This window comes from Alicyclobacillus suci (genome assembly GCF_017329615.1).
GTDB lineage: Bacteria > Bacillota > Bacilli > Alicyclobacillales > Alicyclobacillaceae > Alicyclobacillus > Alicyclobacillus suci.
Genome location: NZ_JAFMTW010000006.1, coordinates 1 through 57671 on the forward strand (window position 1 = coordinate 1; position 57671 = coordinate 57671).

51 protein-coding genes and 1 pseudogene (1 of these 52 running past the window's edge) are annotated in these 57671 nt (G+C 50.7%); 41 read left to right on the top strand and 11 right to left on the bottom strand.

Translation table 11 applies throughout. The annotated features are described in order from the left end of the window. Positions 1-40: 40 nt before the first annotated feature. The 3 genes from tnpB to J3482_RS04645 all read right to left on the bottom strand — a co-directional run bounded on the left by tnpB (position 41) and on the right by J3482_RS04645 (position 2882). Positions 41-184: an IS66 family insertion sequence element accessory protein TnpB gene (gene tnpB / locus J3482_RS21765; protein WP_206922115.1), complete on the bottom strand. Its 144-nt coding sequence runs from the start codon at positions 182-184 to the stop codon at positions 41-43. 168 nt (positions 185-352) lie between these two features. Next, positions 353-1093, bottom strand: a complete 741-nt coding sequence (locus J3482_RS04640; protein WP_146822184.1) for a hypothetical protein — start codon at positions 1091-1093, stop codon at positions 353-355. Positions 1094-2120: 1027 nt separating this feature from the next. Then, positions 2121-2882, bottom strand: coding sequence for an exodeoxyribonuclease III (locus J3482_RS04645; RefSeq protein WP_206922116.1), 762 nt, complete (start codon positions 2880-2882; stop codon positions 2121-2123). A 170-nt stretch (positions 2883-3052) separates the two neighbouring features. Between J3482_RS04645 and J3482_RS04650 the strand changes: the two genes are divergently transcribed. From J3482_RS04650 to J3482_RS04680, 7 genes are all read left to right on the top strand, one after another. Next, positions 3053-4456, top strand: a complete 1404-nt coding sequence (locus J3482_RS04650; RefSeq protein ID WP_206922117.1) for a serine hydrolase domain-containing protein — start codon at positions 3053-3055, stop codon at positions 4454-4456. A 175-nt stretch (positions 4457-4631) separates the two neighbouring features. Further along, positions 4632-5306, top strand: coding sequence for a response regulator transcription factor (locus tag J3482_RS04655; protein ID WP_206916751.1), 675 nt, complete (start codon positions 4632-4634; stop codon positions 5304-5306). Beyond that, complete coding sequence (locus tag J3482_RS04660) at positions 5307-6461, top strand: sensor histidine kinase (protein WP_206916714.1); 1155 nt, start codon at positions 5307-5309, stop codon at positions 6459-6461. Positions 6462-6538: 77 nt separating this feature from the next. Then, entirely contained in the window at positions 6539-7561 is a 1023-nt protein-coding gene (locus J3482_RS04665) for an ATP-binding cassette domain-containing protein (RefSeq protein ID WP_206922118.1), read from the top strand. Further along, positions 7558-8370, top strand: coding sequence for an ABC transporter permease (locus J3482_RS04670; RefSeq protein ID WP_206922119.1), 813 nt, complete (start codon positions 7558-7560; stop codon positions 8368-8370). Before J3482_RS04665 ends, J3482_RS04670 begins: the two co-directional genes overlap by 4 nt. A 370-nt stretch (positions 8371-8740) precedes the next feature. Next, the gene (locus J3482_RS04675) at positions 8741-8881 is read left to right on the top strand and encodes a hypothetical protein (RefSeq protein WP_188332169.1); all 141 of its coding nucleotides are present in this window, start codon (positions 8741-8743) and stop codon (positions 8879-8881) included. A 213-nt stretch (positions 8882-9094) separates the two neighbouring features. Then, on the top strand, positions 9095-10537 hold the full coding sequence (locus J3482_RS04680) for a Ppx/GppA phosphatase family protein (protein ID WP_146822177.1): 1443 nt from the start codon (positions 9095-9097) through the stop codon (positions 10535-10537). 46 nt (positions 10538-10583) lie between these two features. Here J3482_RS04680 and J3482_RS04685 read toward each other — a convergent pair whose 3' ends face one another. Continuing rightward, positions 10584-12710: an RNA degradosome polyphosphate kinase gene (locus J3482_RS04685; RefSeq protein ID WP_146822176.1), complete on the bottom strand. Its 2127-nt coding sequence runs from the start codon at positions 12708-12710 to the stop codon at positions 10584-10586. Positions 12711-13058: 348 nt separating this feature from the next. Here J3482_RS04685 and J3482_RS04690 point away from each other — a divergent pair, with 348 nt between their 5' ends. From J3482_RS04690 to J3482_RS04705, 4 genes are all read left to right on the top strand, one after another. Next, on the top strand, positions 13059-14021 hold the full coding sequence (locus tag J3482_RS04690) for a DODA-type extradiol aromatic ring-opening family dioxygenase (RefSeq protein ID WP_206922120.1): 963 nt from the start codon (positions 13059-13061) through the stop codon (positions 14019-14021). Positions 14022-14051: 30 nt separating this feature from the next. Then, positions 14052-14876: an alpha/beta fold hydrolase gene (locus J3482_RS04695; RefSeq protein ID WP_206922121.1), complete on the top strand. Its 825-nt coding sequence runs from the start codon at positions 14052-14054 to the stop codon at positions 14874-14876. A gap of 62 nt (positions 14877-14938) precedes the next feature. Beyond that, the gene (locus J3482_RS04700) at positions 14939-15658 is read left to right on the top strand and encodes a PIG-L deacetylase family protein (protein ID WP_146822173.1); all 720 of its coding nucleotides are present in this window, start codon (positions 14939-14941) and stop codon (positions 15656-15658) included. Then, a complete protein-coding gene (locus J3482_RS04705) occupies positions 15655-16335 on the top strand; it encodes a 4-carboxy-4-hydroxy-2-oxoadipate aldolase/oxaloacetate decarboxylase (RefSeq protein ID WP_146822172.1) in 681 nt (226 codons plus the stop codon). Before J3482_RS04700 ends, J3482_RS04705 begins: the two co-directional genes overlap by 4 nt. Before the next feature lie 416 nt (positions 16336-16751). On the opposite strand, the gene J3482_RS04710 is transcribed toward J3482_RS04705, so the two are convergent. After that, positions 16752-17387, bottom strand: coding sequence for a GntR family transcriptional regulator (locus J3482_RS04710; RefSeq protein ID WP_146822171.1), 636 nt, complete (start codon positions 17385-17387; stop codon positions 16752-16754). Positions 17388-17792: 405 nt separating this feature from the next. Between J3482_RS04710 and J3482_RS04715 the strand changes: the two genes are divergently transcribed. The 19 genes from J3482_RS04715 to J3482_RS04805 all read left to right on the top strand — a co-directional run bounded on the left by J3482_RS04715 (position 17793) and on the right by J3482_RS04805 (position 33555). After that, positions 17793-18593 (top strand): ABC transporter ATP-binding protein, encoded by an 801-nt coding sequence (locus J3482_RS04715; protein WP_328702656.1) that lies wholly within the window; start codon positions 17793-17795, stop codon positions 18591-18593. A 2-nt stretch (positions 18594-18595) separates the two neighbouring features. Then, complete coding sequence (locus tag J3482_RS04720) at positions 18596-19645, top strand: aliphatic sulfonate ABC transporter substrate-binding protein (protein ID WP_236017896.1); 1050 nt, start codon at positions 18596-18598, stop codon at positions 19643-19645. Positions 19646-19730: 85 nt separating this feature from the next. Further along, positions 19731-20510 carry an ABC transporter permease gene (locus tag J3482_RS04725; RefSeq protein ID WP_206922156.1) on the top strand — a complete coding sequence of 260 codons (780 nt, stop codon included), beginning with the start codon at positions 19731-19733 and terminating at the stop codon, positions 20508-20510. Positions 20511-20519: 9 nt separating this feature from the next. Continuing rightward, entirely contained in the window at positions 20520-21830 is a 1311-nt protein-coding gene (locus J3482_RS04730; RefSeq protein WP_438938572.1) for an LLM class flavin-dependent oxidoreductase, read from the top strand. A gap of 245 nt (positions 21831-22075) precedes the next feature. After that, positions 22076-22819: a GntR family transcriptional regulator gene (locus tag J3482_RS04735; RefSeq protein WP_206916707.1), complete on the top strand. Its 744-nt coding sequence runs from the start codon at positions 22076-22078 to the stop codon at positions 22817-22819. A 197-nt stretch (positions 22820-23016) separates the two neighbouring features. After that, positions 23017-24078 carry a sulfate ABC transporter substrate-binding protein gene (locus tag J3482_RS04740; protein WP_206916705.1) on the top strand — a complete coding sequence of 354 codons (1062 nt, stop codon included), beginning with the start codon at positions 23017-23019 and terminating at the stop codon, positions 24076-24078. Further along, positions 24075-24920: a sulfate ABC transporter permease subunit CysT gene (cysT, locus tag J3482_RS04745; protein WP_206916704.1), complete on the top strand. Its 846-nt coding sequence runs from the start codon at positions 24075-24077 to the stop codon at positions 24918-24920. The genes J3482_RS04740 and cysT overlap by 4 nt, the downstream gene beginning before the upstream one ends. Positions 24921-24924: 4 nt before the next feature. Further along, on the top strand, positions 24925-25722 hold the full coding sequence (locus J3482_RS04750; RefSeq protein ID WP_206916702.1) for a sulfate ABC transporter permease: 798 nt from the start codon (positions 24925-24927) through the stop codon (positions 25720-25722). Next, a complete protein-coding gene (locus tag J3482_RS04755) occupies positions 25719-26807 on the top strand; it encodes an ABC transporter ATP-binding protein (protein ID WP_206922122.1) in 1089 nt (362 codons plus the stop codon). Before J3482_RS04750 ends, J3482_RS04755 begins: the two co-directional genes overlap by 4 nt. Before the next feature lie 76 nt (positions 26808-26883). Next, entirely contained in the window at positions 26884-27075 is a 192-nt protein-coding gene (locus J3482_RS04760) for a YezD family protein (protein ID WP_021296687.1), read from the top strand. A gap of 89 nt (positions 27076-27164) precedes the next feature. Next, positions 27165-27737 carry an NADPH-dependent FMN reductase gene (gene ssuE, locus J3482_RS04765; protein ID WP_206916697.1) on the top strand — a complete coding sequence of 191 codons (573 nt, stop codon included), beginning with the start codon at positions 27165-27167 and terminating at the stop codon, positions 27735-27737. Beyond that, positions 27734-28741 carry a sulfonate ABC transporter substrate-binding protein gene (locus J3482_RS04770; RefSeq protein ID WP_206916695.1) on the top strand — a complete coding sequence of 336 codons (1008 nt, stop codon included), beginning with the start codon at positions 27734-27736 and terminating at the stop codon, positions 28739-28741. The genes ssuE and J3482_RS04770 overlap by 4 nt, the downstream gene beginning before the upstream one ends. Before the next feature lies 1 nt (position 28742). Continuing rightward, positions 28743-29891 (top strand): FMNH2-dependent alkanesulfonate monooxygenase, encoded by a 1149-nt coding sequence (gene ssuD / locus J3482_RS04775; protein WP_206922123.1) that lies wholly within the window; start codon positions 28743-28745, stop codon positions 29889-29891. Between the two features lie 36 nt (positions 29892-29927). Then, positions 29928-30677, top strand: coding sequence for an ABC transporter permease subunit (locus J3482_RS04780; RefSeq protein WP_438938607.1), 750 nt, complete (start codon positions 29928-29930; stop codon positions 30675-30677). Between the two features lie 18 nt (positions 30678-30695). Then, positions 30696-31475 (top strand): ATP-binding cassette domain-containing protein, encoded by a 780-nt coding sequence (locus tag J3482_RS04785; protein ID WP_206916691.1) that lies wholly within the window; start codon positions 30696-30698, stop codon positions 31473-31475. A gap of 115 nt (positions 31476-31590) precedes the next feature. Beyond that, positions 31591-32031: a MarR family winged helix-turn-helix transcriptional regulator gene (locus J3482_RS04790; RefSeq protein WP_206916688.1), complete on the top strand. Its 441-nt coding sequence runs from the start codon at positions 31591-31593 to the stop codon at positions 32029-32031. A 116-nt stretch (positions 32032-32147) separates the two neighbouring features. Further along, positions 32148-32417, top strand: coding sequence for a hypothetical protein (locus J3482_RS04795; RefSeq protein WP_206922125.1), 270 nt, complete (start codon positions 32148-32150; stop codon positions 32415-32417). Positions 32418-32438: 21 nt separating this feature from the next. Next, on the top strand, positions 32439-32882 hold the full coding sequence (locus J3482_RS04800; protein WP_206916686.1) for a MarR family winged helix-turn-helix transcriptional regulator: 444 nt from the start codon (positions 32439-32441) through the stop codon (positions 32880-32882). Positions 32883-33057: 175 nt separating this feature from the next. After that, positions 33058-33555, top strand: coding sequence for a 2,4'-dihydroxyacetophenone dioxygenase family protein (locus J3482_RS04805; RefSeq protein WP_206916685.1), 498 nt, complete (start codon positions 33058-33060; stop codon positions 33553-33555). Between the two features lie 75 nt (positions 33556-33630). On the opposite strand, the gene J3482_RS04810 is transcribed toward J3482_RS04805, so the two are convergent. The 3 genes from J3482_RS04810 to J3482_RS21510 form a co-directional block, all read right to left on the bottom strand. Further along, complete coding sequence (locus J3482_RS04810; RefSeq protein ID WP_206922126.1) at positions 33631-35562, bottom strand: XylR N-terminal domain-containing protein; 1932 nt, start codon at positions 35560-35562, stop codon at positions 33631-33633. Positions 35563-35791: 229 nt separating this feature from the next. Next, entirely contained in the window at positions 35792-37372 is a 1581-nt protein-coding gene (gene scpC / locus J3482_RS04815; RefSeq protein WP_206916680.1) for a succinyl-CoA:acetate CoA-transferase ScpC, read from the bottom strand. A gap of 178 nt (positions 37373-37550) precedes the next feature. Next, positions 37551-38213, bottom strand: coding sequence for a LytR/AlgR family response regulator transcription factor (locus J3482_RS21510; protein ID WP_206916674.1), 663 nt, complete (start codon positions 38211-38213; stop codon positions 37551-37553). A gap of 500 nt (positions 38214-38713) precedes the next feature. On the opposite strand from J3482_RS21510, the gene J3482_RS04825 reads away from it, so the two are divergent. Next, on the top strand, positions 38714-40003 hold the full coding sequence (locus J3482_RS04825; protein ID WP_206916672.1) for an exonuclease SbcCD subunit D: 1290 nt from the start codon (positions 38714-38716) through the stop codon (positions 40001-40003). Next, positions 40000-43695 (top strand): AAA family ATPase, encoded by a 3696-nt coding sequence (locus J3482_RS04830; protein ID WP_206922127.1) that lies wholly within the window; start codon positions 40000-40002, stop codon positions 43693-43695. The genes J3482_RS04825 and J3482_RS04830 overlap by 4 nt, the downstream gene beginning before the upstream one ends. A 12-nt stretch (positions 43696-43707) precedes the next feature. On the opposite strand, the gene J3482_RS04835 is transcribed toward J3482_RS04830, so the two are convergent. Together J3482_RS04835 and J3482_RS04840 are read right to left on the bottom strand one after the other, a co-directional pair. Further along, positions 43708-44898: an acyltransferase gene (locus J3482_RS04835; RefSeq protein WP_206922128.1), complete on the bottom strand. Its 1191-nt coding sequence runs from the start codon at positions 44896-44898 to the stop codon at positions 43708-43710. A 159-nt stretch (positions 44899-45057) separates the two neighbouring features. Then, a complete protein-coding gene (locus J3482_RS04840) occupies positions 45058-46332 on the bottom strand; it encodes an APC family permease (RefSeq protein ID WP_206922129.1) in 1275 nt (424 codons plus the stop codon). Positions 46333-46614: 282 nt separating this feature from the next. Between J3482_RS04840 and rpoN the strand changes: the two genes are divergently transcribed. Beyond that, a complete protein-coding gene (gene rpoN / locus J3482_RS04845; RefSeq protein ID WP_206922130.1) occupies positions 46615-47958 on the top strand; it encodes an RNA polymerase factor sigma-54 in 1344 nt (447 codons plus the stop codon). 100 nt (positions 47959-48058) lie between these two features. Here the strand turns inward: rpoN and J3482_RS04850 are convergent, their stop codons facing one another. After that, positions 48059-48964: an acetamidase/formamidase family protein gene (locus J3482_RS04850; RefSeq protein ID WP_236017897.1), complete on the bottom strand. Its 906-nt coding sequence runs from the start codon at positions 48962-48964 to the stop codon at positions 48059-48061. A gap of 459 nt (positions 48965-49423) precedes the next feature. Between J3482_RS04850 and J3482_RS04855 the strand changes: the two genes are divergently transcribed. The 8 genes and pseudogenes from J3482_RS04855 to ureC all read left to right on the top strand — a co-directional run. Then, positions 49424-49660 carry a type II toxin-antitoxin system HicB family antitoxin gene (locus tag J3482_RS04855; protein ID WP_021294883.1) on the top strand — a complete coding sequence of 79 codons (237 nt, stop codon included), beginning with the start codon at positions 49424-49426 and terminating at the stop codon, positions 49658-49660. A gap of 46 nt (positions 49661-49706) precedes the next feature. Next, positions 49707-51113 carry an MFS transporter gene (locus J3482_RS04860; RefSeq protein WP_206922131.1) on the top strand — a complete coding sequence of 469 codons (1407 nt, stop codon included), beginning with the start codon at positions 49707-49709 and terminating at the stop codon, positions 51111-51113. Positions 51114-51148: 35 nt separating this feature from the next. Next, a complete protein-coding gene (locus J3482_RS04865) occupies positions 51149-52483 on the top strand; it encodes a Rieske 2Fe-2S domain-containing protein (RefSeq protein ID WP_206922132.1) in 1335 nt (444 codons plus the stop codon). A 217-nt stretch (positions 52484-52700) separates the two neighbouring features. Continuing rightward, complete coding sequence (locus J3482_RS04870; protein ID WP_206916648.1) at positions 52701-53735, top strand: phosphodiester glycosidase family protein; 1035 nt, start codon at positions 52701-52703, stop codon at positions 53733-53735. Positions 53736-53737: 2 nt separating this feature from the next. Beyond that, entirely contained in the window at positions 53738-54736 is a 999-nt protein-coding gene (locus J3482_RS04875) for a hypothetical protein (RefSeq protein ID WP_328702657.1), read from the top strand. A 101-nt stretch (positions 54737-54837) separates the two neighbouring features. Then, entirely contained in the window at positions 54838-55362 is a 525-nt protein-coding gene (tpx, locus tag J3482_RS04880; protein WP_206916743.1) for a thiol peroxidase, read from the top strand. Positions 55363-55586: 224 nt separating this feature from the next. Further along, the gene (locus J3482_RS04885; RefSeq protein ID WP_206922133.1) at positions 55587-55961 is read left to right on the top strand and encodes a hypothetical protein; all 375 of its coding nucleotides are present in this window, start codon (positions 55587-55589) and stop codon (positions 55959-55961) included. Positions 55962-56059: 98 nt separating this feature from the next. Continuing rightward, positions 56060-57671 (top strand): annotated as a pseudogene (gene ureC, locus J3482_RS04890) (urease subunit alpha); it runs 534 nt beyond the window's last position.

Below are 57671 nucleotides of genomic sequence, written 5' to 3' on the forward strand. Positions count from 1 at the left end.
ACGTCTGTCTTTGACAGGCTTATATAGATGCGCCTAAAAATCACTTCCCTTCATGGTTCTTAGAACTCGAAAGAGTGCTTGACATTAGATAGCTGGTCTTTACAAGGACTGCGAGTCCGTCAATGGATTTCCGCATGTCCGTTACGCCACTGGCCAGGTAGATATCTCGCACCACTCGCGCCATTACGAGGTGTTTTCTATTTGACGCTCACCCCTGAACAGTTCGTAAGTAGTATTTTCCGTTCGCAGTCCCACCCCCCGAGGGCGCTTACGGAGGAAATGTGCTTATAATGTGCTGTACTTTAGTCGGGCCTATTTGTCTAAGAGTGAGCGTCAAACTCTGTGATTAAAATCATGATTCATAAAAATCTAATCCCTTCGTATTAACCAACTTTAATAAAGCTGAGTCAGAGATATTGCCACCGATCCAAATTAATTTGTTTCCTTCTGGGTAAAACAGTTCTGACGCATGCCCAAAGGTACTTAAGGTAGCTGTATTCCCAGAGTGTAAAATCACTCTTTTCCCTGCTGGCAAGATTCCGCTTTTAGATAATTTAATATTACCCATAGTTAAAAATATATTCTTATCATAAAATGAATACATGGTTCCGATACCGTTTATGACCAATTTCGATCCGATTAATTGGGTATACGGATCCGGTAATCCACTAGAACCTTTCGGTTTAAATACAGGCGCTGCTACTACACCAGAAATTGACCAAACTCCATTGATGCTATGAATGTAACACAGATAATAGTAGCAACTTGTGACATCAGGGACCTGTATAGCAATTACACCATTATCTCCAATGATGAGCTCATACGGAATACGAGCATTTCGTGCATAAACCGTTTGGCCATTCGATAACTTCCACGACAGAGCATGGCGCACTAAGTTCTCCGCTGTACGAGATTGCTTAGAGTCGACTTGATTATTGGTTGCGGATACAACAGTCACGCTCTTTTGCTGCGTACTAGTGGTGGTCGAGGCTCCAGCGTGATTCCCTACAACGTTACCATCCGAACATCCGCTCAAAACAGCCATAGAAAGGATGAGGGAGGCAAATATCGATCTAGTAGCAGTTGATGTCATTATATTGACCTCCCAGCATCTTGGATTATAAAGTGATAATTACCCTTTTATTAAGGAGTGGAAGGAGCGCTCGCTGCGGTATGACTTTGATATTCTTGTGACCTCGGGCTGTAAACTGTAATCCAGTCATCACTTGTAATTTCTCCATACTGATTTTGGTATGCGTAATCACCATACCATTCATCTCTATAATATCCATAATCAAACCATCCATAGTGCTTCGCAGGTACATTAACTGTTACCTGATATTGCCATGATTCCGAAAGGGATGTATCCGCATTAAATCCTACTGCCCCATTAATAGGACCCCATCCTGCACTTAATGAACCAGATGCGGATGCGCTGACGCTAAATGTTGAGGTCTCGGTAAAGTTATAGGGGGGAGGTAGATGATGAACCATTGTAGTACACTGGACTGTGAGCTTGTTCGACAAATTTGTTGTTTTCCTCAGTTGTAACGTCTTGGAATACATAACCGGCTTGTCCAATTATGACGTTCGGTGATTCAGATGTGGGGGAGTTGGAGGTTGTTTCTGCAAATACTGTTCCCGTTAAGCCGGATAGTGTTGTCAGAAATGCTGATCCCGCAACTGCTGTTGATAGAAAGGTTTTCTTTCCTAATATTATCACTACTTTCTTTTTTTGATTTTCCGTACAGAGATATATATACCATATAATTATATATATTACCATAGAAAGGGGGATAGGAAAAAGCACACATTGGTGGCTTGGATTTGCATTATTTCTATGGTATTGGAGGACAATCGGTTATATCATCGAGATATCTTGATGGGCTAAGGGTGGCATGAAAGCGTAATCAACACCAGAGTTCCCGGCCTTTGCTCTCTGGACTCCCCCATTGTCATTCCGTTTATCGGATTTACGATTGGTTCTGGCTTCACGGCCATATTTGTCCCATTTATCACAGCTTTTGTCGCCCGCAAATTTGGAAGTGGGCGAAATGATGGGGAGCATTTGCCCACGGTTGCGGAAGACGCAGAAGTCTCAAGATAGCTCGACAAGATAGTTACGCAAGATCTGCCAGTTCCAATACGACAGGGCAGTGATCGCTACCGAAAATATGAGCATCGATTCGCGCGTCGACGATGAAGGGGCGCAATCTTGACGACACGAGAAAATAGTCGATTCTCCATCCCACATTTCGCCCTCTCACCCTTGGCATGTTCGACCACCAGGAGTAAGCATCCGTTTTGTCTGGATATAGATATCGAAAGGAGTCTGTAAAGCCGGCGTCCAGGAGGATGGTCATTTTCTCCCGCTCCTCTTCTGTGAAACCGGAGTTACCGCGATTTGCCTTGGCGTTTTTTAGGTCAATCTCCTGGTGGGCGACGTTTAAATCTCCACAAATGACGACAGGTTTGTGTGCATCCAATTGCAACAGGTAGTTCCGGAATCGATCTTCCCATTCCAAGCGATATTCGAGTCTTGATAAGTCCCGTTTGGCATTGGGGGTGTATACCGTTACGAGGTAGAAGGCAGCGAACTCCAGTGTAATGATGCGCCCTTCTGGCTCTGAGTCTTCTTCTAGCCCATAGCGCACCGAAAGTGGTTCTGTCCTCGTGAATACGGCTGTTCCGGAATACCCCTTCTTGAGCGCGTAGTTCCAATACTGGTGATATTCTTCTCCGAGGTCCAGCTGAATTTGCCCTTCCTGCAATTTTGTTTCCTGAACGCAAAAGATATCTGCTTTTGTCTCGTTAAAGTACGCATAAAATCCCTTATTGACACAGGATCGTAACCCGTTGACATTCCATGATACGAATTTCACGATACGAACTCCTTACCCTTGACGAGATGTATAGACCCACTTTAGCACAAATCGGTTGACTTGATGGGGGATGGCCGCGTCCTTCCATATTTCCAATTGTGTTAATGTAGAAATATTATCGATTCGGGTTGTCGAGATTTCGGTATCCGCCCGTTTGAGGAGGTTCATCTATGAATCGAGACGCGCTTGACCACGCGATTCGCTATATCAAATTGTGGCTTGCTGAACGTTATGAGGAAGAAGACGTGCCTGGTTTTGTTGCTGCTGTGTCGTACAAAGGTGAAATGTTGATCAATGAGGCGTATGGATATGCGGATGTGGAGCGAGGGATTCCGATGAGACCGGACCATGTATTTCGCATCGCCTCTCACTCTAAAACGTTTACGGCGACTGCCATCATGCAGTTGGCTGAAGCGGGGTGCCTTCGCATTGATGACCGCGTGGTGGAGTATATCCCATGGTTGCGAGATCATGAGGATAGCCGCTGGGACAATGTGACGCTACGGCAGCTTTTGTCCCACGGAGCCGGGGTGATTCGCGATGGCCTGGATAGTGAGTATTGGAACATTGAACGCCCATTTCCGGACACCGACCAGTTCATCCGCGAGTTGACAGAGACTGGACTCATTTATGACAACAACACACAATTAAAATACACGAACTATGGTTATACCCTTTTGGGACTGGTGATTGAAGCAGTATCAGGGCAGCCGTACAACGAGTTTGTTCTTGAACGCATCGTTCGTCCATTAGGTCGTGAGCACACATTTCCCGAATATCGTCCCGAGTTGAATCAACCTAGGCCTGCGGAGTTGGTGACGGGGTATACGCGACGGGAACCCAAGAAGCGTCTGCCTATCGCGCAGGTCAGTACGAGGGCGATGTCGCCCGCCACTGGATTTTGTTCTACTGCAGAGGATTTGTGTACATATTTCACTGCTCAGATGGTGGGCTCTGGGAAGCTGTTGAGCGATGAATCGAAAAAGGAGATGCAGCGGCCGGCGTGGCCCATGCTGATGCCGGGCGGGCCACGTGACACGGAATACGGCTTGGGGTTTGTTTTACACCGGTATGGGGAGCGGCAGACCTTTGGTCACAGTGGCGGTTTTCCTGGATGCATTACGGACACGATGGTAGATCCGAAGGCGGGTTTGGTTGTGACCGCACTGACCAATGCCATTGATGGACCTGCTGGGTGGATTTTGGCGGGTATCTATCGCATCATCAGCTTCTTTGAGGAGCATGATGAAACCGCACCGGCGCAGACTTGGTCTATGTTCGAAGGGTCATATGCCAATCTCTGGGGGCGCATCAAGATTGTTGCCACGGGCGATGGGTTGATGACGGTTCATGGATACGGGTGGGATCCGTTGTTGATGGTGGAAAAGCTCGCCTTTGTGGAAGACGAGATGTTCAGGATTGCTGAGACCAGTAGCGGTGCACCGGGTGGAGAATTGGTACATTTTCATACGGAGCAAGGGCGCGTTCAATCGATTCGGTACGGTGGGGCGATTTATTGGCCCAGGGCAGTTTGGCACGAGAAAATGGCGGAGCAGACACGGGTGAGCTTTTAGCGTTTGAACTCGAGAAACCCGTGTGCGCATCCCATCTTCGGATATCGTGTCACCGGCTACGCAGTTAGGTCTCCTTCATATTTTGTTCACACAATGTCGATATAATCTGGCTTGGTCGAGCGATATCGATTGCTCGGTGTTCCGTCAACGCGAAGGAAGGGGACTCAAGCGTAACTTGGCGACAATTTTGGTAGTTGACGACGATGCGCACATTCGGGAATTGGTAGGCCTGCATTTACAACGAGACGGGTTTGACATTGTTGAGGCAACCGATGGTCAACAGGCGCTATCTCTACTGGGGACGATGAAAGTCGATTTGGTGGTCTTGGATATCATGATGCCGAATGTCGATGGTTGGGCGTTGTGTCGGGTGATTCGCGAGGACTCTTCAATCCCCGTTTTAATGCTGACCGCACTGGGTGAAACACAGCAAAAGGTGAAGGGTTTGCAGTTAGGTGCGGATGATTACCTGGTCAAACCGTTTGATCCGGCAGAACTTGTCGCCCGGGTACATGCACTGCTCAGGCGCTACCGGATTAGCACAGAACATGTGGTCGAAGCCGGGGAGTTGCGATTAGATGGTACAACAAGGGATGTTGTATTTCGAGGGCAACACCTCGTGCTGCCCCCGAAGGAATTCGAACTACTGTTTAAATTGGCGAGTTACCCTGGGCGGACACTATCGCGGGATCAACTAATTGAAGACATTTGGGGCTACGATTTTGATGGCGATGAACGAACGGTCGATGTGCACATCAAACGATTGCGTGATAAGTTTCCTGAAGCTGAGTGTTCATTCAGAATCAAAACTGTGCGCGGGCTCGGATACCGTTTTGAGGTTGATGAATAAATGCGAAGACGAGATAATCAACGAACAGACAAGCGACGACGGCAGCGGCTTCGACAGGACGGACAGGCAATAGAAAGGAAAGTTACGAACCAAGCGACGACCCACAGGATTCGCGATACGTGGCGTATTGTGTTTCGTGTCTTTCTGATATGGGTCGTTGTATTTGTCGCTTTTTCGCTCGCCTACTGGATTACTAACTGGTTTTATCATCGGCTAGGGAGAGAACCTGGTCCTTACTGGACGCACATGACAATGGTGGGCGTCGCCATCGCGTTGATCCTTTTGACAGGGTTTATCATGGCGCGTTTTGCGGTCCCTCGACAACAAGCGTTTTGGCAGTCTCTTACAGACGCCATTCGGCAGATGGCGAAAGGGGACTTTAATGTTCGGATTGACGTCGGCCAGATGGGGGGACCAGGGGAGTTTCGCCAACTGGTCAACAGTTTGAACAATATGGCACAGGAACTTGCGCAGGTGGAACAGATGCGCCAGGAGTTCATCTCCAATGTTTCGCATGAAATTCAATCGCCGCTCACGGCGATTTTAGGTTTTGTCGAGGCGCTGAAAAGTGAAGCGGTTACCCCGGAAAATCGGCAACACTACTTGAACGTGATTGAGACAGAGAGCAAACGGATGTCGAGACTTAGTGAAAACCTTCTAAAATTGACCTCGCTCGAATCGGGCGCCCATCCTTTTCATTCAGAGTCTTTTCGTTTGGATAGACAGATTCGCGACGTCGTGTTGACGTTGGAACCATTGTGGTTGAAAAAGGGTATTGAAATTGAACTATCCCTCAAGACGACTAACGTATTCGCGGATAAAGATCTCCTCAATCAGGTTTGGATGAACTTATTGACCAATGCCATCAAGTTCACCGAACGGGGCGGCGCCATCTTCATTTCGCTTGGCCCGGAAGAGGGGTGGACGGCTGTGTACGTGCGAGACACCGGGATGGGGATTCGAGCGGAAGAGCAGCAACGCGTCTTTGAACGCTTTTATAAGGCGGATAAAGCGCGTCAGAGAACGGAATCTGGAAGCGGACTCGGACTCACGATTGTGAAGAAAATCATTGATTTGCACCAGGGAGAGATTCGTGTCGAAAGCCAGTACGGTTCGGGTACGACATTCATTGTCCGCCTGCCACGTCTTAGTTAATGCGCATGCGCCTCATTCATATTTTGTTCATACACGTGCGCTATGCTTTCTCTATTCCATGGTAGGAGGCATGTTACATGGGGCGTGAAAACCCAATTCAGTTAAAGTCTGTCGATGCGCCGTGGGCTGTTGAGGCACGCGGGTTAGTGAAGACATTTGGCGGTTTCCGGGCAGTCGATGGAGTCGATTTAAAGGTGCGTGCGGGCACGATTTACGGTGTGCTTGGACCCAATGGAGCAGGTAAAACCACCACCATCCGCATGTTGGCGACACTGTTGCGACCAGATGCAGGAACGGCCACCATCTTCGGTTACGACGTGGTCAAAGAGCCGCAAATCGTGCGCCAATTGATTGGTGTGACGGGGCAGTATGCGTCAGTCGACGAAACGCTCAGCGCTACGGAGAATCTAATTATCTTCTCCCGGTTGCTCGGGCTCTCTCATACGGAGGCAAGGCGCAAAGCGGCAGAGTTGTTAGAGGAATTCAGTTTGACGGAGGCTGCAAAGCGCCCCTTGAAGAAATTCTCCGGCGGCATGCGGCGCAGGTTGGATTTGGCGGCGAGTTTGATTGCTCAACCTCCGCTCATTTTCTTAGATGAACCGACAACGGGCCTTGATCCGCGGACGCGCGCGCAGATGTGGGAAACGATTCGGAGGTTGGTGAAGACCGGATCGACCGTTGTACTGACCACGCAATACTTAGATGAGGCAGATCAACTGGCGGATCGGATTGCCGTGATTCATCATGGCGGCGTGGTCGCAGAGGGAACGGTGGATGAACTGAAAGCGTCGGTTGGCAGGTCATCCTTGCAACTCCGCGTGGAGGAGCCGCAGACGATAGAGCGCGCCAGGCGTTGTGTTGAACAGGTACTGCGGGTACAGTCCATCGTTTCGCCGGAGGCTGGGAAAATCACTGCGCCGATGGCGGATGCCGACAAGGTAACCGATTTGCTCATTGCACTTCGCGAGGCGGGGATTCGCTTAAGCGAGATGAGCGTGCAAAAACCGACGCTGGACGAGGTGTTCTTGACCCTTACTGGGGATAACGTGACGGAATCGCCGTCCAGCGACGAGATGGATGTGGAGGTGAGCCAGGGATGAATCAACCGATCACACCGGTATCACAACGCCAATTGCGAAATCACACGAGTTTTGGCCAATCCGTGCGCAACTCATTTACGATGGCCTATCGAGGCATCCTGAAAATTCGGCGCACACCTGAGCAATTATTTGATGTGACGTTTCAGCCGATTATCTTTACGCTCATGTTTACTTACATCTTTGGCGGTGCCATCTCTGGAAATGTGCAGAGCTACCTGCCAGTCATCATTCCGGGTATTCTCGTACAGACGGTTATTACGACGTCCGTCGTCACGGGCGTTCAATTGCGGGAGGATATGGATAAGGGTGTGTTTGACCGGTTCAAGTCACTCCCCATTGCCCGCATTGCCCCATTGGCAGGTGCGCTTTTGGCCGATACAGTCCGTTATACCATTGCGACGGTATTGACGTTCACAATGGGGTACATCATGGGTTACCGACCTGGCGGTGGTCTTTCGCACGTCGCGATTGCTGCTGTTCTCGTGATTGTGTGCGCTTGGGCAATCAGTTGGATTTTTGCTTTCTTTGGTGTGATTGCGCGCACCGCTTCCAGCGTGCAAGGCATCTCGATGATTATTCTATTCCCACTGACCTTCCTGTCGAACGCGTTTGTGCCGGTTAAGACGATGCCTCATTGGCTCCAATGGTTCGTGAACATCAATCCGATTTCACACCTTGTCACAGCGGTTCGCAACCTGGCCAACACAGGAACCATCGGCAATGACCTCGCAATTTCTCTGATTGGCGCCGCCGTCGCCGTCGCGATTTTTGCCCCGTTGACGGTCCGCGCCTACATGCGCCGCGCATAGCAGTTGCGCGGTGACGGACGTGCCGCATGGGTGCGATGGCTGGGAACTGTGGTCAGGGGCGGCCGGCTCCAGCAGATGGGCAACTGCAGGGAGTAGGCGCCAAATCTGGCCGATTGGTGCAAATTTTATGCCGGTTCAGTATCTCCATCTGTCCTTGTTTACGGAAACTTATGATGTATGCGCAAAATTCTGATGACATGGAAGCGGCGATGGCCTCGTTATCGAAGCAAGTGTTTTGCTTTAATGGTCACAATCATGTGCAAAGCATCGCCAAGCATCCCGGACCTCGAATTGGGTTTGCATTCAAACAGCTTTCATTCTTTCTGGTCTGCGGTATCGGGTGGTCGAGGTTGCTTCGACAAGCATAACGGTGAATACCAAAGTCATTGACGCCGAAGAGTTGAACGAGACGTTGACGACTCTTTATCAAGGGATTCCGGATTACGCGCAAATCCAGATGCAGTGGGTGAGGAAACAGATGACGCCATCACTGTTCAACGATATGCTTTGAAAAATTAGGTTCATCGCCTTAGTGCGTTTGTCAATGAGAATATCTCCATTTTCGGTTGATGATGACATCAACCTTTTTTTATGGAATTAAAATGTTGTTAACAAAAAATTAATAATACTTATGTATGATGGTACAATCACGCCTTTCGTGATGATTAAAGATGAGTGAGATGTAGCATAGTGATTATAAAATCCCAAAATTGTGGTGTTGAGTATGCGAATCGGAATTATTGACCTGGGCTCAAACTCTGCGCGCTTGGTCGTTTACGAGGTTAGCGAGAACGCAGGGTATCGACCGTGTTTTCGGATGAAAAAGAACATACAGTTGGCGCAATACATAGATGATACGGGCCAAATTTCTTCTGCAGGCATTCAGCAAGCCGTAGTCACTGTAAGGGCTTTTCGCAATGCTGGTGAAGTTTTTAATGTGGCGCATTGGGTGGCTGCAGGGACAGCCGCCATTCGACAGTCCGAGAACGGAATGGACGTCTTGCGAATTTTAGAGGAAGAAACTGGAATACATTTCCGGTGTTTAAGTGGCCAAGAGGAAGCTTGGTATACCTACCTAGGTGTGATGAATACGACAGACATCGAGGATGCCATTTTGGTTGACATTGGTGGCGCCAGTACGGAAATCACACACGTGTGCAACCGGGAGCTCGTCAATACGGTGAGTCTGCCGTTTGGGGCGCTCACACTGACTAAAAAATTTTCAGGCGTTGAGACATCCGTTCAAGCTGAGGCAGTTTTTCAATTTATGAAGGAACAAATGCAAAATATCCCTTGGTTAAAGGAGTTAAGTGACCTTCCGGTCATTGGAACAGGTGGTACAGCGCGTGCTATTGGGAAAATCTCCGACCATATGCATCGCAGTCAGGTAAACCGCCTGGACGGTGTTGAGGTGCAAAGCTCGGTAATTGAGCAAATTTATGAACAGATGAAAGTGAAAACGGTAAAGGAGCGTAAAAAGTTAGGAAAACTATCCGATTCCAGGGCGAAACTCATTCACGCTGGTGTTGCGGCCATTTGGGCGTTAATCAGTTTGACGTCAGCCAATGCCTTCTTCGTCAATGGGAACGGATTGCGGGAAGGGCTCTTCTATGAGTATCTCTTCCGCAACAGGACAACGCCAGTGTTATGTTCCGTGAAAGAGCATAGTATCGAAAATCTGGTGCGGTTGTTTGATATACCAATAGATGCGGCGCATGCGGTAGCCGATACGGCGGTGACTCTATTTGAGCAACTTGCGCCTGTTCATAAATTGGGACTGAAATATAAGGAACTGTTGCGAACCGCTGCGCTTCTTGAGTTGATGGGTGCACTTGTGAATGTGGAACGTTATAAACGGCACAGCGATTATCTTATTCGTTCTTCGCACCTACACGGGTTTTCTCAAGACGAAATGTTGAAGATTAGTCGAATGATTATCGGCAATGGGCAAAAGCCGTTGAAACAACTGAATTTTATCATTCAACTAGCAAAAGCGATAGTTTATGAAACAAACGCTAGCGAGGTTCGTCTCGACAAGCACAAGAATGAATTAACCATCGTATGTCCAGAAGCGTCCTCATCTGGGATGTGTGCTTCCTTGATGTCAATGGAAAAGGAATTCGTCAAGCAATTTGGAATTCGATTCAGGCTAATTGCCTGTTCGTGATGGGAAACGGGCGTCTGTTGAGGACAATGTGAGACGCCCTTCACAATTATGTTTCAAGTGTTATGGGGACAAAGGGAATGGATGTGGCATGTGAATTCGCGGCATGCCGACAGGCTTCTTCGTAGAAATATAGTTGACTTGCGAGCGGCATGTCGCTGCCTTTGGGTCTGACTTTCCGGTACAATCCGCTACTAGCTAAAATATAGCGATTGACATTGTCGGAAAGATGGATATTCAGGATGTGTTTTAATCGATCCTTCAAATTCTCCTGCACGACGGGAAATAGGATTTCAACTCGATTTTCTAAATTTCGTGTCATCCAATCTGCACTTGATAGATATAGGAGTTCGTCCCCTCCGTTTTGAAAGTAAAAAATTCGACTGTGTTCTAGTTGTGGTCCGATGATGCTCGAAACTCGGATGTTTTCACTGACACCAGGCCGTCCAGGCCGTAGACAGCAGATTCCTCGCACAGTCAAATCAATTTGTACGCCGGCGTTAGAAGCCTGGTACAATGCCTTGATGATATCCTTATTGGTCAATGAGTTCATCTTTGCGATGATTCGACCAGGTTTTTCCGGTGTACTTTGGTTGATTTCATTTTGAATGAGCGCGAGAAATTTGTCTTTGAGTCCATGTGGTGCCGTACAAATTTGCTTCCACGAGGGTACGGACGACGGTTCTCTGCACCCTGTGAGAAAGTTGAAGAATGCAGTCGCATCGTCGCCAATGTCCTCTCTAGCGGTAAACATGCTGATGTCTGTATAGATGCGTGCGGTGGTGTCATTGTAGTTCCCTGTACCTAAATGGACATATCGCCGGAGTCGGTCTCCTTCTTTGCGAACCACAAGTGCAATTTTGCTATGGGTTTTTAGTCCGACTAAACCATAAATGACGTGGCACCCGGACTCCTCTAGTCGCTTGGCCCATTCGATATTATTGGCTTCATCGAAACGTGCCTTTAGTTCTAAAATCACAGTGACCTGTTTGCCATTTTCAGCGGCTCGCTTGAGTGCACTTACAATGGGGGAGTTTCCGCTTACTCGGTAGAGTGTCTGTTTGATGGCGAACACGTCGATATCGTTGGCGGCCTGGTGAATGAATTGAACCACTGGGTCAAATGACTCATAAGGATGAAATAGCATAATATCCTTCTGCGCAATCGCTTGAAAAATATCCTGTACACCGAGTAAATCTCGTGGAATCTGCGGTGCAAGCGGCGCGTATCGAAGGTGGTCGCAGTCGGGAAGGTGATAGAGCTCAGCAAAACAGGTTGCGTCGATTGGGCCATCGACAGCATAGATGTCCTCATCCATGATAGTGAGCCAATCACGTAACGTCATTTGCATGGTGTGGCTCATATTTTCTTCAATTTCTAAGCGGACGATATCTCCTTTTTTTCGACGATTCTTCAACTCCTTTTGAATCTCTTTCAGAATGTCTTCAACGTCTTCGTCCAAAGTAATGTCCGCGTTCCGGGTAATTCGAAAACAAGCGGCTTCCACGACCGTGCTATCTGCAAATAGTAGCGCGATGTGTTCTTTGATGACGTCCTCGAGCATGACAAATGTTCTTTCCCCACTTGTTGCAGGCAACGCAATGAAGCGAGGGAGCATCGAGGGCATTTGAACGACTGCAAACAAGTCCTCAACATCGTCTTCGCCATCTGTCGCCTCCAGAAGCACTGCGAAGTTGATGGTTCTACTCGCCACTTTGGGGAAGGGGCGTGTAGAATCAATGGTGATGGGCGTTAAGATCGGAAATATGTGTTCATAGAAGTAACGTGCTAAAAAATCACGTTGTTCCCGTGAGAGTCTGTGGGGATGAACCATTTTAATTCCCTGACGACTCAGCGCATGCATACACGATTTTGCAGTTGCGTAGAGTTTGGCGACGTGATTGTGAGCCCGTTTGGATATTTCCACCAACTGCTGAACTGGCGTCATCTGCGTCTTGTTTTCAGGATGATTCGATCCTATTTTGACTTGATCCTTCAGACCAGCAACGCGAACCATGAAGAATTCATCTAGGTTCGAAGCCGCGATGGATATGAATTTGAGCCGTTCAAGCAGAGGATTGCCTTTCTGAATTGCTTCAGCAAGCACGCGCTCGTTAAATGCTAGCCAGCTGAGCTCACGGTTGATGTAGTATGATTTGCTATCTAAATTGCGCATGTCCAACTCCATCCAATCACACGGCCATAAATTCGTCTTTTTACCTGGTGTCGAAGCGCACATCATTGTCGGTCGACAGGTACGATACGAGAGGTCTACATGATAGCAATCTTTTATAAAATTTACGTTAAGAATATGTGAAAACTGTCGAAAGATGTATTTTAGAGGCCTATCAAAGTGGAATGCGTATATAGGAGTCGAGCGTGAATAAAATTGTTAACAATTATGTTGACGTAAAATCGAGGGCGGAATATAATTCATATCACACAGCTTACTCATACGTTTTGCCAGGAAGTTCATGCATCATAAAATTGGATTTCTGTACCGTTTACGCGGGGAGGGGACATAGTGGCGAACATTGTGTTGGGGATAGGCTCATCGCACAGCCCTCAAGTGAGTAGTCCAGCAGATGTGTGGCCTATGCACGTCGAGCGAGACAAAATCTACCTTGGTGATACCTTTCAACAACGGGAGCGAGAAATTGCCGCGACGATACAGGAACAGTTGAAGCCTGAAGTGTGGCAAAAGAAATATGAGGCATGTCAAGTGGCCGTCGAACATCTCAATCAGGTGATTCAGGATGTAGATCCGGATATTATCGTGGTGGTTGGCGATGACCAGGAGGAGTTGTTCTGGGATGATGTGAAGCCGACCTTTGGCGTGTTTTGGGGCTCAGAGTTGAAGGACCTCCCACACCCTCCTGAAAAGGAGCACCCGTCACTCAGACCCGTGCTTTGGGCATGGCACACGACCGACAAAACAGATCACTACCCGGTACAAAGTGATTTGGCCCACCATATTCTCGAATGCATGATGACCGAGGGATTCGATGTTGCGCAGAGTAAATCTCAACTGGCGGAGCGTTCGTTAGGTCATGCGTACACGTTTGTGCGGCGACGTTTGGTGACGCACCGCGTCATTCCGATGGTTCCTGTGTTTGTCAATTGCTTCTACCCGCCGAATCAGCCGACTCCTGCGCGTTGTTATGAGTTAGGCCGCGCACTTCGCCGGGCGATTGAATCGTGGGGTGAAGACAAGCGGGTGGCTGTAATCGGCTCCGGTGGACTTAGCCATTTTACTTTGGATGAGAAATTGGATGAACTCGTGATTGAAGGGCTCAAAAATAAAAATGCGGAGTTTTTGAAAACGCTACCAAGGGAGCGGCTGCAAGGGGCCTCTGGAGAAATTTTGAACTGGGTTGTGGCGGCAGGCGCATTGGAACACCTGGATGTAAATTATTTGGAATATGTCTCCGGTTATCGTTCCCCAGCTGGGACCGGCGTCGGCATGACGTTTGCTGTATGGCAGTAGATCATCGAGTTACACGAGGGAGGTGGGGCTTTGGAGAATTGCGCGACGATTCGTGAACGGAAAATCACCTTGAGTCATGGAACGACGCATTATTTGGAATCTGGGCAGGGAGAGCCAGTGATTCTGCTGCACGGAGTTGGCTTTTTTAGCGGTGGAGATTACTGGATTGCCAACATGGCTGACTTGAGCCGCCAGTATCATGTATTTGCCCCTGATTTTGTGGGGTGGGGAAATGGCGATAGGCTGGATGTTGAATATTCCTTCGCTTATCTCGTCGATTTTGTGCGAGAGTTTCAAGATGCTATTGGCGTAGCCACTGCGCATATTGTTGGGCACTCAATGGGCGGGTGGGTGACCGCACTGCTCGGATATGAAAGCCCCAATCGTGTGGAGACGCTGACGTTAGTCGGAAGTGGTGGCATGTCTACGCGCACACTCTCGACGATGACCGCGTTTGTGCCGCCCACGCGCGATGCGATTTTGGCACACATCAAGGAAACGATGCACGCGGACGGGGTGAGTCAGGTAGAGCTGGCGGATAGCTGGTATCAGCGCACGCAGTTGCCAGGCGCCGTTGAATCGTACCAGAAGATTTTGAACCATATGAACAACCCCGTGCACCGGGCAAGGTACCATTTACGTCGTCGGTTGCCCTACATTCAACGACCCACCCTGATTATCTGGGGGGAAGACGACAAGGTGAACGACCTTAGTATGGGGAAAGAAATGCAGTCGCTTATACCCGATTCGGAATTGGTCATAATACCAGGCGGTCATTTTTGCCCGAGTGAAACGCCCAAACAGTTTAACACACAGTTGATTCAATTTTTACACAGGCATCCGCAACGCATTTGAGTGCGTGTTGGCACTATTAGAGGTGTGGGCGGAGAAGATTTACGATAAAGGGGGAGCCAGAGATGGCCGATACGAATAAGACCATTACGGTTGTTAGTGCACATTCCGCAGATTTTGTTTGGCGTGCAGGAGGTGCCATTGCATTATATCACGATCTCGGTTATCGCGTTCGCGTCCTCTGCTTATCGTATGGGGAGCGCGGTGAGTCCGCCCGTCTGTGGAAGGATGGGAAGACGCTGGATGAAATCAAGCAAATTCGACGCGCGGAGGCTCAGCGCGCAGCCGAAATTCTAGGCGCTGAAGTGCGCTTCTTGGATGCAGGGGACTATCCGCTGGAAGTGACGAAGGACCTGCAAGATGCACTCGTACAGGAATTTCGGGCGTATCGACCAGAGTTGATTCTGACGCATTCTCTGACGGATCCGTACAATGCAGATCATCCTCGCACCACCGAATTGGTCATGGAGTGTCGCATTTTGGCGCAAGCACATGGTTATCCTTCGGATTTACCCGTGATTGGTGCACCGCAGGTTTATTTGTTTGAACCTCACCAACCGGAACAGTGCAATTTTCAGGTGGATGTCCTGTTGGATATTACCTCTGTATTTGAGCGCAAGCGTCAAGCGATGGAATGTATGGAGGCACAAGAACATTTGTGGGAGTACTACACGGATGTGGCGAAGCGCCGAGGGGTACAGGCAGGGCGCAATAGCGGATCAAGTATCCAATACGGGGAAGCGTACCAACGGATATATCCGTATGTTGGGAAGGTGTTTGCATGAGTTCGGTGATTGTCACCCACATCGAGCGGGCAGATTCGGATGATGTACAGGCGCTAAGCGCCTTTGGCGTGGCTACGGTGCACGAGGCAATGGGTCGAAGAGGGTTGATGAATCCATACCTTCGGCCTATCTATGACGATGCAAAAGTCTGTGGTACGGCGGTAACGGTTTCCTGTCACCCAGGTGACAATTTGATGATTCACGCCGCCATGGAGGTTTGCCGGCCTGGGGATGTCCTAGTGGTTACGGTGACTTCGGCGTCGACGGATGGTATGTTTGGCGAGTTACTCGGGGTGTCGGCGCGCGCGCAGGGGGCACAGGGGTTGATTATTGACGCTGGCGTGCGGGATACGGTTGAACTGACTGAAATGAGATTTCCCGTGTGGGCAAAAGCCATCTCGGCGAAGGGGACGGTCAAGGCGACGGCGGGATCAGTCAATATTCCCGTGGTTTGCGCGGGGTGTATCGTAAACCCAGGCGATGTTATTGTCGGCGATAGAGATGGCGTCGTGGTGGTACCGAAGGCTGAAGCAGCACAGGTTGCACAGGCTGCGCAGGCGCGTACGGACAAAGAGGCAAACGTCAGAAATCGTTTGGCGCAAGGGGAATTGGGGTTGGATATTTACGGACTGCGGGAAAAGCTCAAAGCGTTGAACGTCAACTATGTTTCCAATTGAGGTTCGACAGGAAATTTCGATTTTTCATAGGGTTATCCGATTGATTTGAGCGGATGTCGCCATTGATGGCTGTCTGCAATTTGGGGTTGTGGACAGTCGTCTATGGGGGGCATCCGTTGTTATGCGTTGGGCTTTTGCCAGAAGGAACTGGGTGCGCGTTGGCGGATGCGATAGAGGCCTTAGACCTTAGGATAGCGGATGAACAATGAAAAGCCACTGATGAGGTCATTGCCAAAGCGGACGGTTTGGTATCAAATATGTCATCGCCGGACAGCGAACCTGTCACTGCATAGTCAGTGCATGTGTGTACCCCCTGAGAAATCGCTGCGCAGGGATTTCCCAGGGTAGGTGATGAGGTCTATGTGTATTTCAACTTGCGCCATGCACGAGCGAAGTTTTTTGTGCAGGTGTGCAGATCAATACAATCCTTGCTTCGGCATTTTCCGCAGCGTCTCTGTGACGCTCGTCATGTGTTTTTGCATCGCTTCACCAGCGGCAACTGGATCTTTGGCGCATACGGCGTCAACAATACCTTGATGTTCTGCAAGAGAGACATCTGTCCGACCTGGCATCAAAGATGCGCGAAACTGATAACGCACAATTTGGGCCCGCAAGTTCACAATCATCCGTTTCGCCGTTTCATGTCCTGCGATGTCGTACAATCGTTTGTGCAATGTGCGGTTCAACTGGGAGTATTGCGACAGATCTGCGTTCGCTTGAGCTTTAGTCATTTGGTCGATGATGGCGCGCAGTTCATCCATTTGTTGCGCGGTGACACGCTCTGCTGCCTTTTGTGCAACTAAAACCTCTAACAATGCGCGTACTTCTGTGATTTCAATCGCCTCTTCCAGGCTAATGGCGCGTACACGAGCTCCGCGGTTCGGCTCACGCACGACCAGGTATTCCTTTTCTAGCTCGGCTAGCGCCATGCGCACCGCTGCCCGCCCGACTTGGTATTTGGCTATCAAATCTGCCTCAATCAATCGCTCATTCGGCAGGAACTCACCATTGAGAATGGCATCCCGAATGCGATCTACGACGTCGTATTGCACGCTTTGCTTGGTGTTGGTGTCCAGATGCAGCCCCTCCTTCTTACAGATCTAATATAGCGAAATCAATTTGTGATTTCCAAACAAAATCGCATGAAATATTGTTGACATAATCGTTCAGGAGTAACGCATCAAATGTTCAAAAAATTATTGACAGAATAATGTTTGGATGATATGGTAATCACACTAATCCGATAAGGATTATGGAATGACAATTTCGCTACTGTTGATTGAAACCGACCAGGCATCTGGAGGTCCCGTGCGACTCAACATGGAGTCCATTGGGGCCTTTTTGTGTGACCGCAAAGGAGGGGGGTGACAGTAATTTCGTTCCAATCGAGCGGCCCAATACGGAAAGTCGTTATTCACTGAATCATCAATCAATTTTAAGGATGTGGGGGGAAGACTGTGTCTGCAATAGAGGAGCTTGTCATTCGCGATTTAAGTAAAACATTTATCTCGTCACAAGGTGCGCTCAGCGTGTTACGGGATATTGACATGCAAATTCCCCAAGGGGAATTTGTTACGGTCATCGGTCCGAGTGGATGCGGCAAGAGCACACTTCTCAAGATTATCGCAGGGCTCGATGCTCAACATGAAGGGGATGTGACGCTCGACGGGGAACCCGTGCGCGCGTCAGGTGTTGACAAGGGATTTATCTTTCAGGAACATCGGTTATTTCCGTGGCTTACGGTCGAAGAGAATATCGCTGCGAACTTGTCACTGAAACATCGCGAGGTCAGAGATAAAGTCGATAAGATGATTCATTTAGTCCATATGGACGGTTTTGCAAAGACCTACCCCCGTCAATTGTCGGGTGGCATGGCACAACGGGTGGCGATTGCGCGGGCGTTTATTCGTGATCCAAAAGTTCTCTTGATGGATGAACCTTTTGGGGCATTAGACGCGTTTACGCGAGCGCACATGCAAGAAGTGTTATTAGATGTGTGGCTTCAGAATCAGACAACCGTCATTTTGGTGACACATGACATCGACGAAGCGGTTGTACTCGCACAGCGGGTGGTCGTGATGAGTGCGAAACCTGGGACTATCCGGACCATTGTACCCATCGATTTGCCATACCCGCGAAAGCGTTCGAGCACGGCGTTTCTCGAATTGCGTCGCGAGGTGCTTAATCAGTTGGAGGCGCACATGATGGAAGCACACGCCGTCATCTCTGCGCCTTTAAACGATGAAGGGGGTCAATGAGGATGGCCGGAAGATGGGCTGTGAATAAATGGGCGTGCGGCGTTGCGGCGCTGTTGATGACAGGGGTTGTCGCTGGGTGTGGCGTGAGTACAGGACCGACGAACACAAGTCTCAAGGGTGGGCAGAATGAGGCAAAGCCGACGTCCGCGGATGCGGGCGTCACGGTGAATATTGGGACACAGTCCTTGATGGGTCCGATGTACCTGGCGGAAAAGAAAGGGTGGTTTGAACAGGCGTTTGCTCGTGTCGGAGCAAAAGTGAAGTGGGTACAGTTCACCAGTGGACCTCCGTTTTTTCCAGCCATTGCTTCCAATCATATCGATTTTGGTCAAGTGGGGAATACGCCCGTACTGGTTGGGCAAGCGGCGAATGTGAATTTTACGGAGATTGCGGTGGATAGTAGCGGTAAAAACGGGGATGCCCTACTCGTGCCAAAGGGCAGCCCATTGCACAGTTTGCAAGATTTAAAAGGTAAAAAAGTAGCAGTCGCGCAAGGGAGTTCCGCTTATAACCTGCTATATAAAGCACTCGCAAAGGCTGGACTCACCACTTCAGACATTCACATTGTTCAATTGCAGCCGAATGAGGCACAGCCAGCCTTTGAGTCGCACGCAGTAGATGCTTGGGCGACATGGGATCCCTACATTACGGAGGAAGTTTCCTTACATGGCGCCGAGGAACTCGCAACCGAGCAATCCTTAGCGTCGGCTGATCCGGGATTTACGATTGTCCGGAGCAAGTTTGCGCAACAACACCCCGATTTGGTTGTACGATTTCTCCAAGTTTATCAGCAGGCACTTGATTATCAAAAAGCGCACATGGATGAGGCCATACAGCTCTACGCAAATTCCACGCATCTGAGTCCATCCGTCATTCGGCAAATGCTCGAGAATGAAGACGATGAAAACGCCCCAGTCACCGATGAAGTGGTAAAGGAACAGCAACAAACCGCAGATTTTCTCTATCAGCAAGGGGCGCTGAATACCAAATTGGACGTTTCGAAAGTCGTAGATAACCAATATATCGAGCAAGTCGCGAAGCAAAGTCCGTAGTGAGGAGGGATATCTGGTGCATCCAATTCACGTGGAAACAGCGAAGGATATTCAAAATGTGAACCGCCGTACGAGCGTAACGCCGATGGCTATCGCTCACGTCGGGAGGAAACGGCTGCCCTTTGTCGGGTCATATTTGCCTATCGTCGTGCTTGTGATTTGGCAGGCGGTATGTAGTCTACAACTTGTGATACCCGCCATTCTCCCGTCACCGCTGGAAATCGCAGTCGCCTTCTGGCAATTGACTCGCTCCGGAGTATTGATTTCGGACTTGAAGATAAGCCTCATTCGGGTGGTCTTCGGGTTCTTGCTCGGAGCAGGTTTAGGTCTTGTCACAGGGGCATTTGCTGGTCTGTACAAACGCTTTGAAGATGTTGTCGATCCCTCTGTACAAATGCTGAGAACCGTTCCTCATCTCGCGATTACACCGCTCTTCATCCTATGGCTTGGCCTTGGCGAATGGTCAAAGGACGTGCTCATTGCCACAGGTGCGTTTTTCCCAATGTATATGAATACGTTCATGGGTATCCGCAGCGTTGACGCAAAACTCTTTGAGGTGGCTAGGGTGTTGCAATTTAACCGGGTTCAGCAATTCACGAAACTGATGTTGCCCGCTGCCTTGCCAAATGTGCTGCTAGGGTTGAGATTGGCGATTGGCGTGTCGTGGCTAGGATTAGTGGTTGCTGAGATGCTCGGATCAAGTTCTGGCGTCGGTTACTTAATTTTAAATGCACAACAGTTTTCGCAAACGGATGTCGTCTTTGTCGGCTTGATTATCTTTGCTTTGATAGGGAAGCTTTCGGATTCATTCGTCCGTTTGCTGGAGCGGAGACTTCTTCGTTGGCGCGACAATTATATAGGGTGAAGGGGAGAGATGGGCATGACGACTGAAAGACAAATGCACCTGAATTTGTTCTTGACACCGTTTGGTCATCACGAGTCAGCGTGGCGTCACCCTGCGACGAACGTCGACAACTCACTAGATTTTCGTCATTACCGTCGGCTCGCTGAACTTGCGGAAAATGCAAAATTTGATTCTATCTTTTTGGCTGATCGGTTGTCGACGTCGCCCCAGGCTGTGGTACATGGGGCTGTGGCGGGATTTGAACCGCTGACATTGCTCTCAGCGTTGGCCGTGGTGACTAGCCGCATTGGACTCATCGGCACCGTTTCAACGACATTTAATGAACCGTTTAATTTAGCGAGAAGATTGGCCTCTCTCGACCATCTGAGCCACGGGCGGGCCGGATGGAACATTGTCACTTCCGGGACGGATGCGGAAGCCCAGAACTTTGGCTACGATGCGATTCTGACACATGCGAAACGCTATGAACGCGCAACGGAATTCGTTGATGTGGCCACTCAGCTGTGGGACAGTTGGACCGAACGCGCGTTAATACGCGATCAGGAATCAGGTGTTTTTGTGGATGCCACTCAGGTGCGCGAACTCAATTATCGTGGCGAGCACTATTCGGTGCGCGGTCCCTTAAATATCCCTCGTTCACCACAAGGAAGACCGCTTTTGGTACAGGCTGGCTCATCCGAAGATGGCAAGGCGTTCGCGGCACGATATGCGGAGGCCGTCTTTACGGCACAACAGTCGTTTGCGGATGCCAAGGCGTTTTACACAGATCTCAAAGCGCGGGTTCGACGGGCTGGGCGTGATCTTGAAGGTGTCAAAGTACTCCCAGGCGTGTGCACGGTGATAGGGGCCACAGAATCGGAGGCGCGGGAAAAGGAGGAGGCTTTACACGCTTTGACCACACCGGAACACAGTCTGCATCAGTTGTCTAACCGCGTCGGCTATGATTTGTCTGGATGCTCGCTGGATGAACCGCTCCCGGACTTTGTCAATCCTCAGCATGTAGAAGGACATCGCAGTCGAACCCAGTTGATTGTCGATATGGCTCGTTCGGAACAGTTGACCATTCGACAGTTGCTACTTCGGTTGGCTGGCGGGCGTGGACATAAGACCATTGCCGGAACACCGACTCAAATAGCGGATTATATGGAGGCCTGGTTCGTCGAAGGCGCAGCGGATGGGTTTAACGTAATGCCTCAGTTGATGGCTGGGGGGTTAGAGGATTTTGTCGAATACGTGGTTCCTGAGCTACAGCGGCGCGGTTTGTTTCGAACGGAGTACACGGGTACCACACTTCGTGAGCACTATGGGCTGGAAATGTAGTCTCATGGCCACTTGGAGGTTGGTTCATATATACATTTTAGCTCACGAACGTTCTGGTTCGTGAGTTTTTTGATGGGCCGTGAAATACTCAGTGGCGAGTGCTGAAGAGATGAACCGTGGGCCCCCAAAGAAAAATATATAATTCCGATGAGTTTTATTGTACATTTGTGTTATTGGTTATTGTCATGACGTGTTATAACCATTTCAGTTTATTTAAATCGTTTGCCTAGGGATGGCGAAGCAGTATGAAGACGAGTGTACCTTTATATCATCAGTTGAAAAGTGATTTGATTCATGATCTTCAAAGGAATCGTTGGCATCCAGGTGAACGAATTCCATCAGAAGCCGAGTTGGCGAAGGAACATGGCGTGAGTCGCATAACGGTTCGGCAAGCACTGTCCGATTTGGTGTCTATGGGGTACCTGGAAAGACGTCAGGGTGTTGGAACATTTGTTACAAAGTCGGCGCGAAATACACAGGCTGTTTCGAGACTGCAGGGCTTTGCGGAAGAGCTTCGGTTGGCTGGAAATGATGTGGATGTATATGTTAAGAGCATTGAGACAGTTGGTTGTTCCGAAAAGATTGCGATTCAGCTCAATGTTGAAGAGGGTACCAGTGTCGTGAAAATCTGTCGCATTGCCTCGGTATCGGAGGTACCCATTTTTCGGGAAATGTCGTATCTCTTAGTCCCGAGGAATGTGACGTTTGACGAACTGAAAGAGCAGTCTCAATTTCACAACCACATCTATGGTTTTTTCGAGCAGCATGGTGTGAAAATTGCGCATGGTAGCCAGAAAATTTCCGCCGAGCGCTCGACCTATGACGACGTACAAGAACTAGGCGCCGGCCTGGACGAGCCGATTTTGGTTATCCGTCGCGTGACTTCGGATGATACTGGGACGCCGGTTGAGTTTTCCGAGGTACGCTATCCATCCAGTCGTTATCAATATCATATCAATCTGACGCGTACTGGTGGCCCCATCCATTAAATTCTACAATCAAGAAGGTTAGCAGCCCTTGTGGCTGTTTTTTATTGAACTTGTTATGACATCATATAAACCCGATTTTATTTATCGGGTTTATATGTGTTTGTCGTTGACTCACCGTTCAAGCCTCCATATAGTGTTTGTCAGAAGACGAACAAAGTCTATGGATATAGTCGGTTTTGATTGGGGCTGAAAATTGAATGAAAAAACTTGGGGTCATCGGTGTTGCACTGGTTGGTACGCTTTGCACTGTCGGATGTGGTACGGAACATAGCGGTTCGGCAAGCACATCATCAGCGGTCAATGCATCGAGTGCGGGATTGGGTTCTTCGAGTACTGGAAAGACCGTGACACTCAATTTTGGCTCATATAGTGTGACGCAAAATGTGTATGAAAATCAGTTGTTTCCTGCCTTCCAAAAATATTGGAAGCAAAAAACCGGGCAAACGGTGAAATTTAACGCTTCGTTTCAAGGTTCCGGTTCTGAGGCACAAGCGATTGCGAATGGCTTGCCGGCAGATGTAGCAGCCCTTTCGTTGGAGGCGGATATCGATAAGATTCAGCAGGCAGGCCTGATCACACACAATTGGAAAGATACGCCTACGGGGGGCATGGTAACTGACTCAGTGGTAGCGATAGGGGTGCGCAAAGGCAACCCCAAGCACATTGAGACGTGGGCTGACCTTGCAAAACCTGGGGTTGTGGTTGATTTACCAAATCCATCGTCATCCGGTGGAGCGAAGTGGGATATCAACGCTATCTACTATTCAACGCTTCGGCATGGGAATGCTGCTCAAGCCAAGTCATTGCTTGAGTCTATTTTGAAAAATGTTGAATCTCTAGATAAGTCAGGGGAAGCTTCGATGACCACCTTTACCAACGGAACAGGGGATGCGGTCGTCAGCTATGAAAACGAGATATTGGAATCGAGTCACAATCTGAAATCTTTTTCTGAAGTGCTTCCAAGCTCGACCATGTTGATTGAAAACCCGATTGCCGTCGTCGACAAAAATGTAGATGCCGATGGTACACGTCAAGTGGCGGAGGCTTTTGTCAATTGGTTGGAGGGTCCAACTGCACAGAAGATATTCATGGAGGCGGGATTCCGTCCAGTGATTCCACAGTTACAGGCACAGTCGAAAAAGCAATTTAAGACGCCGTCCGACCTATTTACCGTCAAGCAATTAGGGGGTTGGTCGACCATCAATAACACACTCTATTCTAGCAATGGAATTTGGACTCAGGTGCTTGAGAGCAGATGATTCGGCAGATACGCGCGCGACTCGCTTTTATCACCATATCAGGGTACCTGTTGTTATTGATAGTCCTGCCGACTGGGGCGATTTTTACACAGGCTTTTTCACACGGTGCAGACAAGTTTCTGAGTGCAATCACGCAACCTATTGGCCTTGCTGCACTGGGATTGACCGTGCGAATGGCGCTGTTCACTGCAGTAATCAACGGGATTACAGGCACCATTGTGGCCTTTGTGCTCGTCCGGTTTCGGTTGCCCGGGAGGCGGTTGCTTAACGCCATTGTGGATTTGCCATTTGCCATCCCGACGACAGTGAGTGGATTGATGCTGATTTTCCTATATGGGCCTACTTCTCCTTTGGGAGCGTGGCTAGCGGCACACGGCGTTAAAATCATCTATTCTCCACTCGCTATTTTATTGGCAATGGTCATTGTGACATTCCCTTATACCATCCGTTCTGTACAACCCCTCTTGGAAGAGTTAGATCCTCGGATGGAGGAAGCGGCATGGACATTGGGAGCACAGCAGACGAGAGTCTTTCGTAGTATTTTGCTACCTGTGATGTGGCCGGGTATCACCACTGGTTGTTCTCTATGCTTCAGTCGTGCGCTTTCCGAGTTTGGAGCGGTGGTGATGGTCGCTGGGAACATCCCCATGCATACGCAAGTCTCGGCGTATTATCTGTACGGCTTGCTTGAGAACTATGATTCACAGGGCGCGGCAAGTGTATCTGTCGTATTGCTTGCTATCTCGTTTTTCGCACTGTTGTATCAATTGTTTGCCACGAGGCGATTCACCAGAAATCAGAACAAACGAGTACGGCTTAGAGAGTTGGAGCTAGGGAGGTAACACGGTGCGAAAAATTGGACTATATGGGTTTGTTTATGTATGGTTCGCGATTCTCATTGTTCTCCCAGTGCTCGGCCTAATCGTTGGTGCGTTTCGGGATGGGGCAGGTGCGTTTGTCCGACAGCTTGCGAACCCTGAAGCGTTATTTTCCCTTAAATTGACGTTCGAGATTACCGGTCTCACCGTAGTCATTAATGGGGTATTTGGTGTTCTCGCCGCACTTGTCATCGCGAGACGTCATGCGCGTGGGTGGCAGGTGATAAACGCCATTGTAGATTTGCCATTTGCCGTTTCTCCAGTGATTGCGGGTCTCGCGCTCATTTTGGTTTATGGTCCAAGAACGTGGATTGGGGGGGTGTTCGCATCTGCGCATATAAAAATCATTTATGCGATGCCTGGTATGGTGCTTGCGACGCTGTTTGTTACATTTCCGTTTGTCGTCCGGGAATTGGTACCTGTTCTACGTGAAAAGGGCTTTGCCCAAGAGGAGGCCGCGGTGACGCTTGGCGCATCTGCATGGACGACATTTTGGCGCGTTACACTGCCCGGAATGAAATGGAGTCTAGCGTATGGACTAGTGCTTACGCTAGCTAGGGCACTCGGCGAATTTGGTGCTGTACTGGTGGTCTCGGGTGCTGTGATTATGTTGACGCAATCCGCCACACTATACGTTTATCAAGAGACCGTCAATAGCGACTTACAGGCGGCATATGCGGTTTCACTCGTTCTGGCGGCGACCTCCTTCGTCATTTTGATGATTCTGCAGTTGATTAAAAAAAGGCAAGGGAGGCATCTCGTATGAGTATTGAACTGCGACGCATCGCAAAGTCGTACACCGGAGAGGCGCTCGCGCTGGACGGTGTCAGTTTGCAGGTAAAGGAGGGTGAGATGATAGGGTTTCTTGGGCCGAGTGGAAGTGGAAAGACCACACTTTTGCGAATCATCGCCGGGCTCGAGAAGCAGTCTGCCGGTGAAGTGCTGATTGGAGGAAAGGTGGTTGACGGGCTGCCTCCTCAAAAGCGTAAGGTGGGTGTCGTCTTTCAAAATTATGCGTTGTTTAAACATATGACTGTGTATGAAAACATCGCGTTTGGTTTGAAGGTACAAAAGCAAAGTAAGAAGCACATTCATATGCGGGTTATGGAATTGTTGCAATACGTTCGCTTGGAAGGACTAGAAAATCGGTATCCCCAACAATTGTCTGGTGGTCAGGCACAACGTGTGGCCCTCGCTAGAGCGCTTGCTCCGAAACCCAAGATTTTATTGTTAGATGAACCGTTTGCTGCGATAGATACAAAAGTTCGGCGGGAACTTCGGCAATGGGTGCGTGACGTCCATGACGATATCGGCATTACGAGTATTTTTGTGACGCATGATCAAGAAGAGGCACTGGAAATTGCCGATAGGGTGCTCGTCATGAATCGTGGGAAAATCGAACAATTTGGAACGCCAAAAGAGGTGTATGAAGCGCCGAACAGCTTGTTTGTTGCCAATTTTGTCGGCGAAGCCAACCACATTTATGGGAAGACGGTAGATCATCGCGTTGCAATTGGAGAGATATCTGTCGATGTACCGGATAAACCCGATGGGACGAACGTGCATGTTGTCATTCGCCCAAAGGATATTAGAATTCGCGAGATTATGTCCGATGATGATGTCACAGGCGAGATCGTCCGCGTGTCTTACAAGGGTGATTTTTATGGCGTCGACATCGCAACGAATGAGCTACGGCTCCATGTTTATGTGCCGAAAGAACAAGATTACCTGCTTGAAATCGGGCGAAACGTAGCTTATGAGCTGACGGATTTCAAATTGTTTGAAGAACGACCCATGTCTACCGAGTCAGAAGTAAATCCGTACCACATTGAGATACGCAAGTCGAGCTAGACCCGATACCGATAGGTGCCTGTGTCGGAATCATGATTCGCTGATTGTGAACTACCTGTATGGGGGGACTATCACCATGAAACAGCGTAGCACGTTGCCGGACGATGTGATTCAGCGTATTCTGCGTGCTCTGGACGGGTTGGAATATGGTTCAGTCAATATCACGGTTCATGGAGCACAGGTTACGCAAATTGACCGGGTTGAAAAACAAAGGTTTCCTCTGACATCCCACAATGAACGAGTGGATGGGGAAAGAAGGCGTCCGTGATTTCACGAGATTTGGGACGTTCAAGATGGTAATGAAATTCACTTGTGTCCATTTTTCGATTCTTCTTTCATATCAGAGGAGTGTGTGGGATGGCGAAAATTACAATTATCAGTGGCAGCCCCTCCAAAAACTCAAGGACAGAAAAATTTATCCGTTACTTGGAAACGAAATTACAAGCAAATCATGTACAGATCAATCGAATATTTGTTCGAGATTTTTCGTCTGATGACTTGGTATACGCCAATTTCGAAAGTGACGCGATTCGAGACAGCATTCAGCAGATTGAGGAATCAGACGCAGTGGTGGTTGCGACACCGGTGTATAAGGCAGCGTACACAGGATTATTGAAGATTTACCTCGACATGTTGCCCCAGGGAATCTTTACGTCGAAAATCATGTACCCGCTCGTCGTTGGCGGTTCACCAGCACACTTACTCGTGATTGATTATGCGCTAAAACCGATTCTGTGCGCACTTGGCGCGCGCACCATTCTACCGGGTATCTATTGCTTGGATAACCAGGTGTCCGAGGATGGGCAAGGGGGCATTAGCGTGCAAGGGGACCTGAAGAAACGATTCGACAGCAGCATGGAGGAGCTGTTGAATCGAATGCTCCCGAATCAGACAAATGAGCAGCTGTATGTAGGGGGGAATCGTTCGTGACAGGATGGTACAAAGGTGTACTTGGTTTTGCTGTTGCCGCCACCGTGTTCGCGGTTTCCGGTTGCGGAAATTCGAGCGCGACGGGCAACACGGGTACGGGGGCAACAACATCTGCAGCGGACAAAGGGACGATTCGAATTGGTTATCAATTGTACGGAACGTCCGGAGTGATGATGGATAGAGGGATTTTGGATAAACAACTAAAAAAACTCGGATACAAAGTCCAGTGGATTCAGTTTCCGGGTGGACCGCAGTTACTGCAAGCGATGAACGCCGGAGCGATAGATCTCGGTGAGACCGGTGATACGCCGCCGATTTTTGCTCAATCTGCGGGGACACCGCTCGTCTATTTGGCGCATGAACCAGCAAGCCCGGAGGCGGAGGCCATTTTGGTTTCATCTCAATCGGGCATCAAAAGCGTCAAAGATTTAAAGGGAAAGACAGTGGCGATAAACAAAGGTTCTAACGTCGAGTACATGTTGGTGCAGCAATTACAAAAGGCCGGATTGACTTTTCAGGACATTACGCCCGATTATCTTACACCGGCTGATGCACGGGCTGCGTTTCAATCGGGCAAGGTTTCTGCATGGGCAATTTGGGATCCGTATTTGGCTTCCGCACAAGATGCGACAAAATCCACAGAGATAGCCAGTGGCAGTGGTGTCACAAACAACTATCAATTCTATTTCGCGACAAAGACATTTGCACAAAGTCACCCGGACATCGTTCAAGACTATCTCAACGCATTGCAGCAGACGGATACATGGGTGAAAAACAACAAGGTTCAAGCTGCCAAGTTTTTAGCACCGAAGATGGATATTCGCGTAAAAGCCTTAGAAACCTCGTTAAATCGGCGGGCTTACGGTGTGGAGCCTATCACCAATGATGTTGTCGATGAACAGCAGAATATCGCAAATCTGTTCTACAAATTAGGCCTGATTCCAAACGCAATTACGGTCAAGGACGATGTTTGGTCAGGAAATGTTGGAAAGGGGACAAATTAATATGCAGGTATTTTGGTTTATTCCGACCCATGGTGACAGTCGTTATCTCGGCACAACAACTGGGGCTCGGGCGGTAGATTATTCGTATATGCGGCAAATTGCCCAGGCGGTGGACTCACTTGGTTATAGTGGCGTGTTATTGCCGACCGGGCGCTCCTGTGAGGATGCTTGGATTGTCGCTTCCTCACTCATTCCGGCGACGGAGCGGTTGAAGTTCCTTGTTGCGATTCGCCCAGGCCTGATGTCGCCAACTGTTGCTGCGCGGATGGCGTCTACATTCGACCGGTTATCGGGGGGGCGGTTATTGATAAACGTGGTGACGGGCGGGGATCCTTTAGAGCAAGAAGCAGATGGATTATTTTTGAATCACGATGAACGGTATCACGTGACCGACGAATTCCTCTCGATCTGGCGACGCGTGATGGAAGGGGAAACGGTGGATTACGATGGAGATCATTTGCGCGTCAATGCTGCAAAACTACTGTATCCTCCTGTACAGAAGCCGTATCCTCCGCTGTATTTTGGTGGCTCGTCTGATATTGGCCAAAAGATTGCAGCGAAGCATGTGGATGTGTATCTGACCTGGGGAGAACCGCCAGCACAGGTGAAGGAAAAAATTGAACGCGTTCGGGAACTCGCACAACAGGCAGGGCGTGACGTTCGGTTCGGTATTCGCATGCATATTATCGTTCGGGAAACCGAAGACGAAGCGTGGGCGGACGCTGAAAAGCTCATTCAATATGTAGACGACAAAACTATCGAAGAGGCACAGAAAGTATTTTCGCGAATGGATTCTGTCGGTCAGCGCCGAATGAGTGAATTGCACCGGGGAGAGCGCTCAAATCTCGAAATCAGTCCCAATCTATGGGCTGGTGTCGGGCTTGTTCGGGGCGGCGCCGGCACTGCGTTGGTTGGAACACCAGATGTGATTGCAGAGCGCATGCGGGAATACGAGGAACTTGGCATTGAGACTTTCATCCTGTCGGGCTACCCGCATTTAGAGGAATCCTATCGCGTTGCCGAACTTTTATTTCCGAAGTTGAACCTACAACAAGCATCAAGGCAAGGCAAAGAGCCGTCTTTCATCAGTCCATTTGGAGAAATGGTTGCCAATGAAATACCTCCAGCAAACGTGGAGAATAAGGCCTAAGCAAGGGGGATGTCTGTGAGAAAGTCACTCAACGCGATGCTTCCTTTTACAGTGCCCGCCCTCGTTGTTATTGTGTGGCAGATTTTAGGGCAATCCGGATTGATTTCCACACGCATTTTGCCAACGCCTGTGGCAGTCGTTGAGGCAGGTATTCAACTGGGTAAACAGGGTATCCTGTGGCAGTACATTTGGTCGAGTACAGAGCGGGCACTGGCAGGCTTTCTCATCGGAGGTTCGGTGGGATTCGTTCTTGGGTTGTTGAATGGACTCTATCGGATCTCACAAAGATTGACGGACACGTCAATCCAGATGTTGCGTACGATTCCGCATTTGGCACTGATACCATTGGTCATTGTGTGGTTTGGTGTCGGCGAGGAAGCCAAAATATTTCTTGTTGCACTGGGTTCTGTGTTCCCTATTTACGTGAACACGTTCTTTGGAATCAAGTCGGTGGATTCTGACTTGATTGAGATGGCTAAGGTGTATCGACTCCCTTGGCTAAAGCTGTTTTGGAAAGTTATATTGCCGGGGGCTTTACCGTCGATATTGGTTGGTATCCGATACGCTTTGGGTGTGATGTGGATGACACTGATTGTTGCGGAGACGATATCGGAGAACTCGGGCATTGGTTATATGGCGATGAATGCGGAAGAGTTCATGCAAATGAACGTGGTCGTATTAGGCATCGTGTTATATGCGCTACTTGGCAAAATTTCAGATTGGATAGCAACCACGATGGAGCGCCGTTTCCTGAGGTGGCATCCGAATTATCTGTCGAATCACTAACGAAATGGAGGGAATAGGATGTCTGCCTCATTCGGTCTGCAGTTATCGATGCAGCAGGTGAGTAAACAATATGGAAAGAAAACGGTTCTTCAAGGTGTCCAACTTGATATCTCCCCAGGGGAATTCGTAGCGGTCGTCGGGCGCAGTGGCTGTGGAAAGAGTACTCTGTTGAGATTGATTTCTGGGCTAGAGCCGCCAACAGCGGGGGAAATTTTGGTTGACCATGAACGAATATCTGGGATTCACCCAGATATTCGAGTCATGTTTCAGGAATCGCGTTTATTGCCGTGGTTAAAGGTTATCGATAATGTGGCTATAGGCCTCGGTAAAGAGGAGAGGGACAAAGCGGTGTCGGCGCTCCATCGCGTGGGGTTGGAGACTCGTGCGCGCGATTGGCCCAGTGTTCTTTCCGGAGGGCAGCGTCAGCGCGTCGCGTTGGCACGAGCGCTTGCGTCAGACCCGAGAATGTTGCTGCTCGACGAACCACTGGGCGCTTTGGACGCGTTGACGCGCATTGAAATGCAGCAATTAATTGAAGAAATCTGGTCGATACAAAAGTTTACGGCCATGCTCGTCACACATGACGTGAGTGAAGCCATCGCCTTGGCGGATAGGGTGATTCTCATTGAGAACGGACAGATTGCGTTCGAGGTGCCTGTGAATCTCCCTAGGCCGCGTGAGCGGGATCATCATTTTGTCAGGCTGGAGCGCCTCGTCCTCGACAAAATACTCAAAAGTCACGCCAACGGCGTGTCGAGCCAGCTGCCGTCTTCGCAATGGACTCTTTTGCCACGGTGACGATAATTCGTCGTCCGTGGTGATATCGGGTCCTTCTCCGTGCGCCAGGACCGGGGATACTTGCATAAACAAGCTTATGGGCGCATAATACGTTGATGGGAAGGGGGAGTATGGCGTGCAAGATGAAAACCGTCTGATTGCGCAATCGTTGAGTTATCGACTTGCTACCGCGTCCCGTTTCCTCATTAATCGACTGAATCGGAACTTTAAGGAAAATGATTTGTCCATTACCTATGAACAATTCCGAATCATGATTCGTCTGTGGAAAGAGGATGGTCTTACACAAGGGCAGATTGCGGCGCTGACCGGTAAGGATGAACCCTCGGTATCGAGGTTAATCAACAACATGATTAAGCGGAACTTGATTAAACGTCTTCCGCATCCGGAAGATCGGCGAACGAATTTAATCTTCCTCACCGAGGAAGGGAAAAACATACAGCATGATTTATATGTGCAATATCGTAAAACCACTGAGGAGGCACTGCAGGGGGTCAGCGCAAGTGAGCTTGACACTTGTTTGAAAGTGCTTGATACAGTGACAAAAAATCTAGCTTGATCCTTCTTTTTAGCACATACTTGTCGCGACAACTTTTATCGAACGGGATTAGGGAAGTGGGAGATAGAGGTTGGTCCCGTTGATACGGAGGGATCAAATGGGTGGAGGAAACTGGAATGGAAGCGGCACAGAAGATCGCGTTGACTTCAAAGGACGACTATTTGGCGTTTGATGACCAATGGGTTCACTACAAAGAACAGCAGTGGCCTATCGATCAACTGGCGCTTTACCCATCGTCAACAGGTCATCGTACGAGCTTGCTTGGCAGAGAGTACATTTTGAGAGACTTGCGGGGCGATGTCATTTCTACGATACACATTCGTTCCTATAACTATCACGAAGTTCGGAGTCTGCTTGAGATGATTCGCCAATCTCACGAATCATAATAGACGGGGGATATATGAACGATGACGGACACACAGGAAACGCTTCGCAATCAATTGTTTGCGGATTTGGCCTACCAAATTCTTTTGACCCAAGGCCTATCCCCGATGAAGGTCGCTGGCTTGCCTTCATGTAATCAGTTACTTGTCCTAAAGGAATTGGATGAGGTTGAGCGCATGCGTCTGACGGACTTGTCCGCGGCACTGAAGTTAAGCCCAAGTACCATTACAGGGGTTTGTGATGTTCTCGAGCAAAAGGGATATATTCGGCGGGATAGGGATTTGATAGATAGAAGAATTGTCTATGTTTCTTTAACCGCACACGGCCGCATGTGTTTGAGAAGCACCCGTGATTCGATGATAGCGCGCTTAGGGTCCGTTGCGCACACATTTAAAGAAGGGGACTTAGAGACGGCCGTTGCTGTATTGAACGCGATAAACCGTTCTTTGCACGGTGGGTTATCCTGATTGGACTTGGTAAGTATATGCGTTGTGGCACGTGATGAGAACTTTTGCGCACTCGCAAACAAGGTGAATTCGGAAGAGTAAATTGACCAATATGGCTATAGGAACTCGGCGAATTCACCGTTATGATGTATTGTATGTAAGCGCTAACATATGAGTGAGCAAAGGAGGTCAAAGTATGGAGAATTATGTGTTGGTTGAGAAGAGGTTAGATAAACGACGCGATGAATTCGCATTGCCAGAGGGCTACATTGCTTCATCAGAAGAGGCGTCCCCTTGGGTTCCATTTTTGGAGAACGTGTGGATTCGCCATTTGACATTTGATATCCGTAATAACAGCGCCACGAATGTTTTATGGGTGGAGGCTGGCGGGAAGCTAGGTAGGCACCGTCACCGCGGGCCTGTGAACGGCTATGTCCTCGAAGGAAGTTGGCGTTATCTCGAATATGATTGGATTGCAACCCCCGGCGATTATATTCGTGAAAGCCCAGGACGCTGCCATACCTTGGTTTCGGAGAACGGGATGAAGACGGTCTTTCAACTGAACGGCGCACTGGAGTTCCTCGATGACGATGAGCGTATCATCGAGACAGTTGATGTGTTTTGGTTTGTCGATCACTATTTGAGCTTTTGTGAAAAAAACCAGCTGCCAATCAACCGATCTCTGTTTTTATAACGGACGGATAAACTTGTAAAGCTCGTTTTAGCAGGGGCGGTAAGGAGGATGACCGCCCCTGCTGTAACATAGGCATTATAGTTCGATTTTTCCTGCGTACTGGAGAATCTTCAATGCTAGACGCGCATCAAAGAACGCACTTGAGGCGGTTAAATCAATATGGCTGATTTCTTCAATGCGTTTTAGACGGTACTTGATAGAACCGGGTGACATGTTCATCATGCGGGATGTCTTGAGCACGTTTCCTTGGCACTCGAGATAGGAATGCATTGTCTTGATGAGTTCAGAGCGATTTTGTGTGTCGTATTGAATGAGCTTGTTCAGTAGGTGATAGGAGAATTGAACCATATCGTCAAAGTTGTCCCCACTAGCGATATGGGGGATGAATCCCAAATCTGAGAAGGACACCACGCTGGATGTGGAATGATGAAAATCAGAAAGTTGAATGGCCTTTTTGGCTTCTTCGTATCCTCTTCGATAGTCCTCGATGCCCTCGCATGTGGAACTGATACCCACGGTGAGATGGACATCCTGATATTGCTTGAAGAATGTTTCGACAATGATTTGAGCCATGTGTTGGGGAGTGAGATATTTCATATTTTTCATCCGGGTTGGAAAGAGCGCGACGATTTGATCTAACTTGCTGGATATGAGCGGCGTAGACTCCGTTTGTTTGAATTGTCTGGAGATTACGGACGAAAGCGCTCGTTTAATCTCATCCATATCTCGATTGGCACGTGCATATGTAGAGGCCGCGAGTGGCGCAAATTGGAAGACGAGTACGTAATGTGGCTGATTTAATGGATATCCAAGTACATTCAGCTGTCTGGATAAATGTTCTATGCGCCCATCGCCGGTCAGAATGGCATCTAAAAACTCTCCTTTGATTCGTTGCTCCGTTTCGAGAGAAACGCGTTCGTTGAGGAGTTGTATCGCACAAATGGTTGCAGCACGTTCGAGAGACATGATATCGATTTCCGAATACGCCCCACTGGGTTTAAGTAATGAAAGATATCCCCAGATCTCGTGGTCGACGATTATCGGGGAGAGGAGTCGCTGATGTGGCCAACCGTACGCTTCGGGTACAGAAAGCTCGATGGTTCTCTTTTGTTTTATGAGCCGATTGAGTAGCATGCCCATTTGTTCATCCGCATTGCGCAAAAAATGAGCAAAGTCGTGTTCTTTGTACGGACCGTATGACTCAAATAGGTGAAAGTCTTTATCCTCAATCACGACTGTACAACCCAATTGCTTTCCGAGTACACGAATGATGGACGGCAGGCCTTTCCGGTGAAGGAGGGCACTGGACAATTGCTCGTCGACGAGCAGAACTTTTTGAAATCGTTCGTTTTGACGTTCAATGCGGATGTAGGCCCTGTCTAACTCCTGTGCTAAGTTTTCCTCCTCGTAGTAGGGCAGTTCGTCTTGAATTGCTTCGCCCCAATCCTCTGCTGGTTTTGCTATCCAATGACAATGTGGATCGCCTTTGCCGACGCACTCGATTTCCCTAAAAATCACAGTTCGGCCGAGGTGTTCACTCACATAGCCGCCTGCGTAACCGACGAGCGTGAAGCAGACGGGGTCGTGTTGCAGCCCATAGTGCTTCAGATGCTGCTCAGCTTCATATGAATCATGCCAGTAACCTTCGGCGCAGTACGCTTTCGTATCCGGGTCGAAGTGAAGTTTTTCGATATCCACGGATACATCCCCAGTGATGGCGTGAATTTCCGACCCTGCGTAGAGCCAATCTGTATCCGAGTTCGCCGGCATGAACGACTTAAAGATGCGCGCGTAATTTACGCCACAATTCCAACCGTAGCGAAGTAAGAATCCCTTTGCGCGGTCTACGCCAAGGGCCGATATTAAATCCTTACGCAATTCGCCAAGTGCGTCAGTCTCCATCAGGACAATGCGTTTGTCATTCAGGTGGATCTTCTTTGTCTTCGGGTCAACCGATAGCAACTCTGTAATTTGCACGTCGCTCATCATCTCCGAATGATTGGTCAATACGGGGCATCTACATGCGCTTACTGACAATATAACACAATCATGTAAGCGCTATCAATGAAATCGAATCGAAATGTACCAGATGTCGGGGATATTGCTCGGGAAATGTCGAATCTCAGTTGAAGGCGCGTGCCTTTGTATATGTGCGCACGCGCCCAGTAAAAGGCCACGAAAGGCACAGCCTTTCGTGGCCTTTTACTACTTCTGGAGATGGAACGGTGCAGGCGAATTACAATGGTCGTGACATTCCTTTGATAGTTCTTCCTGTATGGGAACTGATTCTCCGATTTCGCCCAACGACGTCTGCAAGCCCTCTAAATTGCCGCATATCACCGGTGTCCGCGAAGCGCTTGTGCCAGCTTAACGCTTCCTCCAAGATGTGCGGTGTGTGCCCACCATATGCGAGTGCGCGATGAAAGTAGTAGAGGAGCTCGTCTTTGTAGAACGGGTGGGCAAGTTTTTCAATTATGATCGCCGCGCGTTCACGCGGGGTTCGTCCTCGCAAATCCGCAATTCCCTGCTCCGTAACCACGATGTCGACGTCGTGCTCGCTGTGATCGACATGGGTGACAAACGGAACGATACTCGAGATCCGCCCATCTTTGGCAATGGACTTCGTTACAAAAATCGTCAGTGCGGCATTTCGTGCGAAGTCACCGGATCCGCCGATGCCGTTCATCATGTGTGTTCCGCCGACGTGAGTGGAGTTGACGTTGCCATAGATGTCCACTTCGAGTGCCGTGTTGATGGCAATCACGCCAAGCCGGCGCACGACTTCTGGATGGTTCGAAATTTCCTGTGGACGCAAAACGATTTTGTCGCGATATTTGGATAAGGACGTATTGACGTGCTCAGTCATTGACTTTGACAACGTAAAGGACGACGCGGACGCAAATGCGACCTTCCCACTTTGAAAAAGTTCAAAGACGGCGTCTTGCATGACCTCTGTATAGATCTCCAGGTTTTCAAATGGCGCGTTACACAGGCCGCTGAGTACTGCATTTGAAACGGATCCGACACCGCTCTGCAGCGGAGCGAGATTGTGCGGCAATCGGCCGTGGCGAACTTCATGTTCGAAAAAATCTAGAATATATTCAGCCATCCGCTGGGTATCGCTGTCAGCTGGTACGATATTCGAAGGTGTATCTGTATGTCGCGACAGGACGATGCCGATAATTTTGTCGGGGTTGCAAGGGATGTCCGGGGTCCCAATCCTATCTGAGACCTTGGTGATTGGAATGGGCATCCGATTTGGCCGGTCCTTCGGAAGGTAGATGTCGTGTAAACCTTCGAATTCTATCGGCGTATTTACATTGATTTCGACAATGACGCGTTTGGCGCGTTGGACGAAAATGGGACTGTTCCCGACTGAAGAAGTTGGAATGATACCGCCCGTTTCAGTGATGGCCGTCGCTTCTATGATAGCGAGGTCGATATCGCCAAGGCAGCCACTGCGCAAAAGCTCTGCTGTGTGACTCAGATGTTGGTCTGTGTACTGAACTTCACCAAGGTTGATACTTTTGCGTAAACGTGGTTCTGATTGATAGGGTAAGCGGCGAGCGATGATTTGCTGCTCGCAAAGAATTGTATCGGTTTCACCCAAGGACGCACCAGAATAGAGATTGATGCGCAGCTTGTCCCCGGTTTGTTCCACTCGTTTCGCGAGTGCCTGCAGCACCGCTTTCGCGTCGCCGGATTTCGTGAATCCGCTGACTGCGATGGTCATCCCGTCTTTCACGTATTGTTGCGCCTCTTCTGCACTGACAATTCGAGAACGAAGACCCGTGTGCCGAATCCGCTGCTCAAGCATCTCAATCACCTCACACGAAGTACGAAAGCGGTTTCTCTGGAAATAAGTATACGCACTCTCGAGCATTCGTGCCTGAATCTGCGACAGAACGAGATATCGCGCGACAAATAACGATTATTCAAGCTGACTTGCATGGTCAGGGATAGAGCCGGTGCGAACGCGCGAGGGACTGCCTCGCTTAGAATCCGAGCTGTGTTCGAACGCGGCGAACGTACGTCTGTGCCACGGAAAGACGCGTTTTGTTCGGCACTGCCATCACGAGGTTCAGGTTTGACCGGTCATCTCGCTCGATGGAGTCAATGTATCCAATATGAATCATGTAAGAGCGGTGAATACGCAGAAAGTGTTCATTTGGGAGATGCTGTTCTAGGGCGCGCAGTGTATGTTCTGTACTAAATCTTCCATCTTTCGTATAAAACCAGGTTTTCTTCTCATAACTTTCGAAGTACGCGATGTCTTGAACGGGAATGGGGCGCCACACTTGGCCCGTCTTTCCGACTACGTACGACAACGGTTGGCGTCCACCTTTACGTTTCGGCGGTAAAATGACCGCAACAGCCGACTCGACACCTTGTTCAGATTGGAGTGGGTAGCCCAACCCATAATAAGGGACACCGAAGACATCTGCGTCCACTTCGGATTCGACTCGGTGCTGATATGAGAAAACGAGATGGGCAATACTCCCAGGGCGCACACTTTCACCTGGCGCGATTCGCAAATCGACTGCACCGGGATGATAGGCTACGTACTTTTGCCCGCATGCAATGGCGACGGAGGCGGTTGGTGGAATCCAATCCAGCAGTAGTTCGGGGAGTTGCTCTAGCAATGTAGAAGGCTTCACCACAATCACCCTCTTGGTTGAATCGACTTCAACTTCATAATCACAGTTTAGCACAGGATGCGTCGCGGGGAAGGGGTTAGGGGATGTGGTTGATTGGTGGATAATAGAATGTTTGTGTCATATTTATAGGCGTCTAGGTTTTTCGGAAAATATATTCATTTTTGTATGAAAGATGCACATCGAATCATGTAAGGGGGAACTCGGTGAAAGGACGCTTCAAAGCGATCTTATGGCGGTTTTTGATAGGTCTTTGTTTTTCGGTTGTCGCAATTCTACTTTCTCTCATCTTATCTCGATGGTACATCGCGGACGGATGGCTTATTAGAGCATCTGCTAAATTTGCAGAATCTGCGGAAAACAAAAGAGATAGTGCAGGTAATTTGTCTTATGCCAACCCGGCCGTCACCCCCCAGAATCCCAGCGACTTCAGGCTACTGCATCGTGTCATCCGATGGTAGACTGGGGTCAAGTGAAGACTTGTGACGGGATGGGGAGAACGGATGCGCATTTTACATACGGCCGACTGGCATTTTGGCAAGACGTTGGAGGGGCGCGATAGAATCGCGGAGCAACGTCAGTTTGTCGATGAACTGATAGCGTTGTGTGCGGCGGAACAGGTCGACCTCGTCCTCATGGCTGGCGACGTCTATCAGACGGTGAATCCCAGCGCTCAAGCGGAAGAGTTGTTCTACCGGGCGCTGGATGGGCTGTCGGCGGGTGGCGCACGTGGGGTTGTCGTGATTGCGGGCAACCACGACAATGCTGACCGCATCGCTGCGGCGAGGCCATTGGCGGACAAGTTGGGGATTACCTTGATGGGTCTCCCGAAGGATGAACTGGCACCTACACCGGTTATCAAAGGTCAAGTCTGTCGGGTGCGTGCAGGCGTTGGTTTTGTAGAGTTGGCGATTCCTGGATGCTCAGAACGAGCGGTGATTGCTGCAGTGCCGTATCCATCGGAGGCGAGATTGAACGAAGTTTTGGGGCGCACGTTGGATGAGCGGGAATTGCAGGAGAGTTACAACCGACGGATACAGAGTTTTTTTCATGCCCTATCGGAGCAGTTTCGCGAGGACACGGTGAATTTGGCGATGAGCCACGTCTATGTGCGTGGGGGCCTGGAGTCTGATTCGGAGGTGCAAATTCAAATCGGGGGTGCCTATGCGGTGGAGCCGGATAGTTTTCCCGCTCGTGCACAATATGTGGCTCTCGGGCATTTGCACCGTCCACAAGGTGTCGCTTTGGCGGGTATGCCAATGCGATATGCGGGCTCACCGCTGGCATACAGCTTCTCGGAAGCCGGACAGACGAAGTCGGTTGTTATCGTCGACGCGGTGCCGGGGAAACCAGTGGAATGGCGCGAGGTACCGCTTCGAAGCGGCAAGCCGCTCGTGCGTTGGCGAGCGACAGAAGGGGTGAACCAAGTGTTGCAGTGGGTGGAACAAGGACGTGATGCAAACGCTTGGATTGATCTCGAAGTGCACGTGCAGACTGGGTTACAACTGGAGGAGATTCATCGCCTCCGAGAGGTACATGCGGGATTCGTCCACATTCGCCCGGTGCTACCTGTCGCTGTGAAATCACTCACCGACGATTCGTCGGATAGCATCCAGACGCGCTCCATTGCAGAGCATTTCAGTCGCTTCTTCGAGGAAAAACACGGCGTTTCGCCGGATGATGCACTTGTAGAACTGTTTTTGGAGATGGTGGCGGAAGTGGAGACGGACGCCGACTTGGCTGATTTGGACGAGTCATCCGTCGACAAGGTGTCTGGGGAGGAAACTGCATGAAGCCGATTCGTTTATCGATTGCGGGATTACACAGTTTTCGGGAGCGGCAGGAGATTGATTTTGCGGCCCTGACGGAGACGGGCATGTTTGGTATCTTCGGCCCCACGGGCAGTGGGAAGTCGACGATTCTCGACGCTATCACCTTGGCGCTATATGGCGATGTTGGGCGAGCGGGGCGCAATACCCAAGCGATTCTCAACCACGCTGAGAAACGGCTGGAGGTCTCGTTTGAGTTCGCGATTGGTGCGGGGAACAAGCGTAGGCGCTACCGGGTGGAGCGGGCGTATAAGCGAGGACAGGGGTTTTCGGTAGAACACCAGGCCAGCCGCTTGTTGCAGTTGGAGGAGATAGCGGAGAGCGACGAGGACGGTCTCGTTGTGGTGGCTGAAGGAAAGAATCCCGTCACGCAGGCCATTCGTTCCATCTTAGGCCTGGAGCAAAGCGATTTTACGCGGGCAGTTGTGCTGCCGCAGGGGAAGTTTGCCGAGTTTTTGCAGCTGACCGGATCGGAACGGAACGCCATGACCGAGCGGTTATTCGGCTTGGAGCAATACGGAAAAGCGCTTTTCGACAAAGTCAATGCGCGGGCAAAACAGGTAGAGGCGGATTATCAGGTTGTCGTCGCCAATCAAGCGGGGCTCGGAGATGCGTCGCAGGCGGCGCTGGATGCAGCGCAGGTGGCGGTTCAGGAAGCATCCGCCGAGTTACAGCAGGCAGAGCACGCGCGCGTGGAGGCAAATGCTCGTCTAAAAGTTGCGGATGAGGTACGCCACTTGATGACGGAGCGCGAAGCTGCCATCAAAGCGCGAGAAGAATTGGCGCAGTTGGCAGACGAGATGGCCGTGATTCGGAAGGCACTTGCCCGCAGTGCAGAGGCGAATCGCGTTTGGCCGCTCGTTGAAGCGTGGCAGGCGGATTGTGCTGCGGCAAAAGAGGCGCATAAACGTTTGGCGGCACAATTGGACTTGGCAGAAGAGGCGCAAGCGGCGCTCTCTGAGGCTTCGTTGCGACGGCAGCGTGAACAAGCGCGGCGGGATGCCTTGGAGCCGGAGTTGCTTGCGAAGAAAGGGCGGCTTCGCGATGCTGAGGACATCGAAGCAGAGTGGTTGACACTCAAGGCAGAGCTCGCCGCCGTCAAAACGGCGAGTGACGCTGCGCTTTCAGCGCACGCGACGGCGCTCTCTGAGCAGTCTGCAGCTCTGCAGGCTGTAGAGCGGTTGGCGGCGGACAGGATGCAGGCGGAAGCCAGTCGCGAAAAACATACGGTTCAACCGGAGACGAGACAGCAATTGATGCAATTGCGCGAGGCGTTTGTGGGTTGGAAGGAGCGACAAGCGAGCGTTCGTCACGCGCGTGAAGCGTACGCTGCACGGCAGGCTGAGTTACGGTCCGCCATTGCAAATTACACATCGGTCGCGGCTATCGACGAGCAGGTGCACGGAGAGGCGCAGCAATTACGAAATGTTGCAGAGGCACTCTGCGAGCGGGCTCCGGAATACACCGCAGAAGATCTATCTGTCGCAAGGACCTGGTTGGGACAAACGCAGTCGCGCCTCGCGAGCGCGAAAGCGGTGGAGCAAGAACTCGCTGATTTACAGAAGCGTCTTCAGGCGGCGTACCGGGATTACGAAAGCCAATTGGGCGAACTGACCGCACAGCGCGAGACGGCTGAACAATTGGCCCAGGTCTACCGCGACCTGGAAGAGGCCCGTCAGCGAAGCGTATCTATTAGTGAAACAGCGCTGATTCGCCAGCTGGCGGCGCGGTTAAGGGGCGGGGAAGCGTGCCCTGTCTGTGGCGCGTTGCATCACCCGAATCCTGCGGTCGGGCAGTCGGTCGACGAGACGGACGTAGTGGAGTGGACAATAGACGATGATGCAGCGCTCCATCGCGCAGATGCGGCTTGGCGTCAGGCGGATGCGGCAGCACGGGCGGCGGAGACGGCGTGTGTGCAGCGACAGACGACGGTTCAGATGCTTCGCGAAGAGGTGGACAGGAAGCAGGCGCAATGGGCCTCTGCCTGGGAAGCGTTACAGATGTGTTGGCCGCCAGCTGATGTGCTGTTCAAGTTCAAGGCAGGCAGTCAACCTGCGGACACGGAGTCTTGGGCGCAATTTCTCGTGGATTTGGACGCGGCCTTGGTGCAGGCAGCGGACGCGCTAGCCCTGTGGGATGACGAGCAACGTCGCTTGGCTGGGCGACAGCAGGAAGTGGATAAGCGGCGTCTGCAATTGGGGCAGCAATTGGCCGTTGCACAAGCTGCACAAAAGGCAGCAGAAAAAGAGGAATTGCGGGAGCAGGCAGTGCTTGAAAAAGCGGTTGCTGCATGCGAGCGGGCGAAGGATGTCCTCGAAAAGAGGATGGCCATGCTTTCGATGGAATCGCGGGTCGACGATGACATCGCAAAAACCGAAACGCTCGTCGCGGCACGCCTTCGTCAATTGGACGAAGATGACCGCGCTGCGGCAGAGGCTCAGCGTGTCATTGCGCACCTCACGGTGCAATTGGAGGCGGCACAAACTCGTCTGCAACAAGCGCAAGCAAACGTGCAACAGAGAGAGTTGGCGGTTCGCGAACACAGTTTGCGCATGGAACAACTCGAGGAAGCTGTGGCGGCGCGTGCGGCACAATTGGCTCAGTACACGGGTGGCGCGTCTGTGGCTGAGGCAAAGCAACAGCTAGCGGTGGCGCTTGCGGAGTTACAGGCGGCAAGCGAACGAGCTTCGGTGGAATTTGAGGCGGCGACCGACCGAGCCCAGGCGGCAAAACAGGCTGTGACCCGGGCAGAGGCCGAATTCGAATCGCAGAGCAAAGCGGCCGAGATGGCGCAGGACAAGTTGCAAGCCGCACTTGCGCAGAGTGCGTTTGCCACCATCGACGCTGTGGCGGACGCCCGGTTAGAGGAGACCGAGGCACAGGCGATGGCGGACAAAGTACTGGCGTATGACGAGGCCGTGCGCGAATCGACGAGTCGCCTCGCTGACATAGAGGCGCGCTTGAACGGTCGCTCGCTGGACGAAGAAGCTTGGCACAGTGTCCAAGCGGATGCAGAAGCTGCGGAAGCGGCGTACAAGACAGCGCTACAAACACATGGGTCCCGCCTGGAACGCCTGCAAGACATCGCGCGCCGGCAGCAGCGCTGGCAGGAACTTGAAGAGCAACGGGTGGCGCTTGAGGGGATGGCGACGCGCCTGTCGGCATTGCAATCGACGTTGCGGGGCAACGGATTTGTTCAATATGTGGCGCGGGATCAGATGGAGCACGTGGCGCGCCAAGCGTCTGAACGGCTGGGTGCACTCACACGGGGGCGCTATGCACTCACTTTGACTGAGGATGGGAGTTTTCTGATGCGCGACCAGCATAATGGCGGCGTCTTGCGACCGGTTTCCACGCTGTCCGGGGGCGAGACGTTCTTGACGTCACTGTCATTGGCACTCGCGTTGTCGGCGCATATCCAGTTACGCGGTCAGCATCCGCTCGAATTTTTCTTTTTGGACGAGGGGTTTGGCACGCTTGATCCCGATCTGCTCGACGTGGTCATCTCCTCCTTGGAAAAACTTCATCTGGAGCGCATGTCCATTGGTCTCATCAGCCACGTGCCGGAACTCCGCCAGCGCATGCACCGGCGTTTGGTGGTCGAACCGGCGCTGCCAGCGGGGCGGGGCACGAAGGTCTTCTTGGAGAAAGCGTAAGCGGGACAGCGGTTAGGCGAAGGTGGATTTGTGCATTGAAGGTTGGTGTTTGCGGCCCACGAGGTACGCCAAATAGGGTATTTTTGAAAGCCAGTGGGCGAAGAACATCCCAGTGAAGTAGACAAATAGGATGCAGAAGGGCCAAAGGCTGTAGTGTAGCCAGGTGGGGATGCCGGCGTGATCGAGATGATGAATCGCCTTCTCCATGTAGACAATCGGGAACGGCTGGATGAGAAAGATGCCAAAAGAGGTGTTTGCGGCCAACTGTACAAATCGACTGAACGGCTGCCAGCGGGCCTCAAGGCGGCGAACTGACCAGCGCATTCCTGTGTACCACAGGCTGGCTGTGACGAGTAGGCTATAGGGAACCATAATCGGTTGGAGTACGGCTTCCGAGATGCTTTCGACTTCGTGTAGTATCAGTCGGTCGAACAAGTAGTGGGCCCAAACGATTGGAACGGCACAGCATAACGCAATCAGGACGAGTCGGCTGTGGCGTTTGATGAACGCGCACACGTTGTCGTAGTGACAGGCGAGGATGCCTCCTGCCACGAACCAGAACTGATAGGTCAGGAAAATTTCACTGCGATAGCGATCCGCATTGGCCATCACGGTCGGCAACTTCGCATAGTGGACGTGTGGCAGGACGAATTTGCATGCCGCCATCAGCAACAGTTGTAACACAAAGCTTGCGAGTAGGATGTGCAGGTGGTAGCGTTCGAGTTTGCGCAGACACTGTAACATGATGGGAAAGACGAGATAGAGTTGCATGGTCAATAGGACGTAGTACAGGTAGTATTGATTGCCTGTCATGAGTGAATGCAAAACGTCATGCCACAATGTCGCTGGGGCCCAGTAATCGTTGGTTGGTTGATTTAAGCCTTTGAAGACAATGTAGCTGAGCGTCCATACGATGTATGGCACGGCGATGAGGAAAAATCGCTTTTTCCAGAACTCGATGGTGCGAAATGGACGTCGGTAGTACGTGATGAACAGGACCAGGCCTGTGATGAACATAAACGATTCGCGCGTAAAATGCAGGGATGTCAGAAGTGCCCCGATGGTCAAGAACGTAGGCGACAAATCTGTGTTTGCCATGTGTTTACTCATTGACAGAAAAAATGATGTTGTGTGTACGGATAAGACGGCGAGCATGATGAATGCGCGCATGAGATCGATTTCATATAGGTGACGCTTTCCCAACGTTTTATCTCCTCCATTGTGGCGTATTTGTCCATGATAGTATGAAAATGTTGAAAACCGCTTGAGACGAAAGCGATCACGGAGGCGCGGGTGGAATCGTGATTCGAGACTTACAACAAAAACCACCACGTTCAACGTGGTGGTTTTTGGCGAGATAAATCAATTCGTTTTTCGCTGCGTTGCACGGCTGATGGCGTATAGAATTAAACCAATCACCAGCGCGATGAAAGCAGCGAGGAGCTGGCTGTCAGATTCTTGGCAGAGGAGCCACACACAGAGCGCTGCGGCGATGACTGGAATTGTCATTCCAAGTGGCAGTTTGAACGGCCGATGCGCATCTTTGGCACGGACGCGTAAAACGATGACCGCAATGCAGACCAGCAAGTACTCGTACAAGCGAGCTGCGACGTTTAGTAAGACAAGATGTTGAAACGTGCCTGTGCAGGCGAGAATCATGACCAAAACGCCTGTGGTCCAAATCGCCACGACTGGTGTTTGGAATCGTGGTGAAATCTTTGCGAACACGCCGGGCAACGAGCGGTTGAACGATAGTGCGTACACAATACGCGGTGACGACAACGCGATGCCACTCTTCGTGCCGAAGATGGAAAGGACTGCACCGATTGTCATGATCGTGGCGCCTCCCACAAACATGGCACGGCCCGCGTCTGCTAGAGGGGCAGTGGATGCTGAAAGAGCGGGATCGAGCCGTTGTGCCGCAACTTGAATTAACATATAAAACAGCGTCACGCCAACAAGTGTGCCGATGACGCCAATGGCCACGGATTTGCGAGGATTTACCATTTCGCCTTGTGGAATGGTGGCCATCTCAAAGCCGCCGTAGGCAAAGATCAGCACAAGAACGGCTTGTCCGAAGTCCTTCGGCGTACCAAATCTGCCTGCAGGAGATGCAGGATGTGTGACAAAGAACAGGCCCATGATAATGAGTAGCGCAAGCGGAAGCAGCTTTACGATGGAGAAGAACAGCACTGTCATTGACCCTCGCCGAACTCCAAACGTGTTTAACAAACAAAGCAGCCCCACGAGGACAATGATGATGAGATCTTTATACGGTGTAACCCCTGGCGCCAAGGCGGCAAGGTAACTGATCAAACCGTTTGACAGTGAAGCCCAACCGATGATGAACGTGAGCCAGCTCATCCATCCGACTGTGAAGGCGACGGTTTTGCCCATGGCTCGTTCGGCGTACACGAACGAACCGCCTGTCGTCGTAAACATACTGCTGGCTTCAGAAAAGGACAAGCCAATGAAAATAGCGATGATGCCCGCGAGTAAGTAAGCGAGCATTGATTTATTACCAGCAAGGCCTGCAACCTGACCAGGTAACAAGAAAATGCCACCGCCGATGACGCCGTTAATACCAATAAACAGAACCTCAGGCGTACGGAGGACACGTTTTAAGTTTTCTTCCACGTCTATTTCTCCCACCTTTCCCTAGCTGGTTTGTCCGGATATGAAAACGCATAAATCATAGTGGAAAAACCGGGATTTATCGTATCGTAATCAGGCAGACCTTTCAAGCGAACATTTCGTATGATTTCAGTCTGCCCCGATTCTATTCGTGGAATATAATGAATCTACAGTACGAACGATTTTCGCTATGATGTATTTCATTTTATGTGTCAATTTCTCTGACATATTTGTTGAGGTATTTGTGAATTGTAGGTACATTTTAACGGAAGGGGGAGGACTCCGGTGCAGGTTGACTATGGTTTAGTCCAGGAACAGACACAGCGGCTTGTGATGACAGCGCAGATGAAGCAAGCACTAGACACATTGCAATGGACGGCGGAGGAATTGGACGCCTTCATGCAAGAGGCGATGTTGGAGAATCCGCTATTGGAATACGAATCGCCGTACAAAATGGGCGAACTACCTTGGTCATCCGTCGTCAGCACGCGCAAACAGCGGGGGAGTACAGAAAGTTCGTCTTTGTCGTCGTTTGACCAGCGCATCAAAAGTACCCAAAGCAGAGAGGAAAAGTTGGCAGAGCAAATTCGGATGATGCAGTTGCCGGACGTGATCCGACGGATTTGCCTATTTTTAATCGGGTTATTGGACGAGTATGGTTACTTGCGCGAGTCAGAAGAAGAGTTGCAGGGCTTGTGTCATGCTTCGCTATATCAGGTGCGACGGGCTATTCAGGCACTTCAATGTGTGGAGCCGTTAGGGATTGGCGCGAGGGATTTACGAGAATGCTTGCGGTTGCAATTGGAACTGGTGTCGGTTTCACGACGAGCGCTGGTTGCAGCAATTATTGAGAAGCATTTGGAGGATGTCGCTCGCGGGCGCCTGGTGGCGATTGTGAAGGAATTAAAGTCGTCACCAGAAGCGATTCAGCAGGCAGTGGACGATTTACGGAATTTGAACCCGCGTCCTGGGTTGATGCTCGATGATACACCACCGCAATATATTGTGCCTGAAGTGGTCGTGCGGCGTGTGGGCGATGTTTATCAGGTATATGATGTGGCAGCTGCTCGTGGTCGCGTCTTCGTCAATCGAAACTATCAGAAGTTAATGGAAGATAAGCAGCATCCGGAGATACAGCAATTCTTGCGCCGTCAAGTCGAATCTATCGAGTGGATCACCCAGTGTCTGGAGCGACGCATGGAGACTTTACTAAAAGTCGCGCAAGCAATTGTCGATATTCAATCGAGCTTTTTTGAGTGCGGGCCCCGTGCATTGAAGCCGTTGACGTTGCGGCAAGTTGCCGAGCGGGTTGAATTGCACGAGTCGACCGTCAGCCGCGCGGTACGCGGGAAATACATGGATACGCCACAAGGGGTACTTGAATTCAAGTACTTTTTCAACTCCGAAATTCGCGGTGACGATTCTGCTGTGTCAGCGCAGGCGGTGAAATCCGCGATACAGTCCTTGATTGCGTCAGAACAACCGGATTCTCCCCTCTCGGATGCAGATATCGCGCAGGCGATGAAGGCACAAGGAATCTCCGTTTCTCGTCGGACGGTAGCCAAATACCGGGAACAACTGCACATTCCGACGTCCCTGCGCCGTAAACGTATTTCATTGGAACTGTAGCGTCTCGCTCTACTGGGGATGTAGCAGGAAGTCGCTTTGGCCGACGGCGTTTCCCGAAAGCGCGTCGGCCACATATACAACTGTTGGGGGCAGGTTTCAGTTAATACGTGAACGTAAAGCCATATTGCTCCGCTATCCAACGGGGGAGTTCAAAGCGGGCGGTTTTTAGCGGATCGACGACTTGGCACACACGCAAATCGCCCGCTGCACTGAGCAGAAACGTCGCTTCCGCCTTGTCCACTCCGCAAGTCTCTTCGAGAAAATGAACCATGTTTTTGACGGCGCGCGTTGCTGCATCATCCAACAATGTTTCCGAGGCAATCGTCATAATTTGCTCGTCGTTGACCAGCATGGGCGTTGGCCAATGTTTACCTTTTTGCACATGGAATTGAACTTGGACGGTGGCTGCAATTTCAATGCCACAGACGGCGACTTCTCCATCGCCCATCGCAGCGTGTAGGTCGCCAAGTGCGAATAAGGCACCTGGGACGTTCACTGGCAAGATCAGGCGAGCACCTTCTGTGATGCACTTACAGTCCATGTTGCCGCCATGGTCGCCTGGAGTGCCACATGGGATACTATCGACCGCCGGTGCAGTTCCAATCACGCCAATCATCGGGTGGATGGGTAATTCAATCGTGTCGGAAAAAATGGCTTTGCCGTTATGGATGGGAATCATGCGTATCGCATTTTGGCTCAGTTCGTCCCCGAGCACGCCGAGGTTGGGGCCTGTGGTCATTACCCCCCGTTTCGCTAAGTCAATTTTCTGAATATGTACGACGAGTAAATCGCCGGGCTCGGCGCCGTTGATGTAGATGGGACCTGTAGCTGGGTTGATGCGCTCCCAGTCAAGCGTTCCGAAATCCCGGTCTTCGCTGGTAATTTGATTCTCAAAGCAGTCACACGTTTGGATGATGACCGTGTCACCGTCCGCGACATGCGTTACGGGCGCGTTGTTTGGTGACATCGCGTAAATTAAATGGTCTGTTGATAGCATGCTGGTCATGTAGGGGCCCTCCTCGTCGGCATTGGTGGGTCGTACTATAAACGAAATGTTAGCAAAATGGAAGAGAAGTTTGCCATGAGGAGGTGAAAGGTCGCAAATATTTTATTTAAGTTCGGAATCTTTTGTCTAACGATAGCATATGGATCTATCAGGATGACGTCATCCGAAGGATTCCTGGTTTCATGAAAGCGCTATCAAAAGCTTGGCTGGATCAGCGATGTGTGTCGAACTGCGGGATGTGTTGTGGCACTTCCTGAATAAAATTGTTGACAATTATGTCTGCGCGATTGTAGGGAGGGGGGATTCGCTGCGCTTGCCGCTTGCCGCTTGCCGTTTACCATTTACCATTTACCATGGTTGATAGTCTGACATTCATGGCAATTGTATCGACATGCCAAACGAAACACCTGTGTAGGGTATGGGAACAAAGGGTGACACATGTGGAAGGATGAGTGTTTGATGACGGTTGAGGAGTACTTAGCAATCCCATATATTTTGCAGGTTTGGTCGAGGGAATGTGAGGATGGACGATGGGTTCGTCATGCTGAATTTCCTGAGTTGCCCGGGTGCTTTGCGGAGGCTTCATCCGCCGTGGAAGCTGTAGAAAGGGCGGAAGCTGCTCGCGTAGCCTATATTGTCGAAAAACTTGCACGCGGTGAGGCCGTTCCGGTGCCGCGACCACCACTGGAGGCGTAATTTGTGACGGACTGGTTGGGAGTCCGTGATAGGAAGGGGAACGTTTATGTCTACTGTGCCGGAAGCGGGAATCTTCGGTGGACGATTTACCCCAGAGAAGAGACGAAGCATCCTCGTTGGTTGGCTGGCCGGAATGCTCAATACGTACGACCTGTTTTTGCCTGTTTTGGTCCTCCCCACCGCAATGGGGTATTTTGAACCACCTACTTTGTCACCGGAAGTACAGGTGACACTGATTAACATTGCATTTGCCATCTCCATGGTGGCACAGCCTATTGGTGGGTTGGTCATTGGCCCCATCGGCGACAGGATTGGGCGAAAACGCTTGGTCATTGTCACATCGGTTGGGTTTACCATTGGTACCTTTTTATTGGCTATCATGCCTGGCTATGCGGCGTGGGGGTATGCTGCCATTGGCATTTTCCTCTTTTTGCGCCTGGCAAATGGCGCTTTTTCGGCGGCTGGGCTCGGCGGGTCCGTGCCTCTTGCGCTAGAACGAACGCCAAAGCGATGGCGTGGTCTCGTCGGTGGGCTGCTTGGCGTTGCACCAACCACAGGCGTCATCTTGTTAAGCGCTGTTCAATTGATTCTCAATTCGAAATTATCTCCAGAAGCATTCACGCAATGGGGATGGCGAATTCCATTTTTGGTGGGTGTGGTTCTAGGGATCATCTTGTTAATTTTTATCGCGCGCATCAGTGAGCTCGCGTTGTTTGCAGGCGAGGCGGAGCAGCAAGATGGCGACACGATAACTAAGAATAGGCCCCTAAAAGAGGTATTCGCTACGTCGAACCTCAAGACCTTTGGCCAGATGTTCATGTTGTACAGCGGGTATTTGTTCGCAGTGCAGGCGGCTGTTTCCTTTGTTCCATCATTGCTCATCAACATTCTTCATCAGCCGGCCCAGGCGGTTGATAGCCTCATGTTATATGGGAACATCGGCATTGTCGTGTTTGGCGTTGTGTTGGGTGCCCTTAGTCAGCGAGTCGGTCGGAGACGAATGCTGTTATTCGGCGGAGCCTGGATTTTCGTTGTATGCACAATTCTGTATTATTTGACGATTCATGCAGCAGGTGCCAAGTCGGGGTTTGCAGCGGTGGGGATTCTGGGATTCTTCATGATTATCCTCACCATCGCGCCGTTTTCCGGAATGGTCTTGACATATACCGCGGAGCGTTATCCATTTCACACCCGAACCACCGGATTTAGTGCCATTTCCACACTGACCAGCGTGATACCAGGATTCTATAGTTTTTATCTACTGGGGCTAGGAAAAGTCATGCCATATCAATACACCGTTATGATACTGACTGTGGTGGCAGGCCTGCTCACCTGGTTTGGCGCGAAAGTGGGTCCGGAGACGGTTGACTTTGAAATGCTTCCGCAAGCTGAAGAACTGTTGGAGATGCCAAGTCCCACACCTGCTGCAGAGTCGCCGATGAAAATTGAGTGAGTGAACATTGAGTGATTCGAAGGGAGCGTATTTGTATGTTGAGTAAGGAAGATAACGAATTCATCAGCCGCGTTGGACCAGGCACCCCGATGGGGAACCTGATGCGACAATATTGGATTCCAGCGATGTTATCCTCAGAATTGCCTGGACCTGACTGTGATCCCGTTCGCGTCATGCTACTTGGGGAAAAACTGATTGGCTTCCGCGACAGTCTGGGGCGTGTGGGTCTCATTCAAAATCACTGTCCACACCGTGGGGCAAGCTTGTTTTTTGGGCGCAATAGCGAATGTGGCCTGCGATGTGTCTATCATGGCTGGCAGTTTGATGTAGAAGGCCGTTGTATCGACATGCCGAACGAGCCGCCTGAAAGCGATTTCAAAAATAAAGTCAAGGCCGTGGCTTACCCTTGTGTCGAGCGCGGAGGATTGGTGTGGACCTATATGGGGCCGCGGGAGACGCCGCCGCCGTTGCCAGATATCGAGGTGAATATGCTCCCAGAGGGAGAGTACGTCATTATCCCAAGTTATGTTGAATCTAACTGGCTGCAGGCAGTGGAGGGCGAGATTGACACAAGTCATACGGGATTCTTACACTTTGGCGCGATTCAACCCGAGGATGTTCAGGAGGGTACGTTCCTGCATTATACCGTGAAGGATAGAGCGCCCCGTTACTCTGTTGTCGATACCGACTATGGGGCCATGTACGGCGCCTATCGGCCAGCAAAGCCTGGCTACGTGTATTGGCGCATCGCCCACTTTAATTTTCCGTTTTACACCCAGCCGCCGGAGGGTGTTCTTGGCCACAGCGTGATTATGAACGCGTGGGTCCCGATGGATGACACGCACACCATGTCGTTTGTCATGCTTCGCAAGGACAAAATGGAGAGCGGGCGGCCGTCTCGGCTCCCAATCCAAGGGAATAGCGAAAAGTACCCAGATCTGCAAGTTCCGATGTTACCGCGGACGACTGATTGGTTTGGGCGCTTCCGACCGGCTGTGAATGCGGAAAATGATTATCTGATTGATCGCGAATTGCAGCGGCAACCAGACAGTTACTCGGGCATTCGGTATCTTGCGTCGCAAGATAGAGCCATGCAAGAAAGTATGGGTGGGATTTATGACCGGACGCAGGAACGCCTCGCGAGTTCTGACGTGATGGTGATTCGCGTGCGCCGGCGGCTGTTGGCCGCGGCTCGGGCATTGGCGGAACAGCAGATTGTGCCACCTGGTGTCGACCATCCCGAGGTGTATCGCAACCGCTCTGGCGGTGTACTGCTGCCAGAAGGCGCAGACTGGATAGAGGATACAAAAGAGCTGCGTAAGGCGTTTGTCGAGCATCCGGAAGTGGCTGCCCAATTGCCGCAGCCGTAAAGAATAGGAACTGGGAAGGGGTGGTTGTCGTAATCAGCATGGATGAGCGGGCGTTTGAGACTTGGCGCGATAGGGCGGAGTCGCAAACGCTCAATTTTTTTGTTCTTTGGGTGGTCGCAGGGTGGGGATACATGTGCGTTCATGGTGCCGGGAGACCGATATCGCGATGCATGTTATAGTATTGATATCAAACGACAAGTGGGTGTGAAAGCTCAGTATGTACCATGGAAGGTATCAACCGCCAGGCACACGTAAGCAGGAACCGGAAGTTCCAAAAGGCAAACCGGCACTGCGCTGGGCCGTGTTCTTTTTTGTCTGCTTTATTTATTTCTGTGTATCTACGTCGCTATGGGTATTCCATGGGCCGTTTCAATCGCTTCGCAATTACGTCATTGACACGTTCGACGAGACGAGGCATGGATACCTGTTGCGACCTTTGTCACTATTTACGCTTCCAAATTCCGTGATTGCGGCACATGCCTTGGCGGACGGCGGAATGGTGTCGGAGACGACGCCGATTGACGAAATTCGAACGCAAAACTTTGATAACAACGACGGTTCAATCCAATTGGAGACGTACAACGGTCAGACGTTCACTGCGCACATCATGATTGTCGACGACCCAAAGCGGATTAAGGTCGCCACCACGCGATACCTCGGTAAGCGCGGAGAAACAGTGCTGCAAATGGTCGAGGATACGGGCGCTGTCGCTGGCGTCAATGGGGGGGCCTTCTCTGACGCGAACGAACAGGGAACTGGTGCGTACCCATTGGGTATCACGATGCACGATGGCAAAGTCATTACTGGGGCGGGTTCAACCGGCAAACACGCGGAAATTGCCTTCACTAGCGGTGGCCAACTAATCGCAGGTAATTACTCATTGGCCGATTTGCGTGAGAAAAATGTGCAAGAAGCTTTGAGTTTTGGTCCGGTTCTTGTCTTGAACGGACAACCCGTACAGGTTCCTGATCAAGGTTATAACCCGCGTACGGCAATTGGCCAAACGGCTGACGGGAAAGTGATTCTCGTCGTCACCGATGGGCGTGGACAGTATGGGCACCTGGGTGCGTCTATGGCGGATATTACGGCGATTATGCTGAAATATCATGCGGTTACTGCAGTCGATCTCGACGGTGGTTCTTCGACGACGATGGTGTATCACGATAAGCTCGTCAATACACCGGTGGATTTGACCGGCGCGCGCAGTGTCGCGACATCGATTGTGGTCATGCCGGAAAGCAGGGGGCAGTAGGAGTGCGCAAGAAACGAAAGTGGGGCCGGTTGTTCCTGGGCTTTGTGGTTGTGCTGACCATTTTTCAGGTGTTGTATTTAAATCACTACAACACGTTGTTTAAGTCAGAGCAGGCTGGGACGGCGCAGGCGATTCAAGATATTTTAGACGAGCCTGTAATGTTGTCTGCGGCGGAGAAGGCGCGCATTCAGCAATTGAAGAGTACCTATCAAGGTGTCACGGTGTCACCGGGTGGTGAGTATGTGACTTATGTCGATACAGCCTCAGATGGCTCGTATGTCGTGCATGTGGAAGACCTGGATACGGGCAAACAGGTCAGTGAGGCTGGCGATTTGTATCCCGTTCAGTACCTTTGTTGGCTTGGTGACGAAGAGATTTTTGTGGGTGAACAAAAGGCACCTGGTGATTTGGAACTGAACACGTTCTATATCTCCAACGGCCAGCAGGCAGATGTGACTGCGGCTAGTGTACCGGAATTCACAGCACTTGCAGCGGATGCGGCAATTACCAAAGTCACCTATAGTCAACAGACGAACGACGTGTTTGTTCTGGTCAACACGAGTACGTCCAGCGCGTTGTATCATATTGGGACGATGGAGAACGTCCAGAGTGTTCCGTTTAGTGACGGGTATATCAAGAATATCGCATTATCACAGACAGGCGACCATTTGTACGCCGAGGTCAATCAGGGGGGTACTTGGGATGTGGTTCGCCTAGATCAATCGAGTACGACGACCAGCACCAGTCCTGAGTACGATGTCGATTCGCAAATTGTCCAGTCGGACGCGGCGTTGATTAACGTGATTGGCAACGTGCTGTACTACGGAAAAATCAATCAGGACGGCTTGGTGACGGCGGTCTACCGGCAGGATACAGACGGTGAATCCACGCTGGTCAAAACGCTGTCGACACCCACGATGGCCAGTCACATTATTATTTCGGGTGACGGTCAGGTGACGGTCAATCCACTTGCGGCGAGCGATACCGTCGTCAGCAGCTGACAAAGACTATAATAGAGTGTGGATGCGGCGTGTCCCTTGACTTCGTGTCCGTGATTTTGTAGACCTACAGGGGAGCAGACCAGTGTTGTGAAGAGGAGGAAATACCTGTGGCACATGAGCGAGAAGGCGCATTTTTGTTTCCGGACAAGCCAGTTACGTTGATTGGTCCTGAACTGAAGGTGGGGGATCCCGCGCCGGATTTCCGGTTGGTAGCAAATGACTTGTCCGAGGTCAGCTTGGCGGACAGCAAGGGAAAAATCCGGATTATCAGCGTAGTGCCTTCGTTGGATACGGGCGTTTGTGATGCACAAACCCGCCGATTCAATGAGGAGGCGAGTAAACTTGGTGACCATGTGATGGTATTGACCGTGAGTGCCGATTTGCCATTCGCTCAGAAGCGTTGGTGTGGTGCAGCAGGGGTCGACCGCGTGATGACGTTGTCTGATCATCGTACGATGGGCTTTGGTGATGCTTATGGGACCCACATCAAGGAGTATCGCCTTGAGAGTCGTGCCGTTTTCGTGGTCGACTCCAGTGACAAGATTGTCTACGTGCAATACGTGCCCGCAGCGGGCGAACATCCGAATTATGAAGCTGCTTTAGAGGCTGCGAAAGCGGCGAAGTAATTCACATCATTTGCGATAAAACGATGAAGCGGGGGGGCGAATGCCCCTCATTTTATCGTTTAGATAGCGTAGCTGAATGATGTACAGTATGGCGTCTATCCGCTCCCTCCGAATCAAATATACAGAATTTTTTATTTTTTTCGTGAACTTCATTGACATAACTTCTTGTTTTCTCCAAAATGCATGCGTAAGCTAAACATATTACAGAAATAGGAGGTCCGCTTGTGAGTCATGCGACGCTAGTGGGACTCATCTTATTGGCGGGCGTACTCGGATTTCGGCATGGGATTGACTGGGATCACATCGCGGCTATCACTGATTTGGTAGGCGGGGGATCGGACAAACGGCGTGGCTTTATTCTCGCACTTTGGTACGCCGCAGGGCATGAGGTCGTGATTATTGCATTTGGTGCGCTCGCGACTTTACTCGGGTGGACCTTGCCGCATTGGATGGATGGCGTGATGGAGCGATTTGTCGGGATTACGCTGTTCATTCTAGCAATTTTCTTAATCATCTCATTTATCCGCAATCGCGGTGAGTGGGTGGTGATGAGTCGATGGCGGTTGCTGTTTATCGGTTTTTATAGGTGGGCTTATTGACGGTGACCTACAGCCTAGTGATGGGGGTCACCTTTACGTTGGGATACGCGTCGATGCTGCCGACGCTGTTGTAGGAGGGTTTACGCATGCATTTAACGATGCAAGAGCGAGATAAATTGTTGATTTTTGTTGCCGCTGAATTGGCAAAACAGCGGCGTGCACGCGGATTGAAGCTCAATTATCCAGAGGTTGTCGCTTTGTTGTCGTCGTATGTCGCGGAGGAAGCGCGGGCTGGCCGAACAGTGGCCGAGTTGATGGAATCAGCGCGCCACGTGTTGTCTGCTGACGACGTGATGCCCGGGGTGGCCCAGATGATTCGTGATGTGCAGGTAGAAGCTACTTTCCCAGATGGAACAAAGTTGGTCACGGTGCACACGCCGATTCGCGTGGAGGATGGTTCATTTACGCCGGGCGAGACGATGGTTGACGCGGCGGATAGGGATGGAATCGCGTTGCTGTCCGGACGCCAGCGGACCACGCGCGTTGTTCGCAATACAGGTGACCGGCCTATTCAAGTCGGATCACACTATCATTTCTACGAGGTCAACACAGCACTCGAATTTCAGCGCGATGGAACCCAAGGCTATCGGTTGGATGTTCCGTCTGGCACAGCGATTCGCTTTGAGCCAGGGGTCGCCTTAGAAGTTGGGCTTGTGAAATTTGGCGGTGGCAAGACGATTCGCGATGGCATGGGCCAGCACCCGTATGCGACGAGATCTGAGGACGTGTTGGATACTGTCATTACGAATGCGGTGATTCTTGACACGTGGGGCATTGTGAAGGCGGATATTGGTATCAAAGACGGGTACATCGCGGGCGTTGGCAAAGCCGGGAATCCATTGACGATGGACGGTGTCACAAACGGGATGGTCATTGGTGCAAGTACGGAGGTCATCGCGGGGGAAAACACCATTGTGACTGCGGGAGGTATCGACAGCCATATTCACTTTATCAGCCCGCAGCAGGTGGATGTTGCGCTGCAAAGCGGCATTACGACGATGCTTGGTGGCGGAACAGGTCCAGCGACGGGGACATTGGCGACAACAGTGACACCTGGGGCGTGGCATTTGCGGCGAATGTTGGAGGCCGCCGAGGCATTGCCGGTGAACATCGGTTATCTGGGGAAGGGAAGGGGAACGCATCTGGGCATCGCGCACTGGCTGAGCAAATCGAAGCTGGGGCGATTGGACTCAAGTTACATGAGGATTGGGGTAGCACGCCGTACGCTATTGATATCTGTTTGCAGGTGGCGGATGCCTATGATGTTCAAGTGGCGATTCATACGGATACGTTGAACGAGGGCGGCTTTGTTCAGGACACGATTACGGCTATCAATGGTCGAACGATTCACACGTACCACACGGAGGGGGCTGTGGCGGACATGCGCCGGATATTATCCGAATTGCGTCCATGCTAAATGTCCTCCCGTCATCGACCAATCCGACGCGGCCGTATACCAAGAATACGGTTGATGAGCACCTCGACATGCTTATGGTCTGTCACCACTTAGACCCGAATATTCCTGAGGACATCGCATTTGCCGATTCGCGGATTCGGCCGGAGACCATTGGGGCGGAGGATATTCTCCACGACTTGGGCGTCTTTAGCATGATGAGTTCAGATTCTCAGGCGATGGGACGCGTGGGTGAGGTCATCATTCGCACCTGGCAGACAGCGGATAAGATGAAGCGCCAGCGCGGCCCACTCACA

What these genes read in the sequence shown, in the direction of transcription:
- J3482_RS04720 (WP_236017896.1), top strand. Translation starts at nt 18,596, where the DNA reads ATGGCCGGAAGATGGGCTGTGAATAAATGGGCGTGCGGCGTTGCGGCG.
- scpC (WP_206916680.1), bottom strand. Translation starts at nt 37,372, where the DNA reads ATGCTTGAGCAGCGGATTCGGCACACGGGTCTTCGTTCTCGAATTGTC.
- ssuD (WP_206922123.1), top strand. Translation starts at nt 28,743, where the DNA reads ATGCAGGTATTTTGGTTTATTCCGACCCATGGTGACAGTCGTTATCTC.
- tnpB (WP_206922115.1), bottom strand. Translation starts at nt 184, where the DNA reads ATGGCGCGAGTGGTGCGAGATATCTACCTGGCCAGTGGCGTAACGGAC.
- J3482_RS04665 (WP_206922118.1), top strand. Translation starts at nt 6,539, where the DNA reads ATGGGGCGTGAAAACCCAATTCAGTTAAAGTCTGTCGATGCGCCGTGG.
- J3482_RS04755 (WP_206922122.1), top strand. Translation starts at nt 25,719, where the DNA reads ATGAGTATTGAACTGCGACGCATCGCAAAGTCGTACACCGGAGAGGCG.
- J3482_RS04785 (WP_206916691.1), top strand. Translation starts at nt 30,696, where the DNA reads ATGTCTGCCTCATTCGGTCTGCAGTTATCGATGCAGCAGGTGAGTAAA.
- J3482_RS04660 (WP_206916714.1), top strand. Translation starts at nt 5,307, where the DNA reads ATGCGAAGACGAGATAATCAACGAACAGACAAGCGACGACGGCAGCGG.
- J3482_RS04760 (WP_021296687.1), top strand. Translation starts at nt 26,884, where the DNA reads ATGAAACAGCGTAGCACGTTGCCGGACGATGTGATTCAGCGTATTCTG.
- J3482_RS04705 (WP_146822172.1), top strand. Translation starts at nt 15,655, where the DNA reads ATGAGTTCGGTGATTGTCACCCACATCGAGCGGGCAGATTCGGATGAT.
- J3482_RS04725 (WP_206922156.1), top strand. Translation starts at nt 19,731, where the DNA reads ATGGCTATCGCTCACGTCGGGAGGAAACGGCTGCCCTTTGTCGGGTCA.
- J3482_RS04680 (WP_146822177.1), top strand. Translation starts at nt 9,095, where the DNA reads ATGCGAATCGGAATTATTGACCTGGGCTCAAACTCTGCGCGCTTGGTC.
- J3482_RS04700 (WP_146822173.1), top strand. Translation starts at nt 14,939, where the DNA reads ATGGCCGATACGAATAAGACCATTACGGTTGTTAGTGCACATTCCGCA.
- J3482_RS04740 (WP_206916705.1), top strand. Translation starts at nt 23,017, where the DNA reads ATGAAAAAACTTGGGGTCATCGGTGTTGCACTGGTTGGTACGCTTTGC.
- J3482_RS04640 (WP_146822184.1), bottom strand. Translation starts at nt 1,093, where the DNA reads ATGACATCAACTGCTACTAGATCGATATTTGCCTCCCTCATCCTTTCT.
- J3482_RS04830 (WP_206922127.1), top strand. Translation starts at nt 40,000, where the DNA reads ATGAAGCCGATTCGTTTATCGATTGCGGGATTACACAGTTTTCGGGAG.
- J3482_RS04800 (WP_206916686.1), top strand. Translation starts at nt 32,439, where the DNA reads ATGACGGACACACAGGAAACGCTTCGCAATCAATTGTTTGCGGATTTG.
- J3482_RS04855 (WP_021294883.1), top strand. Translation starts at nt 49,424, where the DNA reads ATGACGGTTGAGGAGTACTTAGCAATCCCATATATTTTGCAGGTTTGG.
- J3482_RS04860 (WP_206922131.1), top strand. Translation starts at nt 49,707, where the DNA reads ATGTCTACTGTGCCGGAAGCGGGAATCTTCGGTGGACGATTTACCCCA.
- J3482_RS04805 (WP_206916685.1), top strand. Translation starts at nt 33,058, where the DNA reads ATGGAGAATTATGTGTTGGTTGAGAAGAGGTTAGATAAACGACGCGAT.
- J3482_RS04825 (WP_206916672.1), top strand. Translation starts at nt 38,714, where the DNA reads ATGCGCATTTTACATACGGCCGACTGGCATTTTGGCAAGACGTTGGAG.
- J3482_RS04780 (WP_438938607.1), top strand. Translation starts at nt 29,928, where the DNA reads ATGCTTCCTTTTACAGTGCCCGCCCTCGTTGTTATTGTGTGGCAGATT.
- J3482_RS04670 (WP_206922119.1), top strand. Translation starts at nt 7,558, where the DNA reads ATGAATCAACCGATCACACCGGTATCACAACGCCAATTGCGAAATCAC.
- J3482_RS04650 (WP_206922117.1), top strand. Translation starts at nt 3,053, where the DNA reads ATGAATCGAGACGCGCTTGACCACGCGATTCGCTATATCAAATTGTGG.
- J3482_RS04870 (WP_206916648.1), top strand. Translation starts at nt 52,701, where the DNA reads ATGTACCATGGAAGGTATCAACCGCCAGGCACACGTAAGCAGGAACCG.
- J3482_RS04865 (WP_206922132.1), top strand. Translation starts at nt 51,149, where the DNA reads ATGTTGAGTAAGGAAGATAACGAATTCATCAGCCGCGTTGGACCAGGC.
- cysT (WP_206916704.1), top strand. Translation starts at nt 24,075, where the DNA reads ATGATTCGGCAGATACGCGCGCGACTCGCTTTTATCACCATATCAGGG.
- J3482_RS04795 (WP_206922125.1), top strand. Translation starts at nt 32,148, where the DNA reads ATGGAAGCGGCACAGAAGATCGCGTTGACTTCAAAGGACGACTATTTG.
- J3482_RS04730 (WP_438938572.1), top strand. Translation starts at nt 20,520, where the DNA reads ATGGGCATGACGACTGAAAGACAAATGCACCTGAATTTGTTCTTGACA.
- ssuE (WP_206916697.1), top strand. Translation starts at nt 27,165, where the DNA reads ATGGCGAAAATTACAATTATCAGTGGCAGCCCCTCCAAAAACTCAAGG.
- J3482_RS04850 (WP_236017897.1), bottom strand. Translation starts at nt 48,964, where the DNA reads ATGACCAGCATGCTATCAACAGACCATTTAATTTACGCGATGTCACCA.
- J3482_RS04735 (WP_206916707.1), top strand. Translation starts at nt 22,076, where the DNA reads ATGAAGACGAGTGTACCTTTATATCATCAGTTGAAAAGTGATTTGATT.
- J3482_RS04685 (WP_146822176.1), bottom strand. Translation starts at nt 12,710, where the DNA reads ATGCGCAATTTAGATAGCAAATCATACTACATCAACCGTGAGCTCAGC.